General features: G+C 61.2%; 38 protein-coding genes. 17 read left to right on the top strand and 21 right to left on the bottom strand.

All coding sequences use genetic code 11. The features are described from left to right. The 3 genes from ACO54Z_RS05680 to ACO54Z_RS05670 all read left to right on the top strand — a co-directional run. Positions 1-226 (top strand): hypothetical protein (locus ACO54Z_RS05680; protein ID WP_485996146.1); only part of this gene is annotated, 226 nt, incomplete at its 5' end. A gap of 180 nt (positions 227-406) precedes the next feature. Continuing rightward, the gene (gene tnaA / locus ACO54Z_RS05675) at positions 407-1,825 is read left to right on the top strand and encodes a tryptophanase (protein ID WP_485996145.1); all 1,419 of its coding nucleotides are present in this window, start codon (positions 407-409) and stop codon (positions 1,823-1,825) included. Between the two features lie 63 nt (positions 1,826-1,888). Next, entirely contained in the window at positions 1,889-3,100 is a 1,212-nt protein-coding gene (locus ACO54Z_RS05670) for an aromatic amino acid transport family protein (RefSeq protein WP_485996144.1), read from the top strand. 53 nt (positions 3,101-3,153) lie between these two features. Here the strand turns inward: ACO54Z_RS05670 and ACO54Z_RS05665 are convergent, their stop codons facing one another. Continuing rightward, positions 3,154-4,302, bottom strand: coding sequence for a VWA domain-containing protein (locus tag ACO54Z_RS05665; protein WP_485996143.1), 1,149 nt, complete (start codon positions 4,300-4,302; stop codon positions 3,154-3,156). Positions 4,303-4,317: 15 nt separating this feature from the next. On the opposite strand from ACO54Z_RS05665, the gene ACO54Z_RS05660 reads away from it, so the two are divergent. Then, complete coding sequence (locus tag ACO54Z_RS05660; RefSeq protein ID WP_485996142.1) at positions 4,318-7,167, top strand: AAA family ATPase; 2,850 nt, start codon at positions 4,318-4,320, stop codon at positions 7,165-7,167. A gap of 266 nt (positions 7,168-7,433) precedes the next feature. Here the strand turns inward: ACO54Z_RS05660 and ACO54Z_RS05655 are convergent, their stop codons facing one another. The 8 genes from ACO54Z_RS05655 to ACO54Z_RS05620 form a co-directional block, all read right to left on the bottom strand. Beyond that, positions 7,434-9,059 carry a DUF5691 domain-containing protein gene (locus tag ACO54Z_RS05655; RefSeq protein ID WP_485996141.1) on the bottom strand — a complete coding sequence of 542 codons (1,626 nt, stop codon included), beginning with the start codon at positions 9,057-9,059 and terminating at the stop codon, positions 7,434-7,436. Beyond that, a complete protein-coding gene (locus ACO54Z_RS05650; protein ID WP_485996140.1) occupies positions 9,049-10,377 on the bottom strand; it encodes an SWIM zinc finger family protein in 1,329 nt (442 codons plus the stop codon). Before ACO54Z_RS05650 ends, ACO54Z_RS05655 begins: the two co-directional genes overlap by 11 nt. Before the next feature lie 124 nt (positions 10,378-10,501). After that, positions 10,502-14,173 carry a DEAD/DEAH box helicase gene (locus ACO54Z_RS05645; RefSeq protein ID WP_485996139.1) on the bottom strand — a complete coding sequence of 1,224 codons (3,672 nt, stop codon included), beginning with the start codon at positions 14,171-14,173 and terminating at the stop codon, positions 10,502-10,504. Between the two features lie 6 nt (positions 14,174-14,179). Further along, positions 14,180-14,683, bottom strand: coding sequence for a 5-(carboxyamino)imidazole ribonucleotide mutase (gene purE / locus ACO54Z_RS05640; protein WP_485996138.1), 504 nt, complete (start codon positions 14,681-14,683; stop codon positions 14,180-14,182). Between the two features lie 107 nt (positions 14,684-14,790). Next, a complete protein-coding gene (locus ACO54Z_RS05635) occupies positions 14,791-15,135 on the bottom strand; it encodes a hypothetical protein (protein WP_485996137.1) in 345 nt (114 codons plus the stop codon). A 397-nt stretch (positions 15,136-15,532) separates the two neighbouring features. After that, positions 15,533-16,654 carry a 5-(carboxyamino)imidazole ribonucleotide synthase gene (locus ACO54Z_RS05630; RefSeq protein ID WP_485996136.1) on the bottom strand — a complete coding sequence of 374 codons (1,122 nt, stop codon included), beginning with the start codon at positions 16,652-16,654 and terminating at the stop codon, positions 15,533-15,535. Between the two features lie 12 nt (positions 16,655-16,666). After that, positions 16,667-17,227, bottom strand: coding sequence for an L-threonylcarbamoyladenylate synthase (locus ACO54Z_RS05625; RefSeq protein ID WP_485996135.1), 561 nt, complete (start codon positions 17,225-17,227; stop codon positions 16,667-16,669). Beyond that, the gene (locus ACO54Z_RS05620) at positions 17,228-17,887 is read right to left on the bottom strand and encodes a transglycosylase SLT domain-containing protein (RefSeq protein ID WP_485996134.1); all 660 of its coding nucleotides are present in this window, start codon (positions 17,885-17,887) and stop codon (positions 17,228-17,230) included. It lies immediately after the preceding gene. An 80-nt stretch (positions 17,888-17,967) separates the two neighbouring features. Here ACO54Z_RS05620 and ACO54Z_RS05615 point away from each other — a divergent pair, with 80 nt between their 5' ends. Next, positions 17,968-19,614 (top strand): glutamine--tRNA ligase/YqeY domain fusion protein, encoded by a 1,647-nt coding sequence (locus tag ACO54Z_RS05615; RefSeq protein ID WP_485996133.1) that lies wholly within the window; start codon positions 17,968-17,970, stop codon positions 19,612-19,614. An 85-nt stretch (positions 19,615-19,699) separates the two neighbouring features. Here the strand turns inward: ACO54Z_RS05615 and ACO54Z_RS05610 are convergent, their stop codons facing one another. Then, the gene (locus ACO54Z_RS05610; RefSeq protein ID WP_485996132.1) at positions 19,700-20,131 is read right to left on the bottom strand and encodes a cytochrome b; all 432 of its coding nucleotides are present in this window, start codon (positions 20,129-20,131) and stop codon (positions 19,700-19,702) included. Between the two features lie 143 nt (positions 20,132-20,274). Between ACO54Z_RS05610 and ACO54Z_RS05605 the strand changes: the two genes are divergently transcribed. Further along, a complete protein-coding gene (locus tag ACO54Z_RS05605; protein WP_298081470.1) occupies positions 20,275-20,733 on the top strand; it encodes a MarR family winged helix-turn-helix transcriptional regulator in 459 nt (152 codons plus the stop codon). Between the two features lie 285 nt (positions 20,734-21,018). Here the strand turns inward: ACO54Z_RS05605 and ACO54Z_RS05600 are convergent, their stop codons facing one another. From ACO54Z_RS05600 to ACO54Z_RS05590, 3 genes are all read right to left on the bottom strand, one after another. Continuing rightward, positions 21,019-21,249: a DUF2798 domain-containing protein gene (locus tag ACO54Z_RS05600; protein WP_298079092.1), complete on the bottom strand. Its 231-nt coding sequence runs from the start codon at positions 21,247-21,249 to the stop codon at positions 21,019-21,021. A gap of 147 nt (positions 21,250-21,396) precedes the next feature. After that, complete coding sequence (locus ACO54Z_RS05595; RefSeq protein ID WP_485996131.1) at positions 21,397-22,782, bottom strand: DHA2 family efflux MFS transporter permease subunit; 1,386 nt, start codon at positions 22,780-22,782, stop codon at positions 21,397-21,399. A gap of 356 nt (positions 22,783-23,138) precedes the next feature. After that, positions 23,139-24,032, bottom strand: a complete 894-nt coding sequence (locus tag ACO54Z_RS05590; RefSeq protein WP_485996130.1) for a LysR family transcriptional regulator — start codon at positions 24,030-24,032, stop codon at positions 23,139-23,141. Between the two features lie 105 nt (positions 24,033-24,137). Here ACO54Z_RS05590 and ACO54Z_RS05585 point away from each other — a divergent pair, with 105 nt between their 5' ends. The 4 genes from ACO54Z_RS05585 to ACO54Z_RS05570 all read left to right on the top strand — a co-directional run bounded on the left by ACO54Z_RS05585 (position 24,138) and on the right by ACO54Z_RS05570 (position 27,385). Continuing rightward, positions 24,138-25,199, top strand: coding sequence for an alpha/beta hydrolase (locus tag ACO54Z_RS05585; protein WP_485996129.1), 1,062 nt, complete (start codon positions 24,138-24,140; stop codon positions 25,197-25,199). Positions 25,200-25,208: 9 nt separating this feature from the next. After that, the gene (locus tag ACO54Z_RS05580; protein ID WP_485996128.1) at positions 25,209-26,324 is read left to right on the top strand and encodes an alpha/beta hydrolase; all 1,116 of its coding nucleotides are present in this window, start codon (positions 25,209-25,211) and stop codon (positions 26,322-26,324) included. After that, entirely contained in the window at positions 26,321-26,887 is a 567-nt protein-coding gene (locus ACO54Z_RS05575; protein ID WP_485996127.1) for a flavodoxin, read from the top strand. The genes ACO54Z_RS05580 and ACO54Z_RS05575 overlap by 4 nt, the downstream gene beginning before the upstream one ends. 147 nt (positions 26,888-27,034) lie before the next feature. Continuing rightward, positions 27,035-27,385 carry a hypothetical protein gene (locus tag ACO54Z_RS05570; RefSeq protein WP_298080426.1) on the top strand — a complete coding sequence of 117 codons (351 nt, stop codon included), beginning with the start codon at positions 27,035-27,037 and terminating at the stop codon, positions 27,383-27,385. Positions 27,386-27,475: 90 nt separating this feature from the next. Here the strand turns inward: ACO54Z_RS05570 and tehB are convergent, their stop codons facing one another. The 3 genes from tehB to ACO54Z_RS05555 form a co-directional block, all read right to left on the bottom strand. Further along, the gene (gene tehB / locus ACO54Z_RS05565) at positions 27,476-28,336 is read right to left on the bottom strand and encodes an SAM-dependent methyltransferase TehB (protein WP_485996126.1); all 861 of its coding nucleotides are present in this window, start codon (positions 28,334-28,336) and stop codon (positions 27,476-27,478) included. A gap of 74 nt (positions 28,337-28,410) precedes the next feature. After that, entirely contained in the window at positions 28,411-29,460 is a 1,050-nt protein-coding gene (locus ACO54Z_RS05560) for an NAD(P)-dependent alcohol dehydrogenase (protein ID WP_485996125.1), read from the bottom strand. Between the two features lie 130 nt (positions 29,461-29,590). Beyond that, the gene (locus tag ACO54Z_RS05555) at positions 29,591-30,856 is read right to left on the bottom strand and encodes a hypothetical protein (protein ID WP_485996124.1); all 1,266 of its coding nucleotides are present in this window, start codon (positions 30,854-30,856) and stop codon (positions 29,591-29,593) included. A gap of 156 nt (positions 30,857-31,012) precedes the next feature. Between ACO54Z_RS05555 and ACO54Z_RS05550 the strand changes: the two genes are divergently transcribed. After that, positions 31,013-31,510 (top strand): DUF6630 family protein, encoded by a 498-nt coding sequence (locus ACO54Z_RS05550; RefSeq protein WP_485996123.1) that lies wholly within the window; start codon positions 31,013-31,015, stop codon positions 31,508-31,510. A gap of 74 nt (positions 31,511-31,584) precedes the next feature. Next, complete coding sequence (locus ACO54Z_RS05545; protein ID WP_485996122.1) at positions 31,585-33,438, top strand: fructose-specific PTS transporter subunit EIIC; 1,854 nt, start codon at positions 31,585-31,587, stop codon at positions 33,436-33,438. Positions 33,439-33,499: 61 nt separating this feature from the next. Here ACO54Z_RS05545 and ACO54Z_RS05540 read toward each other — a convergent pair whose 3' ends face one another. Continuing rightward, complete coding sequence (locus ACO54Z_RS05540) at positions 33,500-33,757, bottom strand: SemiSWEET family transporter (RefSeq protein ID WP_298080430.1); 258 nt, start codon at positions 33,755-33,757, stop codon at positions 33,500-33,502. Positions 33,758-33,966: 209 nt separating this feature from the next. Here ACO54Z_RS05540 and ACO54Z_RS05535 point away from each other — a divergent pair, with 209 nt between their 5' ends. Next, positions 33,967-34,122, top strand: a complete 156-nt coding sequence (locus ACO54Z_RS05535) for a hypothetical protein (protein ID WP_485996121.1) — start codon at positions 33,967-33,969, stop codon at positions 34,120-34,122. A 211-nt stretch (positions 34,123-34,333) separates the two neighbouring features. Here ACO54Z_RS05535 and ACO54Z_RS05530 read toward each other — a convergent pair whose 3' ends face one another. The 4 genes from ACO54Z_RS05530 to purH form a co-directional block, all read right to left on the bottom strand. Beyond that, positions 34,334-36,271 (bottom strand): sucrose-specific PTS transporter subunit IIBC, encoded by a 1,938-nt coding sequence (locus ACO54Z_RS05530; protein ID WP_485996120.1) that lies wholly within the window; start codon positions 36,269-36,271, stop codon positions 34,334-34,336. A gap of 156 nt (positions 36,272-36,427) precedes the next feature. Continuing rightward, positions 36,428-37,423 carry a carbohydrate kinase family protein gene (locus tag ACO54Z_RS05525; RefSeq protein ID WP_485996119.1) on the bottom strand — a complete coding sequence of 332 codons (996 nt, stop codon included), beginning with the start codon at positions 37,421-37,423 and terminating at the stop codon, positions 36,428-36,430. A 144-nt stretch (positions 37,424-37,567) separates the two neighbouring features. Beyond that, positions 37,568-38,884, bottom strand: a complete 1,317-nt coding sequence (locus ACO54Z_RS05520; protein WP_485996118.1) for a F390 synthetase-related protein — start codon at positions 38,882-38,884, stop codon at positions 37,568-37,570. A 95-nt stretch (positions 38,885-38,979) separates the two neighbouring features. Further along, positions 38,980-40,545, bottom strand: coding sequence for a bifunctional phosphoribosylaminoimidazolecarboxamide formyltransferase/IMP cyclohydrolase (purH, locus tag ACO54Z_RS05515; protein WP_485996117.1), 1,566 nt, complete (start codon positions 40,543-40,545; stop codon positions 38,980-38,982). Between the two features lie 115 nt (positions 40,546-40,660). Between purH and ACO54Z_RS05510 the strand changes: the two genes are divergently transcribed. From ACO54Z_RS05510 to ACO54Z_RS05495, 4 genes are all read left to right on the top strand, one after another. Then, positions 40,661-42,871 (top strand): LPS-assembly protein LptD, encoded by a 2,211-nt coding sequence (locus ACO54Z_RS05510; RefSeq protein ID WP_485996116.1) that lies wholly within the window; start codon positions 40,661-40,663, stop codon positions 42,869-42,871. Further along, positions 42,868-44,166 carry a peptidylprolyl isomerase gene (locus ACO54Z_RS05505; protein ID WP_485996115.1) on the top strand — a complete coding sequence of 433 codons (1,299 nt, stop codon included), beginning with the start codon at positions 42,868-42,870 and terminating at the stop codon, positions 44,164-44,166. The genes ACO54Z_RS05510 and ACO54Z_RS05505 overlap by 4 nt, the downstream gene beginning before the upstream one ends. Next, a complete protein-coding gene (locus tag ACO54Z_RS05500; RefSeq protein ID WP_485996114.1) occupies positions 44,163-45,329 on the top strand; it encodes a ribosomal RNA small subunit methyltransferase A in 1,167 nt (388 codons plus the stop codon). The genes ACO54Z_RS05505 and ACO54Z_RS05500 overlap by 4 nt, the downstream gene beginning before the upstream one ends. 197 nt (positions 45,330-45,526) lie before the next feature. Continuing rightward, positions 45,527-46,258: an SDR family NAD(P)-dependent oxidoreductase gene (locus ACO54Z_RS05495; protein WP_485996113.1), complete on the top strand. Its 732-nt coding sequence runs from the start codon at positions 45,527-45,529 to the stop codon at positions 46,256-46,258. Positions 46,259-46,780: the final 522 nt, after the last annotated feature.

Raw genomic sequence — 46,780 nt, 5'->3', positions numbered from 1 at the left:
CGCTGAACGGCCAGGCGCAGCCGCTGGATGCGTTAGCCACACCGGACTTGCAACCGCGTCCGTTACTGGCAGCGGGCAATTCTTGATTGCAGCCGTTTGGTTAGCCATAAAAAAAGCCCCTGTTCGCAGGGGCTTTTTTTTTAACCGCAAAAACCTCATCACTCCACATATATTCACAAAAACCACAACAAAACCTTGCCATTTTCCACAAACAAGATTACATTGACCCCAGCGGACAGCAGCCGCTGCTGCCTTCAACACGAGGGGTAATCACATGAACACCGCCATATGCCGCTGGTTCAATCTGGATCACATCCTCTCTGCCGCCTTTCCGTAGCGTTTCCCGGCTTCGCCCGCATTCCGGCGCGTCCGCGCCATTTGTCCACATTTTCAAGAGGAAACCGTCATGGAAAACTTCACCCACATTCCCGAACCCTTCCGCATCCGCGTTATTGAGCCCGTAAAACGCACCACGCGCGAGCACCGCGAAAAAGCCATTCTCAAAGCGGGCATGAACCCGTTTTTGCTCGACAGCGAAGACGTCTTCATTGACCTTTTGACCGACAGCGGCACCGGCGCGGTCACGCAGGATATGCAGGCGGCGATGCTGCGCGGCGACGAAGCCTACAGCGGCAGCCGCAGTTATTACGCACTCGCCAACGCGGTCAAGGAAATTTTCGGCTATCAATACACCATCCCGACCCACCAGGGGCGCGGTGCCGAGCAAATTTATATTCCGGTGCTGATTAAAAAACGCGAGCAGGAAAAAGGCCTTGACCGCAGCAAAATGGTTGCCTTCTCCAATTATTTCTTCGATACCACCCAGGGCCATTCACAAATCAATGGCTGCACGGTGCGCAATACTTATACCAAGGAAGCCTTTGATACCGGCATCAAATACGATTTCAAGGGCAATTTTGATTTGGAGAAACTGGAAGCGGGCATTCAGGAAGTGGGTGCGGCAAATGTTCCTTATATTGTCTGCACGATTACTTGTAATTCCGCTGGTGGCCAGCCGGTATCCATTGCCAATTTGCGCGGGATGTATGCCATCGCGCAGAAATACGAGATTCCGGTGGTGATGGATTCCGCACGCTTTGCCGAGAATGCCTATTTCATTCAGCAACGCGAGCCGGGTTATCAAGACAAATCCATTGAAGAAATTACCCGCGAAAGCTATCAATACGCCGATATTCTCGCCATGTCGGCAAAGAAAGACGCGATGGTGCCGATGGGCGGTCTGCTTTGCGTCAAGGAAGAGCGCTATTTCGATGTTTATACCGAATGCCGCACCCTGTGCGTGGTGCAGGAAGGCTTCCCGACCTATGGCGGTTTGGAAGGCGGCGCGATGGAGCGGCTCGCGGTCGGCCTGCGTGACGGAATGCGGCAAGACTGGCTCGCCTACCGCATCGGCCAGGTGCAATATTTGGTGGACCGCCTTGAATCCATTGGCGTTATCTGCCAGCAACCGGGCGGGCACGCCGCATTCGTTGATGCCGGTAAATTATTGCCGCACATCCCGGCGGAGCAATTCCCGGCGCAAGCGCTCGCCTGCGAACTCTACAAGGTCGCCGGCATCCGCGCGGTGGAAATCGGTTCATTCCTGCAAGGGCGCGACCCGAAAACCGGCAAACAATTACCCTGCCCGGCGGAATTGTTGCGCCTGACCATTCCGCGCGCGACTTACACCCAGTCGCACATGGATTTCATCGTCGAAGCCTTCAAACAGGTCAAGGCGAATGCGCCGAAAATCAAGGGGCTGACATTCACTTATGAACCCAAAGTCTTGCGCCACTTCACCGCACTGCTAAAAGAAGTGGATTGACCGGAAAAGCGGCGGGGCGCGATAATCCATCGCGCCCCTTTTTCATTCAAACAGGATAAAACCATGAACGACAAACAACCTTCCGTCTTTGGCGGTGCCTGCATTATCGCCAGCGTCTGCGTCGGCGCGGGAATGCTCGGTTTGCCAAGCGCCGGTGCGGGCGCGTGGACATTGTGGACGTGTCTTGCCATGCTGGTCACGATGATGGTCATGACCCTTTCCGGCTGGATGCTGCTTGAAGCCTACAAACGCTATGACATCCGCGTTTCCTTCGATACCGTCACCCACGATATGTTTGGCAGCGGCGCCAATACCATCAACAATATCGCCGTTTATTTCGTCGGCGGCATCCTTCTTTATGCTTACATTACAACGGCAGGCATGATTTTGCCGCCGCTGATTGGGCTGAACAGCAAATTGTCTTCTATTCTGTTTGTCATTGTCTTCGGCGCATTCGTCTGGCATTCCACCCGCGCGGTCGATCGTATTTCCGTAGTGCTGATTATTTTTATGGTGTTGAGTTTTATCTTCAGCATTTTTGGATTGGCGAAGAATATTAACCTGCCGATGCTGTTTGATAGCGGTAGCAAGCATCCTTCCTATGCCCCGTATGCGCTGGCGATGTTTCCGGTGGCACTCGCTTCCTTTGGCTATCACCATTCCGCCGCTTCCATGCGCGCCTATTACGGCGAAGAGCGCAAGGCCTCACGCGCCATTCTCGGCGGTACGCTGATTACCCTCGCGTTCTATGTCGTCTGGATTGTCAGCATATTCGGCAACCTGCCGCGCGAACAATTCGCGCCAGTAATTAAAGCAGGCGGCGATTTGGATGTCTTGCTCCCCGCGCTCAGCAGCGTCATCCATTCCGAAAACGTCAATCACGCCATCCGCGCCTTTGCGATGGCGGCGATTCTCTCCTCATTCATCGGTGTTGGTCTCGGCGTCTTCGATTTTCTCGCCGACTTCTTCAAATTCAAAAACGACGCCGCCGGGCGGACAAAATCCTGGCTCGCCACCTTCCTGCCGCCGCTGGTGCTGTCGCTCGCCTTCCCCACCGGCTTCCTTATCGCCATCGGCTACGCGGGCGCGGTGGCGACCATCTGGACGTGCATCATGCCCGCGCTCCTCGTGCGCGAATCCCGCCGCCGTGGGCACGAAGGCTTCACCACGCCGGGTGGGATGTTCATGGTGTGGTTCGTTTTCTGCTTTGGCATCGCCGTCGCCGTGCTGCACATCCTGAACATGATGGGCAAACTGCCGGTTTATACCGGCTGAAGGTACGTCCTGACAGCAAAAAGGCGGCAAATGCCGCCTTTTTGCTGTTCTGTTCACGCCTTGATGTTCTCCGCCACCCATAGCGACAAATCCTGCTTGTTTAGCGCGGCTGCCATCAGGTTGGGGAAGTGGTCGGGGGTGCAGGCAAACGCCGGGACGCCAAGGCTGGCGAGGTATTCGGCGTGCGATTTGTCGTAAAACGGCGCGCCGTCGTCGTTGAGCGCCAGCAGCACGATGAATTGCACGCCGCTGGCGACGAGTTCGGCCATGCGCTGCCGCATCCGCTGCGCGTTGCCGCCTTCTTCGAGGTCGGTGACGAGGACGAGGGTGGTGTCCGCCGGGCGGGTAATCAGGCTTTGGCAGTAGGCGAGCGCGCGGTCGATGTCGGTGCCGCCGCCCAGTTGCACGCCAAAGAGCAGCTCCACCGGGTCGCTGATTTGTTCGCTCAAATCTACAACTGATGTATCAAAGACGACCATCCGCGTTTGCAGGGTGGGCAGGCTGGCAAGCACCGCGCCGAAGATGCCGGAGTAGATGACCGATGTCCCCATCGAGCCGCTCTGGTCGAGGCAGAGGATGAGGTCGCGCACCGCCCGCTTGCGTTTGCGCCCGTAGCCGATGCGCACTTCGGGGATGATGCTTTGGTATTCCGGCTGGTAATTCTTCAGGTTTTTCTGGATGGTGCGGTGCCAGTCGATTTCGTTGTGGCGCGGGTTGCGGGTGCGGATGGATCGGTTGAGCGCGCCCTGTACCGCCTGCTGCGTTGGCGTTTGCAGTTTTTGCATCAGTTCGTCCACCACTTTCTGCACGATTTGCCGGGCGAGCGCCTTGTTTTTTTCCGGGATGACCCGGCTCAGGCTCATCAGGGTGGCGACGAGGTGGACGTCCGGGGTGATGTTTTCCAGCATTTCTTTTTCGGTGAGCAGCGCGGTAAGGTTGAGCCGCTCCACCGCGTCTTTCTGCATGATTTGCACGACGGACTGCGGGAAGTATTCGCGGATGTCGCCCAGCCAGGCGCTGACTTTTGGCGCGGATGCGCCGAGGCCGCCACGGCGGCTGCCGCCTTCGCCGGGGTTGTCGTAGAGGGCGGCGAGCGCCTTGTCCATGCGGATTTCGGCGGCGTCCAGCCCGCCTCCGCAGCTTGTTTCGGCATCATTGCCGAGGATGAGGCGCCAGCGGTTGAGGTATTCGGTTGGGGTCATGGGGATTCCAGTCAAATGGGCATCTGCAAATTCTGCGGCATTTCCCGCGCGCCGTCCATGCTTGACCGCAGCGGGCGTATCTGCGACATTCCGTGGCCACGCCCTTCATCGCCCAACCCCATGCGCATCCACACCATCCGCCTTGCCAACCTCAACGCCCTTGCCGGCGAATGGGAAATCGACCTTGACCATCCCGCCTACGCCGACAACATCTACGCCCTGACCGGCCCGACCGGCGCGGGCAAAACCACCATACTGGACGCCATCAGCCTCGCCCTCTACGGCCGCACGCCCCGGCTGGAGCGCATCGGCAAGGCGGGCAACGAAACCATGAGCCGCCACAGCGGCCATTGCCACGCCGAAATCACCTTCAGCACCCGCGCCGGGCGCTACCGCAGCCACTGGAGCCAGCACCGCGCGCGGCGCAAGGCGGGCGGCGAACTGCAAAACCCCAAACACGAACTGGCCGACGCTGCGAGCGGCGAAATCCTCGCCACCGGGCTGAAAGACACCGCCGCCGCCATCGAAAAACTCACCGGGATGGACTACCAGCGCTTCACCCGCGCCATGCTGCTGGCGCAGGGCGACTTCGCCGCCTTCCTCCGCGCCGCGCCGGACGAACGCGCGCCGCTGCTCGAACAAATCACCGGAACCGCCATCTACAGCCGCATCTCCATCGCCGTCCACGACCGCCTGCGCGCCGCCCAGGAACAAGAACGCGCGCTCGCCCTCGACGCCGCAGGCATCACCCCGCTTGACGCCGACACCCTCGCCGCACTCACCGCCGACACCGCCGCGCTGCAAGAACAACTCACCGCCCTCGAAACCCGCCAACAGCAAACCGCCGCCGCCCTCACCCGCGCCCAACAGCGCAGCGAATTACACGCCGAACGCGACCGCCTCGCCGACGAGCAGACCGCGCACGAAGCCGCCCTTGCCCGCTTCGCACCGGAGCGCGCGCGCCTCGCCCGCGCACAACAGGCCGCGCTGCTTGATGCCGACTACGCCCGCCTCGACACCCTGCGCCGTGCGCAACAACAAGACCGCGCCGCCCTCGCCGCGCTTGACGAAAAAGCGCCCGCGCTTGCCGCCGCACGGGAAAGCGCCCAACAACAGCACGCCGCCGCCCGCGCCCGCGTTGCCGCCGAAAAACAGCGCCTCGCCGCCGCCCAACCCGCCTGGCAACAAACCCGCGCCCACGACCACACCCTGCGCCACCAGCGCGAACAACTCACCATTCTCGAACAACACGCCGCCGCCCACGCCGCCGCGCAAAGCGCGCGGCAAAAAGCCGAAACCGCCGCCGCTGCCGCACAACAAAAAGCCGAAAACGCCGCCACCGCCTGCGCCCAGGCCGAAAGCGTGCTGGCTGCCCACCTCGCAGGCCGCCTGCTGCGCGAATACCGCGCCGAAAAAGACAGCATCCTGCGCGAACTCGCCTACCACCAGCGCATTGCCGACCTCGAACAACAACGCGCGCAACTGCACGACGGCGAACCCTGCCCGCTCTGCGGCGCGACTGACCACCCCTACGCCCAGGCGCTGCCCGCCCGCCCCGACGACCTCAACGCTCGTCTCGCCGCGCTGGAGACCTACCTCAAACAGGCTGAACAACTCGAAACCGCATACACCAACGCCCAAACCGCCCTTACCGCCGCGCGCGACGCCCAAACCCGGCTGGACGCCGCCGCCGCCCTTGCCGCCGAAAAAGCGCGCAACACCGCCGCCTACGCCGCACAACTTGCCGCGCTACAACAAACCCACGCGCAAACCCTCGCCGCCCGCCGCGCCATCCTCGGCGAGCGCGACCCCGACAGCGAAGAAGCCGCCCAACAGCGCACCATCGCCGCCGCCGAAACCGCTGCCGAACACGCCCGCAGCGCGCTGCAACAGGCCGAAAACCGCGTGGCTGCCAACCAGCAACAACGCGAACAACTGCGCCGCCGCCTCACCGACCAACAAACCGCGCTCGACCGGGAAGAACAACACTTCGTCGCCGCGCGCACCGCCGCTGCCTTCCCTACAGAAAATGAATGGCAAGCTGCGCGCCTGCCCGCCGCCGCCCGCGAAGCCCTTGCCCGCGAAGCCGCCGCGCTTGACCAGCAAACCCTCACCCTGCACACCCGCCAACAAGACTGCGCCGCCCGCCTTGCCGCCCTCACCGCCCAAAGCGCGGACGACCCCGACGCCGCCACCCTGCAAGCACGACAACAAGCCGACAACCACACCCGGCAACAACAACAGCAAGCCCTCGCCGAGAAGCGCCACCGCATCACCGAACACGAACGCGCCGTTACCCGCCTCGCCGTCCGGCAAAATGCGCTGGCCAAACAACAACAAGAAACCCGCCGCTGGCAGGATTTACACGCCCTCATCGGCGCGGCGGACGGCAAAAAATACCGCAACTACGCGCAAAGCCTGACCTTCGCCAGCGTCATCGCCCACGCCAACCGCCAACTGGCGCAATTAAGCGACCGCTACCTGCTCACCGCCGACCCGGCGCGGCCACTCGAAGCCAACATCATCGACAACTACCAGGGCGGCGAAATCCGCAGCGCGAAAAACCTCTCCGGCGGCGAGAGCTTCATCGTCAGCCTGGCGCTGGCGCTCGGCCTCGCACAAATGAGCGGCGAAACCATGCAGGTGGACTCCCTCTTTCTTGACGAAGGCTTCGGCACGCTGGACGAAGAAACGCTGGACAGCGCACTGGAAACACTCGCCCAACTGCGCACCCACGGCAAACACATCGGCATCATCTCGCACGTCGCAGCCCTCACCGAACGCATCGCCACCCGCATCACCGTCACCCCGCAGCCCGGCGGTACCAGCACCATTCGCGGCCCCGGCTGCAGGCGCATTCAATGACGTATTAGGACAATCAATCGGTTGGGTTAGATGAAGCTGACTGGAACAGCTTGAAGAGAGCCAACAAAAACCTGTTCCCCGTGGAGTAACGTAGGGTGGGTCTTGACCCACCACCACGAAACTTCTGGCTTTCACGGTGGGGCAAGCCCCACCCTACAGCCAAAGCAAATGGCGCAGCCATTCTCCCTAATCTCGCTGCGCGCGCTGTCCCAGTCCCAGAGGATGAGGGGCTTATCCGCCGAATTGCAAACACCCCCTAACCCAACCTACGGCAGTAATGCGGCGAAGCGGCATTTTTGCCGGTAATGTCCGGCGATGATGCGGGTGGTTTCGTGTTTGGGGTTGTCTTCCGGGATGAGGCGCAGGCGGTTTTCAATCAGCGCGGTGATGGTGTCGCTGACGGGCAGGCTGGCGGCGACGCGCTCGTATTCGTCGTGCTGGAAGTAGTGTTTGTTTTTCAGGTAGTGGTTGCAGACGAGCAGGCCGTAGCGTTCGCCCCAGTCTTCGTGGGTGTTGTCGCGCCAGGCGCCGTCGTAGGGGTTGTGGCGCAAGAGGGCGAGCAGGCGTTGTGCGGTGGTTTTGTCGGCAAGCAGGGTTTCGCGGTCGGCGCCGTCAAGGGCGAGGAAGGTTTCGAGGTTGAGGCGGGCAGCGGCGGTGTCGGGGTTTTCGCTCATGACCGCAGGCAATAGCGCCAGGGTAAAGCGACGGTCGCGCAGGGTGTGTACCCAGCCGATGCACAGGTTCAGCGGGGCAATGGGCGGGTGCGCGGCGAGGCGGGCGGCGGCTTCGTCTGCGTCGCAGCCGAAGTATTCTGCCCAGGCGGCGAGCGGCAGGCGGAGGATGATTTGCCGCCGTTGCCAGGCGGCGTCGCTTTCGCCCTTGAGCGGGCTGATTTCTTCAATGCCCGCCGCTTTCAGCTCCGGCGTGTAGGGCGCATCAAGATATTGCCACGGGCTGTCGCCGCCGGTGAGTTTGTGCAGGATTTTTTTGAGGCCGCCGTTTTCCGGCCGCCGCCAGGCGAGGCGTTCGCGCAGCCAGGCGAGGTGTTGCCGCGTCTGGTCGCTCCCCGGCAGGCGCATCAACAGCTCGCGCGCGCTTTCTTTGACACCTTTGCTGCGGTCTTTCAGCGCGGCGGTGAGGAAGGGCTGGTCGGCGTCGCCGAGGTTTGCGCCGAGGATTTCGATGTAGTCCTGGCGGTGGTTGGCAGGCGCGCTGCCCCAGATGGCGGCGAGTTGTTCGCGCGCGGCGTCGGGGTCGTCGCGGCGCAGGCGGGCGAGGTGTGCCTTGCGCGCGGCAAACGGCAGCAGTTGCCAGTCTTCTTCGTGTTCTGCGTAATCCGCGCCGTCTTCGTCTTTGCGCGGGCGGATGCCTGCGGCGGCGAAGAGCCAGCGGCCACGCGCGCCGAGCAGGGTTTCGGGGATGTCGGCGGGGTGGTTCTGGCTGTGGCGGGCGGCTTCCGGCAACAGCGCCGTCGGCAAGGTGAGGCCGCGTTCTTCCAGGCGGGCGACGGCGTAGCGCAGCAGGTGGCGGTGTTTTTGCGCGAACCAGTCGGCGAGGATGGCGGCGGCTTCCGGCGGCAGGGTTTCTTCGGCGGCGGGCGCGGGCGGCACGGCTTGCCAGCCGTCGGCGGATTGTGCGGGTGTTTGCCCGCCGTAGGTGTAAGCGAAGGCGAGGGCGGCGTAGCGGTAGTGGCGGCGTTCGCTGTCGTCGTCGGCAAGCGCTGCCCAAGCGGTTTGCAGGGCGGCGGGGGTGGTGGCGTCGGGACGCCAAGGCTGTTTGCCGGTGCCGAGCAGGGCGGTGTTGATGAGGGTGGTGAGCATGGTGTTGAGTGGGCTGGTTTTAATGGCTGTTTTGCGGTGGGGCAAGCCCCACCCTATAGCGCTAATAGACATTCAGCTTCCCGGCGCTGTCGCTGAAGGAGAGCAGGCGCAGCGCGCGCGTGTCGTATTCGTATAAGAGGAAGGCGCTGAAGGCTTCGCCGCCCGTGGCGACGAGCAGGCGCAGGCGCTGGTTTTCGTCAAGCTCAAGCGGCAATAGTTGTCCGCCGGCGTCGGTGAGCGCGAGTTGTTCGCCACGCCGGGCAAGGCGGACGTTATCAACGCGCAGCGGGTAGCGGTCATGCAGCGGGTTTTCTGCGTAGGTTTGCTGCACGCCGGCAAGCGCTTGGGCAATGCTGCTTGCGCCAGATGGCAACGGCGGCGGCGCGCTCGCGAGTTCCCAGTTTTTCGGCAGGGCGCGCAGGCTGGCGATGCCGGGGTAGTAGCAGAGTTCGCCCGCATAGACGCCACCGTGCAGGATGCTTGGCAGGCTGGCGGGCGCGCCGCGGATGTTGAAATCGAGCTGGTAGGCGTAGCGACCGCTGGCGGCGTCGTAGAGCCAGTAGGTGTAGGCTTCGCCACGGTCGATTTCGCTGACGATGGTGCCGATATGCCACCACAGGCCGCTGATGCCCGGCTCCGCCAACACTGTCTCTTTGGCGACGGGAAAGCCGAGGCGACCGAGGGTTTCGGCTTGCACTTCCGGCGGCAACTCTACCAGGCGGGCGAAGTTTTCCGCGAGCAGGTTCAGGCGGCTCAAGCGGTAAAAGAGGCGCTCGCCTGCATCCGCGGGCAGTTCGGCGATGTTTTGCAGTTCGCCGGCAACGCCGCTTAGTTGCGCGTCAATCATCCGCTTTGCCATGTCGCGGCAGCGTTCGCGCAAGTTGCCACGCAGGGCAACGAGGCCGCTGCGCAGGATGTCATCCAGCCAAAGGCGCAGGTCGGCCAAGCCGTCGCCGGCTTTTTTCTGCCGTGCGGCGAGGCGTTTTTGTTGCGCTGCCGGGTCAGCGGGCGCCGCCGGTTTGTCCGCTTTAGCGGCTTTCGCCGCTTTCGCTTCTTTTTTCTCGCTGCGCTTTTCCAGCCAACTCGCCAACCAGTCGGGCGCTTCGGTGGTGCTGAAGCGGTCGGCGTGGCGCGCGTAGAGCAGCATCAGCGCGAGGGCGTGTTTACAGGGAATTTTGCGGCTGGGACAAGAGCATTTGTAGGCAGGCTCACTCATATCGACCGCGGTTTGGTAGGGGTTTTTGCCGCTGCCCTGGCAATGTCCCCACAGGGCGCGATCGTTGTGGTGCAGGAGCGGCCATTTGTCGGGGCGGACGAGGCTGCTGGCGGCTTTGTTGGAGGCATCGTCGGGGGCGAGGCGGGCGATTTGTTCGGGGGTAAGCGGCGTCATGGCGGCAATGGGCGGGGGTGTGCGGTGATTTTATAGGGTTTTCGGTGGCTACGGGGTGAGGGGCGGTTTTCCGTCCTCGGTTTTGTGATGGTGTGGAGGCGGAGCGACACGCGCGGGCGGGTTTTCAGGAAAAGAGTTTGCGCACTTCGTCGAGGTCGAAGGTCTTTTTTTCGTCGTCCACGCTGATGATGCTCTCCGCGATGTGGCGTTTTTTGTCTTGCAGCGCGAGGATTTTTTCTTCGATGCTGTTTTTGCAGATGAGGCGGTACGCCATGACGTGTTTGTTCTGGCCGATGCGGTGGCTGCGGTCTATCGCCTGGTTTTCCACCGCCGGGTTCCACCACGGGTCCACGATGAAGACGTAGTCGGCTTCGGTCAGGTTCAGTCCGGTGCCGCCCGCCTTGGTGCTGATGAGGAAGACGCGCACGGCGTCGTTTTGCTGGAAGTTTTCGACTTTGCTTTTGCGGTCGCGGGTTTGGCCGTCAAGGTATTCGCAGGGGATGTTTTCGGCTTCCAGCCGCGCCTGGATGAGGCCGAGCATTTTGGTGAAGCTGGAGAAGACGAGGATTTTGTGCGCGCCGGTTTTTTCTTTGATGTTTTCCAGGAGCAGGTCGAGTTTGATGGAGTCGTCGCCGTAGTCTTCGCGGTCGGCGAGCAGCGCCGGGCTGTTGCAGATTTGTCGCAGTTTGAGCAGGCCTTCGAGGATGTGCAGTTGGCTTTTTTCGATGCCGTCGGCGGCGATTTTGTTGAGCAGTTGTTCGCGGTAGCGGTTTTTGGTCGCCTCGTACAGTTTGCGTTGCGCCGCGCCCATGTCGCAGTAGAGTACGCTTTCGGTTTTCGGCGGCAGTTCGGTCGCCACTTGTTCTTTGCTGCGGCGCAGGATGAAGGGGTGGATGAGTTTGGCGAGCAGCGCCGCGCTGTCGTGGTCTTTGTGTTTGTCAATGGCGTTGGCGAAGGTGTTTTTGTAGTGGGTGGTGTTGCCGAGCAGGCCGGGGTTCAAAAAGTTCATTTGCGCGTAGAGGTCGAAGGTGTTGTTCTCTATCGGCGTGCCGGAGAGGCAGAGGCGGTTGTCGGCCTTGATGAGGCGCACCGCTTTGTAGCGCTGCGATTGGGGGTTTTTGATGTTTTGGCTTTCGTCGAGGATGGCGTAGTGGAAGGGGATGTGTTGCAGGGTTTCGATGTCGCGCACCAGGGTGCCGTAGGTGGTGAGGATGATGTCGTATGCGGCGAGGTGGGCGGCGTCGGTATTGCGCTCGCTCCCGGTCAGGGCATAGAGGCGCAGGTCGGGGGTGAATTTTTCAACTTCTGCCTGCCAGTTGTAGATGAGTGAGGTCGGCGCGACGATGAGGCTGGGTTTGTTGTTTTCGCCCCGGTCTTTGAGGTGCTGGAGGAAGGCCAGGGTTTGCAGGGTTTTGCCGAGGCCCATGTCGTCGGCAAGGCAGCCGCCGAGGCGGTTTTCATGGAGGAAGGCGAGCCAGTTGAGGCCGTGCTGCTGGTAAGGGCGCAGGGTGGCGCGCAGGGCAGGGGAGGGCGCGACCGGCGGTTGTTCGGCGAGGTGTTGCAGGCGGTGATGGCGCGCTTGCAGTTCGAGCAGGTAGTCGGGTTTTTCTTCGAGGTTTTGTAGCAGGTCGTCAATGATGCCGAGCTGGTAGGGCGAGAAGCGGATGTGGTCTTTTTTGACGTCGCCGGTTTTCAGCCAGGGGGTGATTTTGTCCAGCCAGGCTTGCGGCAGGATGCCGATGGTGCCGTCGCCGAGGGTGATGTAGTTTTGTTTTTTGAGGACGGCTTTTTGCAGCTCTTTCAGGCTGACGTGCTGGTCGCCGAAGCGGATGGTCAGTTCGAGGTCAAACCAGTCGATGCCGCTGCTGGTGCGGCTGCTGATGGTTGGGCGGTTGAGGTTGTATTGCCAGTTTTTGAGGTTTTTCAGGCCGAGCAGTTCGATGTCGGCGTCATGCAGGGTGTCGGCGGCGTTGAGCAGCCAGTCGTTTTTGATGAGTTCGGCGGCCGCGAGTTGGTAGGGGGCGCCGTGGGCAAAGGCGGGGTGCAGATCGCGCAGGGTGTCGAGCAGCCGGGTTTCGAGGGCGGTGTCGCGCGGTAGTTGGTGGTAGTCGCCGTCGGCGGTGGTTTGCAGGCGCAGTTCCTGGCTTGCCGGGTCGATGAGGCGTTCCGGGTATTCAACCTGCGGGCGGAAGGTGATGATGCCGTCGGCTTCGTCGAGGTAGAGCTGGGCGCGCGGCGCGGGGGCGTCGGCAGCGGCGGGCGCGGGTTTGATGAGTTTGCTTTTGATGCGGTGGCGCTGGCTGAGCGGGGCGAGGGTTTGGCGGCGGAAGGTGTCGGCGTCGCGCGTGGCGAGTTTGCTCTGCGGGTGGGTATGGAACCAGGTGATGTCGTTCGCGGTTTGCGGGTCGGCGGTGGGGTAGAGGGTGTTCTGGTAGTCGATGAAGAGCGGGTTGATGCGCAGTTGTTTGTTGGTCAGCGCGTAGTCGCGGTCGCCGAGGCGCAGTCGCGCTTTGAGCTGGTAGAGGTTGTCGTCGCGGCCGAGGTCAAGCTCAAGGCCGACGCGGTCGGTGGTGTTGAGGGTGACGGGGGTGAGGTGGCCGCGCACGTAGGTTTCTTCGATGTTGTGTGCGTAAACGGGGCAGGTGATGTGGCGGCAGAGGTCGGCAAATTCGCGCACGGCGGCAACGAGGGCTTCTGCGTTTTTGGATGCACTGCGGAGGTTTTTGGCGATGCGGCCGGTGGTGTAGTAGAGGGCGAGGACTTCGCTGCCGTGCCGGCCATCGAGGATGCGGCTGTCGAGGTCGTAGGCGTCCAGTGTTTTGATGCGGGTGGCGAGTTCGGTGCGGGTTTTGTCGTATTTGCCTTCGAGTACGGAAAATCCGGTGAACCGCCCGCCCTGGTATTCGAGGCACAGCGCGTGGCCGTAGTCATGCACCGCGTGCGGCAGGTCATCGGGCAGGAGGATTTGTTCAAAGATGTCGCGCGGCACGAGTTGCGGGTCGCGCGGGGCCACGCGCAGTCCCTGGTCGGTGATGTCCACCGCGATCAGTTTGCGGTCGTCGGGGTTGTCCGGGTCAAGGCCGTATTCGTGCATGGTTGCGTCGATGTGGCGCTGCGGGTAGTCATCGGCGAAGTAGTCGCGACCAAAGGCGCCGATGAGGCGTTCCAGCGCGGACAGTACGTGATGGCAATAGTCGCCCCATTCCTGGATGCGGCAGTTGCAACTGAGGCTCAGGGTGTTGTCGGTGCGGCGGTATTCGAGTTTTTGTTCGCAGCGGACGCCCCAGTCGTCGAAGCGGGTGATGATGCTGTCGCGGCTGCGTTTGTTGATGCTGACTTCGTTGCCATTGGCGTAGCGGGTATGGGCGCCGCGCCGCTCCAGGTCATGCGCGATGGCGGTGGCGTTGATGGTGCGGTCGGGATTTAAGGTGTAGCGCAGCGGTGCCAGCGTTTTGGCGGATTTCGCTGTTTTGCTGGCTTTGGCGGGTTTTGTCGCTGTGGCGGGCGGTGGCGCGGGGGTGTCCTGCTCGCGCAGGTAGCGGGCGAAGGCGCGCAGGGCGGCGACGCTGTGTTTGCAGATGCCTTCGTGGTCGTAGGGGCAACTGCATTCGGTTTTGAGGGTTTTGCTGTAGTGGATGGCGACGGTGTAGCTGGTGCGCTTGCCGACGCAGCGGTAGATGGCGCCGTAGGGGGAAACGGCGTCCAGTCTGGCCTGGTATTCGTCGGCGCGGGCGATGCTGGCCGGGATGGCGTGGCTGCGGATGTATTGTTCGATGGTGTCGGGGGTGGGGAGCATGGCGGGTCAGTAGTCGCAGGGGTATTCGTTTTTGAGGGATTCGGCTTTGGCGAGTACGGCTTCGCGCATTTCGCTCTGGTAGGCGGCGAGGCGGTCGCGCAGGGTGTCGTCGCCCGAGCCGAGGATACGCAGCGCGAGCAGGGCGGCGTTTTTCGCACCATCCAGCGCCACGGTGGCGACGGGGACGCCGGCGGGCATTTGCAGGATGGAGAGGACGCTGTCCCAGCCGTCGATGGAGTTGCTGGAGTGGATGGGGACGCCGATGACCGGCAGCGGCGTGACGGCGGCAATCATTCCCGGCAGGTGGGCGGCGCCGCCAGCACCGGCGATGATGACGCGCAGGCCGCGTGCGGCGGCGGTTTTGCCGTAGTCCAAGAGGCGTTCCGGGGTGCGGTGGGCGGAGACGATGGTGACTTCGTGCGGGACGTGGAATTGGGCGCAGGTTTGCGCGGCGTCGCGCATGATGCGCAGGTCGCTGTCGCTGCCCATGATGATGCCGATTTTGTGCATGGTGTTGTGTTGGGTTGGTTAGAGGTTGGCGTTTACATACGCTTGAGCGCTCAAGGTGTATGTAAATGGTGGGGATTGTCTGATTCGGTAGCGGGGGTTGCGGACGGTTACGGCTTCGCCTGACCTCCCCTCTGTGTTAAAAAAATAACCGCCATACTCAGTGCAAGACCCAATGGCATAAAAATGTAGTCTGTCCATGTAAACGGCTCGCCAAAATAGAAAAATACGGCGGGCATGGAAAAGAACAGGTAGCAAAAGTTAAAGGTAAATTGTTGTTGTACTGTCCATTTGGGCGGCAAACTGTTGATTGCCCAAAAGCCTGCCATCAAGGCAGCGGCAACATAGCTGCGTGGCGTTATTGGGTCGCCGCGTAGTACATAGCTCAACATAACCCCACCAAACAGAATCAGCGTGCCCAATAGCCATTTGGTGATTTTCCAGAGTTTGTTCATGGTGCGTCCTTTTTTACTTGATGGCGTTTTCAGGCTGCCTCTATACGCATCGCCCCAGGGGGTGAGAGCAGCAAACGTGAAAAATGGGTTTTTGATTCATCAACATTATGGATTACCCCCACCCCGTCCCTCCCCCGCTGCGGACGCTGGCGCGTCCTGCAGGGGAGGGGGTATTCTTGGGCTATTTCTGTTTTATTCCACTATAAATGGTTTGGGTTGTGCAGTCGCTAGGCGCTGTTTGCAATTCATTTTGGATGCGGTCGCTACGCGGTTTTTTACACCCCCTCCCTGACCCTCCCCCGCTTCGCAGGGGAGGGGGATTCAAATTGCAAACACGCTCTAGCGCGGGTGGTTTGCTGCCCCCACAGGGGGAGGGGCAGAACGGTGGGGGAATTTTTTAGCGGCTCACCACCCGCACCGCTTTGCGGATTTGGTCGATTTTGGCTTTCAGCGCCGGTTCGTGGTCGGCAAGGACGGTGATGTGTCCCATTTTGCGACCGGGGCGGGTTTCGGCCTTGCCGTACCAGTGGATGTAGGTTTCGTCCAGCACCAGTACCGCGTCAAGGCCTTCGAGCAGTGCAGGGCCGCTGTGGCCGTAGGCGCCGATGAGGTTGATCATCGCCGCCGGGCGGTATTGTTGTACCGAGGCGAGCGGCATTCCGGCGAGCAGGCGCCACATTTGTTCGTACTGGGAGTTGGCGCAGGCTTCGATGGTGAGATGGCCGCTGTTGTGCACGCGCGGCGCGGTTTCGTTAATCCACAGCTCGCCGTCTTTGGTGACGAACATTTCCACCGCATAGAGGCCGGGCGCGTCGAAGGCCTGTACCAGCCGCTGTGCCAGTTGTTGTGCCTGTTCGCGCACTTTGGCGCTGAGGAAGGACGGCATTTGTACGTAATCGACGAGGTTCAATACGTTGTCAAAGACCATTTCGGCGACGGGGTAGGCGACGGTGTTGCCCGCGCCGTCGGCGGCAACGATGACCGCGATTTCGTGCGCAATCGGGCAGAGCGCTTCGATCACTGACGGCGTGTCCCACAGTTTGTGCAGGTCTTCTTCGCTGACGATGACTTGTACGCCTTTGCCGTCGTAGCCGCCGGTGCGGGTTTTTTGCACGAAGGGCAGCGGGATGCGTTCGGGGTCAATGTCGGCGCGGGTCTCTGCCAGATAGAATGGCGCGGTCGGCAGGTTGTGGTCGGCATAGAATTGTTTTTGCAGGCCTTTGTCCTGGATCAGGCGCAAGACGCGCGGCGCGGGGATGACGCGCTTGCCCGCTTCTTCCAGCGCTTCCAGCGCCTCCACCGAGACGTGTTCGATTTCGATGCCAACCGCGTCGGCGTCTTTGGCGAAATCGAGCACGGTTTGTTTGTCGCGGAAGTCGCCCTGTTTGAACAGCCCGGTGAGCGCGGCGCAGGGCGCGCGCGGGTCGGGGTCAAGCACGGCGACCGGCATCGGGTAGTCCGTCGCTTCTTGCAGGAACATTTTGCCGAGTTGGCCGCCGCCCAGTATTGCCAGTTTCATGTCGTACACTCCTTAGTCTCTTAATTGTGTGGCGTTTGCCACGTCCCAAAGGCGGCTCGGTCGCGCTTCGCCGCCGGTTTCTCCCGCAATCACCGGCACGGCGGGGAAGTAGTGTTGTACTTCTGCCGCGGTGCGCGCCGGTGGCGCTCCGCTGGGGTTGGCAGAGGTGGAAATCAGCGGGACGCCCGCCCATGTGCATAGCTGGCGCACCAGCGGATGGGTGGAGACGCGGATGGCGATGCGGCCGGTTGCGACGTCGCGCAGCCAGGCGGGTATGGCATCCGTGGCGGGGAGGATGAAGGTGGTGGTGCGCGCTGCCGCAAGCGTGTGCAGCCGGGCGATAAGGGCATCGTCCAAATCCGCGACCCAGTCCGCGCACTGCGCCCAGTCGGCGGCAACGAGCAACATTCCCTGCCCCGGCACACGCGCGCCCTTCAGCCGCAAAATTTCGGCGAACACCTCCGGCGCACGCGGGTCGCCGCCCAGGCCGTAAACCGCTTCCGTCGGATATGCAAAAACCTGCCGCGATTGCAGCAGGTTCAAAAAAGTATCTTTTTCCGGCGGGATGATCATCTAGTACGACCAGCCGACCGGGCAGTTGCGCAACTGCGCCTGATAGAGTGCGGCGCGGTCGGCGACCTTGTCGCTAATCGTCATCAGCCACGGCTTTTCCAGAAAACTGCGGTTTTCAAAGCCGCCCAGCCCTTCATGATAGGCAAGGTACTGGTTTTTCACGTCATTCAAATCAACGCCGTTGCGGATGACATTCTGGTTGGCGTACCAGCCGATAAAATCCACCGCGTCATCAAAGCGTTCGCGCGACACATTCTGCCGCCCGCGTTTCAACTGGTACCACTCCCACGTCGGCGCTTTCACCTGCGCGTAGCCATAGGCCTGCGAGGTACTCATTGCCGTCGGATTAAAGCGCGATTCCTGATGCATGAAGGCGAGAATCTGCCACGGCTCAATGTGCCAGCGCAGGCGCGTCGCATCCAGCGCCTCCGCCCAGTGTGGCCGCTGCGACAACAACACGCAGGCATTTTCCATCGACGACACCGGCGGCTGTGGCTCATTCTGATAACGCGGGTCGCGCGGCGCCAAATTGTCCCAGGGATCCTGACCCATATCGGCGCTGGCCGGATAATGACGGTGCTTTTTATGCCCCGAATAAGAAGACGAACAGGCCACCAAAACCAGGCATGCCAAAACGCAAAAACTCCCGTGCAAACGCATAGCTGCTCCGCTATCTGCTAAAATGCGGCATTCTACACCGCGCCCCGCAAAGCCCCAAACCACAGCGAACAAGGACCCCCATGAACCAGACCCCGGAAGCCGCCAACTTCATCAAAAACATCATCGAAGAAGACCTGAAAAACGGCAAAAACGGCGGCAACGTCATCACCCGCTTCCCGCCCGAACCGAACGGCTACCTCCACCTCGGCCATGTCAAATCCATCTGCCTCAACTTCGACATGGCTAACCGGTTCGGCGGCTACTGCAACCTGCGCTTCGACGACACCAACCCCGAAAAAGAAAACGAAGAATACATGGCGAGCATCAAGCGCGACGTGCACTGGCTCGGCTTTGACTGGAAACACCTCAACCACGCCAGCGACTACTTCCCGCAACTGCTCGACTACGCCTGGCAACTGATTGACAAAGGGCTTGCCTACGTCGATAGCCAAAGCGCGGAAGACATCCGCGAAAATCGTGGCACCCTGACCGAACCCGGCAAAAACAGCCCCTACCGCGAACGCAGCATCGCCGAAAACCGCGCGCTCTTCCAGGAAATGGTGGACGGCAAACACCCCGACGGCAGCCACGTCCTGCGCGCCAAAATCGACATGGCCTCGCCCAACATCAACCTGCGCGACCCGGTCATCTACCGCATCCGCCACGCCGCGCACTTCCACGCCGGCGACTCGTGGAAAGTCTATCCCATGTACGACTACACCCACTGCCTGTCGGATATGCTGGAAAACATCACCCACTCGCTCTGCACCCTCGAATTTGAAGACCACCGCCCGCTCTACGACTGGGTGCTGAACGTGCTGGACACCCCCTGCCACCCGCAACAAATCGAATTTGCCCGCCTCTCGCTCGAATACACCGTCCTCTCCAAACGCCGCCTGATACAGCTCGTCAACGAAAAACACGTCAACGGCTGGGACGACCCGCGGATGCCGACCATCGCCGGCATGCGCCGCCGTGGCATCCCGGCGGGCGCGCTGCGCGAATTTTGCCGCAAAATCGGCATCAGCAAAGCCGACGGCACCATCGCCATCGAATACTTCGAAAGCACCATCCGCGACTACCTCAATGAACACGCCGCGCGCCGCATGACCGTCGTCCGCCCGCTCAAAGTCACCATCACCAGCCTGCCGGACGATTACGAAGAACACTACGACCTCGCCAACCACCCGCAGGATGACAGCCAGGGCAGCCGCCGCGTACCCTTCAGCAACACCCTTTACATCGAGCACGACGACATCAGCGAAGACCCGCCGAAAAAATGGAAACGCCTCGCCCCCGGCCAGGCGGTGCGTCTGCGCGGCAGCTACGTCATCACCTGCGACGAAGTAATAAAAGATCCAGCCGGTAACATCACCGAGCTGCGTTGCCACCACGACCCGGACACCCTCGGCAAAAACCCCGAAGGCTACAAGGCAAACGGCGTCATCCACTGGGTCAGCGCCAAACACGCGCTGGATTGCGAAATCCGCAACTACGACCGCCTCTTCAACCAGCCCAACCCGATGGAAGCGGACAACTTCTTGGACACCCTGAACCCCGAATCGCTCACCATCATCCACGGCGCGAAAACCGAACCCGCCGCCGCGGCAGCCCCCGGCACCGTGTACCAGTTCGAGCGCCTCGGCTACTACGCGGTTGACCCCGACAGCACGGCGGACAAACCCGTCTTCAACCGCACCGTCGAACTGCGCGACGGCTTCAAATAAGCGGCAACATGGACGAAAAAATACCGGCATGAAGCCGGTATTTTTATATCTGCGGGTGATGCCGCAGCCGGAGATATACCCGTATTCAGGCGATGCGTTGCAGGATGGCTTCGCCTTTGGCCTGGTGGATGACGCTCATGGCGACATGGCCGGCGATGAGGACGAAAAAGGCAAAGGCGAGCGGGCCGTGGACATTGCCGAAGCTGGCCAGCATCTGCCGCGCCATGCCGGAGGCGGGGACGGCGAACATCATTGCGTACAGCGCGAGGTGTCCCGCCCTGACCGCAAAACCGTTCGTCGGACGGCGGCGGTAATGGGCGAGCGCCCAAAGAAAGCGGACGAGTGCCAGCAGCATCAGCAGTACGCCGACGGCTTTGTGCGGCTTGATGAGGACGCGCAGACTGTCGTCGAAGTGCCAGGCGAGGGCGCTGGCGAACATAAAGAGATAGCAGGCGGCCATGCCCCAGTGCAGGGTGCGGGAAACGGTGCCATAGCGGCGGGCGGTATCAGGTTGCATGAAATTTCCTTTGAGCGGGTGGATTTTGAATAGCGTGCTATTTAGGATGCAATGAAGTATAGCTGGCTAACTATTTAGATAGCAAGCGATGCTTATGCTAAAATCCGCAACCTTATTATTTACAAGGAAATTTGGAGGAAATCATGCCATTACCACGCGAAGAATCCGCCGGGTATCTCGTCAATCATGCCGCACGACAGTTCGCGGTATTGCTGGCCGAACGGCTGAAACCGCTCGGTCTCGCCCCGGCACAGAATGCGGTACTGCTGGTGCTATGGCAGGAAGACGGCCTGAGCCAGCGCGAGCTGGTCGATGCACTCAATATCCGCCAGGCGACCGCCGCCAAAACGCTGGAGCGGATGGAGCGCGACGGCCTGATTGCGCGCGAGCCGCACCCGAACGATGCGCGCATCAAACTGATTCGCCTGACGGACAAGGCGCGGGCGCTGGAAGAAGAAGTGACGGGCATCGCCCGCAGCGTCAACCAGGAGGCACTGGCGACGCTGAGCGAGCACGAGCGCGGGCTGTTTCTGGAAATGCTGAAGAAAATCATCGAACAACAGCGCACACTGACGGGCGGCGCGGCGCTGGAAGAAGAATAGGCGCGGATGGAAATCCGTAGAAACAAGCCGTAGGGGCGGTTAGCGCAGCGTAACCGCCCGTCAAACGAAACGGCTCTCTTACTGCGCGAGCAATACTTGTCGCTGCGCGAGAAGTGACGGGCATCGCCCGCAGCGTCAACTAGGAGGCACTGGCGACGCTGAGCAAACACGAACGCGGGCTGTTTCTGGAAATGCTGAAGAAAATCATCGAACAGCAGCGCACACTGACGGGCAGCGCGGCGCTGGAAGAGGAATAAAAAGGGCGGGGAAATCCCGCCCTTGTCATCAAGATTGCACACTCGCTGCGACCAGTCGCAGCACCAGCGGTCGCACCGCCAGCAGGCTGACAAAAGCGACCGGCCAGGTAATCAGGTAGGCCTTCAGCAGCCGCGCCGGATAGCCCGCATCCAACCCGGTATTAAGCGCGACCAACACGCCGCTGACAATCAGTACCATGATGGCCGAGGCATAAAGCGAGAAAAGTACGCCCGCGTATCGCTGTGGCAGTTTACGCATCACGCCTCCACTGCCGTTGGTGAGGCGGCGCAGATGAGGGCGGTTGTTGTCTGTTGGTTCATGCTTGCTCCGGTGGATTAAGAGAGCGCGCAGTCTATGCCGTACGCGGCGCGGTGAATACGGGAAAAATTGGCGAACGTCGCCACTTTATGCACGATGCGACGTGCGCACCCCGCGCAGCGCGCAGCCCAGCGCGATGAGCGCCAGCGCGGCCAACAGAAAAAACGCATACTGACTGCCCGTGAGCGTGCCACGGGCGAGGTCGTCCGGCACGCGCGCCTGTGCGGCGGCGACGATGCTCGCCGCGACCGAAGTACCGACCGCGCCTGCCAGTTGTTGCAGCGTGTTCAGCACCGCGTTGCCGTCAGCGGACAACTGCGGCGGCAGGTGGCGCAGACCGTGCGTCATCGCATTGCCGACCGCCAGCCCCTGCCCGCAGGCGTAGAGCGTATAAAACAGCATGAACAGCGGTGTGGTCAGCACGCGGCCACAGATGGCGAACAGCAAGAGCGCGACAATAACCAGCACGCTGCCGCCCAGCACCGGGCGCGCCGCGCCGAAGCGGTCGAGCAGCCGCCCGGCAAACGGTGCCATCAGCGCGCCGAGCAGACAACCGGGCAGGAGCAGCAGCCCGGCGGTGCGCGCCGATTCACCACCCGCGAGCTGCGAGTAGTTCGGAATCAAAAAGCCGAGCGCGAGCACGCAGAACTGAATCAGCAGCACAAACAGCAGGCAATAAACGAAAGTGCGCTCACGGAACACCGACAGGCGCAACAGCGGCCAATCGCTGCGCGCCGAACGGCGAGCGAACCCGGCCAGCGCCAGGCTACTTGCGGCAAACAGCAGCCACAGGGCGGCACCGCCGTGCGTCATCCGCTCCGTGGCGAGAATAAAGGCGCAGAACCCCGCCGCCAGCAGCGCATAATCCAGCGGCGAAAAACGCGCTTCTTTCGTCAGCGGCTCGCTTTGCCGCACCGCCGCCACGCCGAGGGCGAGCGAAAGCAGCAGCACCGACACCAGCACCCAGAAAATCACGCGCCAGCCATAAGCATCGACAATCACCCCGCCCAGCACCGGCCCGACCGCAGGCGCCATCGCGGTAATGAGCGAGCCAATCCCCATCAGCAGGCCGAGTTTGCTCGGCGGTGCCTGTGTCAAAATGATGTTGAACATCAACGGCAAGGCAATCCCGGTCGCCGCCCCCTGCAACAAGCGCCCGCCGAGCAGCAGCGCGAAATGCGGTGCCAACGCGCAAAGCAGCGTCGCCGCGAGAAAAAGCAGATTGGCGCAGAGAAACAGCGCCTTCAGCGGAAAACGCCGCTTGAGGAACGACGACAGCGGCACCACCAGCGCCAGCGCGAGCAAATAGCCGGTGGTGAGCCATTGCACCGCAGCGGTGTCGATGGCAAAGGCGCGCATCAGCGTGGGAAAGGTGACATTCATCGCTGTCTCGCTGACCACCCCGGCAAACGACATCAGGCCGGTGGCGACAATCGCGGCGACGAGCTGCGGGCGGATTTTTTCGGATGGCATGGAATCTTCCTTTGGTATTTGGCAAATGCAGCATTTTAGCGCGGCGGCGGTTGCGCATTTACATACACCTTGAGCGCGTAGGAGTGGTTAGAGCGAAGCCCGTAACCGCCCGCCAAACAAAACGGGCGGTTATGCTGCGCTAACCGCCCCTACGGAATCCATTTACATACGCATCGAGCGCTCAGGTGTATGTAAAAGTCCCCGCTGTCCGTAATACGGGAGCAAATGCCGAAACCTGTGCCGATCTGCCCCCTCCCCTGCAGGGCGAAGCCCGCAACGGGGGAGGGTCAGGGAGGGGGGGTGAAAAATCGCGTAGCGACCGCATCCAAAATGAATTGCAAACAGCGCCTAGCAACTTACGCGCCCTCCCAGCGCAGCGCTTCAATCAGCGCCTGCAATCCCGCCGGTTTGTGGCGGTTTTTCGGAAAATACAAATACGCGCCGGGATAAATCATGCGGTAATCGCGCAGAATCTCCACCAGCCGTCCTGCGGCAATATCTTCGGCCACCATCAGCAATGGCAGCCAGGCAATGCCGAGACCATCCCGCGCCGCCATTCTCACCAACACATTGCTGTTAAAAACCGGCGAATAATGAATATCCGCCTTCCGCTCCGCGCCATCCTGCCAAAAATACCATTCCAGCAAATGCTCATGGACATTGAGCGCAAGGCCGATACAAGTATGCCCTGCCAAATTCTGCGGCGATTGCGGCGTGCCCTTTTCCGCCAAATAATTTGGTGCGGCAACCGTCACCATTTCAAAATCCGGGGCAATACGGATGGCGACCATATCCTGTGCCACATCGGCACCCATGCGCACCCCCAGGTCAAAACGTTCGGCGACAATATCGACAAAGCCGTTATTCAAATAAAGCTCTACCTGCAATTCAGGATGCTGCGGCAAAAAATCGCGCAATTTCGGATAAACAATATTGAGGGCGACATTCTCCGAAGCATTCATCCGCACCTTGCCCACCGTCGCCTCGCGGAAACGCCCCATCTCGAATACTTCCGTCTGAATGGCATCGAACAGGGGCGCAATGCGCTCGCATAATTGCTGCCCGGCATCCGTCGTGGAAACGTTACGGGTGGTGCGGTTCAGCAACTTGAGTCCCAGCCGGGCTTCCAGCGCATTCATCGCATGACTTAGTGCCGAAGGCGACACCCCCAACTGCCGCGCCGCGCGGGTAAAACTGCCGGACTGCGCGATGATGCGGAACGCATATAAATCATTGAAATGCCTGCTCATCATGATCTCATTACTAAAGTTTGCTCAAAACTGTATGCAATTATCCCACATAATACGCCACGCCTGCGGTGGCTATAATGCGCCCGCCCACACAACGGAGCAGCGATGAACCGCAAAATCCTTTTCTTGACCGCCGCAATGGCACTTACCTTTGGAGAATACAGCATGGCCAATAATTACCGGGACAATCCCTTTACCCTGACTTATGCCGGGGCAATCACGCAAAACGAATCCGGCAAGGTGAACATTCACCCGGTGCGATACACGCAAAAACAAACCGGCATAGAAATCGCGGCGAATGTTTATACGCCTGCCGGTTACGACCCGGCGAAAAAATATCCGGCCATTGTCGTCGCCCATCCCAATGGCGGCGTCAAAGAGCAGGTCGCCGGATTGTACGCACAACAACTGGCGGAAAAAGGCTATATCACCATTGCCTTCGATGCCGCCTATCAAGGCGCCAGCGGTGGCGAACCGCGTTATACCGACAAGCCGCAAAACCGCATTGAGGACATTCGCGCTGCCGCCGATTACATCAGCCAATATCCGGGCGCGGACGGCGAACATTTGGGATTGCTCGGCATTTGCGGCGGCGGTGGTTATTCCATTAAGGCCGCGCAAACCGACAAGCGCTTCAAATCCGTTGCCACCCTCAGTATGTTCAATACCGGCGATGCCCGCCGCAACGGCTATATGCGCAGCCAAAAAGATACCATCCGGCAACGCCTCGCCGCTGCCGCCGCCGCACGCGAAAAAGAAATACAAACCGGCGAAATCCAATACACCCCGGAATTTGGCGCGGGCATGACTCCGGAACAGGTCGCCGCCATTACCGTGGACTTGTACCGCCAGGGCTATGAATACTATGCCGACAGCCATTTCCATCCCAATTCCAAAACCAATAGCACCGTCAGTAGCCTGCTGGACTTGATGGAATTTGACGTCAATACCAACGTCGATTTGATTGACCAGCCGCTGTTGATGATTGCCGGAGAAAAAGCCGATTCGCTGTATATGACCGAAGAAGTCTTTGCCAATGCGACTGGCACGGACAAAAAGGAATTGTTCAAAATTCCCGGCGCGACCCATATTGAAACTTACTGGAAACCGGAATATGTCAAACAGGCAGTAGATAAATTGACTGCTTTCTTTGGCAAGAACCTGTAAGGAGCCATCATGAAGAAAAAATTTACCATAACTGCAGCCATTTCCCTGTTTTCACTTGCCTCGCATCTGACTATTGCCGAACCTTTAATGATTGAATCCCAGGGCAGCTTTGCCGCTGGCGGTACGGTAATTACCAGCGCAGGGCAATACAATCCGCGCCCCGATGCCGTCAAAAACAAAACATCCAACAGCTTTATGGATGTATTCCAGGCCTCCGTCAAGGCGGGCGGACAAACGCTGCATGGCGATCACGCCACCGTCTTTTACCAAATCCCGGTGAATGCAAAAAAACTGCCGCTGGTATTCCTGCACGGGGCGGGACAATCCATGCGTACCTGGCAAACCACACCGGACGGGCGCACCGGATTTAACGAAATTTTCTTGCGCAAGGGTTATCCCGTTTATCTGATTGACCAGCCCCGGCGCGGACAATCCGGGCGCAGTACCGTGGATGGCACCATTACCGCTACCCCGGATGACCAATTCTGGTTTGCCCAATTCCGCCTCGGCATTTGGCCGAAATTCTTTGACGGGGTCGCCTTCCCGCAAGACGAAGCGTCGCTCAATCAATTCTTCCGCCAGATGGCGCCGAATACGGGCGCATTTGACGCGGATATTATTGCCGACAGCCTCAAGGCATTATTTGAGCGCGTGGGCGACGGCATTCTCGTTACCCATTCACAGGGTGGTATCGTCGGCTGGATGACGGCTATTAAAAGCCCGGCGCATATCAAGGCAATTGTCGCCTATGAGCCGGGCAATTTTCCTTTCCCGGAAGGCGAAGTACCGCCAGTCATTGAAAGTGCCTTTGGTAACATTTCGCCGGAAAAAGTCAGCGCGGCCGATTTCGTCAGGTTGACCCAAATGCCGATTATTATCTATTTCGGCGATAACATCAGCGACAAACCGTCTGATATTCAGGGCGAAGATCAATGGCGCATCCGCCTCGCGCTGGCACGACAATGGGCGGATACCGTCAATAAACATGGCGGTGATGTGACCGTCATTCATTTGCCGAAAGTGGGCATCAAGGGAAATACCCATTTCCCGATGCAGGATTTGAACAATGCGGAAGTCGCTGAACACCTCGCCCAATGGCTGCAGGCAAAAGGATTGGACAAATGATTAAGCCGCTACTTTTATCGCTGGGAATCATTGCCGCCATGCCGCAAGTTTTTGTCAAAGACTTGATTGTCTATTTGAGCCGCAGCCACAATACCGAAGCAGTTGCGAAAATGATTGCGGCGGAAACCGGCGGCGACTTGGTCGCCATTGAACTGGAAAAACCGTATCCCGACAATTATCGCGCTACCGTTGAGCAAGTACAGCGTGAAAATGAAAGCGGCTATTTGCCACCGCTGAAAACACATATTGCCAATTTGGCGCAATATGAGCGAATTTTTGTCGGTTTTCCGACCTGGGGAATGCAATTGCCGCCACCGGTTAAAAGTTTTCTCGCCGCCCATGATTTAAGCGGCAAGAAAATTATGCCGTTCAATACTCATGCCGGCTATGGACTGGGCAACAGTCTCGCCGATATGCAGCGCTATTGCCGCGATTGCCAAATCGGCGACACGCTTTCGCTTGAGGGCGGCAAAGAACGTGACGGTATTTTGTTCGTCATACAAGGCGACAAGGCAAAAGAAGCGTTGGAGCAGGTACAGCAATGGCTGGCGAGCGCGCCATAAATCATGGTCGCTAATGGCTATTTTGGCGAGGCGCGAGGTTTTGACTGGCGCGGTGGTGTTTTTGGTAAAACTTATGCAGTCCGGGCAATGTTTTTGGCAAGGTCATTGCTAGTGGTTAAGTGTCTTTCCTTAAACACGAAACGAGATATGGCTTGTATTATTTTGATTTTGAAGAGTCGTAGCGGTGTGACGCTCGACCTGTTCTTCATCGACACGGCTGCCGCGCCGCTTTATGTTGAGGCGGTGGGCGGCGCGTATTATCAGTTCAGCGATGAGGCGACCGGCTTTGCGCCGCCGCGTTTGCAGACGGTGCGTGAGGGCGATGCGCTGCGCGTGTCGTTTGACGATGGCCCCGCGCTGGTCATCGGGCATTATTTCAGCCGCGGCGCGGGGGCGCTGATTGGTTTGCAGGAAGGCGGCGGGATGCGGCGTTATGCCGATGCGCCGTCTGCGATGCCGCCGCCGGGGCGAGGGTGCAAGATGCGCCCGTCGTGCTGATGTCGGCAGGCGACGCCATACGGCAACGCGCTGTCGCGTTCATGAAAAACGCCGCGGAATGCGGCGTTTTTTTTTTGCATGAGCGTTGGTTTAGCTCGGTTTTTGCGCCAGCATGGTGACGAATTTGAGGCGAATCGGGTTGCCGCTCGTGTCGGTGGCGTGCATATTGCCCGGCGCCTCGTCGTAGGTCATGAATTTCCAGCCCGCGTAGTAGTTGCGCAGTTCGTTTTCGCGGAAGGTGAAGGAGAACGGCATCTGGCAGGGGTAGTCGGCGGTGTTCATCGCCGAGACGATGAGGTTGTAGCCACCGGGGCGGGTGTGCGCCTGGATGTCGGCGAGGATGGCGGGAACGCGCTCCGGGTCGAGGAACATGAAGACGACGGTGGCGACGATGTAGTCGTAATCTTCCGCAAGGGCGGCGCGGTTGATGTCGTAGGTTTCCGCGCGCACGGCGAGGTTTTCCTGCGCGGCAAGGCGGGCGACGTTCTCCGCCGCGCCGGGGTTGTAGTCGCTGGCGGTGACGTCATGCCCGGTGAGGGCAAGATAGAGCGCGTTGCGCCCCTGACCGCAACCGAGGTCAAGCGCCTTGCCCGGCGGCACGGTGTCGCTTGCGGCGACGACGGCGGAATGGGTGCGGGTCATGCCGTATTTTTTGGCGAAGTAGTCGGCGGGTTCGCAGTGAAATTCGAGCTGCATTTGTGTGTCGTCATCGAGCAGCTCCACGCGGTGCCATTGTTGCGGGTAAATCGTCCACACATCGCTTTCCGGGGTGAGGATGTGTGCGGCGATGGTCGCGCCGTCTTCCGTCAGTTCGTGGAATTTGAGGCGACCGGCGAGCACGCGCAGTTTGCCCCAGGTACCGGCCTGGGTGTTGTGCTGGTGGGTGACGGCGGACGGGATGGTGTCTTTCGTCCACACGGGCATGGTTTTGTAGCAGAGGAGTTGGCTCATGGCGGGTTCCGGTTGGGGGATGAATGGGGCTGTGAAAAACCGCCGGGGTGCGGCGGTTTTTGCGGGAGCGGGCGTTACAGCGTCGCCATGTCGATGACGAAGCGGTATTTGACGTCGCTTTTCAGCATCCGCTCGTAGGCGGTGTTGATGTCTGCCATTTTTATCATTTCCACGTCGGCGGTGATGTTGTGCGCGCCGCAGAAGTCGAGCAGCTCCTGCGTCTCCGCGATGCCGCCGATGAGGGAACCGGCGACGGCGCGGCGGTTCAGCACCAGCGGCACGGTGGCGAGCGTTTCGGCGGTCGCGCCAATCAGGCCGACGAAGACCAGCGTGCCGTCCAGTTTCAGCGTCGCTAGGTAGGGGTTGATGTCGTGCGTGTAGGGCACGGTGTCGATGATGAGGTCGAACTGGTTGGCGGCGGCAGCCATCTGCGCGGCGTCGGTGGAGTTGATGATGTGGCTGGCGCCGAGGCGGCGCGCGTCTTCCGCCTTGTGCGGCGAACGGGTAAAGAGCGACACTTCCGCGCCGAGGGCGTGCGCCAGTTTCAGCGCCATATGGCCGAGGCCACCGAGGCCGACCACGGCGACGCGGCTGCCCGCGCCAATGTTCCAGTGGCGCAGCGGCGACCAGGTGGTGATACCGGCGCAGAGCAGCGGCGGCACGGCTTTAATATCAAGGTTTTCCGGCACTTTCAGCACGAAGGCATCGCTGACGGTGATGCTTTGCGCGTAGCCGCCGTAGGTCGGCTGGCCGTCGTGGCGGTCGCGGCTGTTGTAGGTGAAGGTTGCGCCGTTTTCGCAATATTGCTCCAGGTGATGCTGGCAGGGCGCGCATTCGCGGCAGCTATCGACCATGCAGCCGACGGCAACGAGGTCGCCGGGGCGGTATTTGCTGACGGCGCTGCCGACGCTTTTGACGCGACCAACGATTTCGTGGCCGGGGACGACCGGGTAGAGGGTGCCGCCCCAGTCGTTGCGCGCGGTGTGCAGGTCGCTGTGGCAGACGCCGGTGTAGAGGATGTCGATGACGACGTCATCGGCGCGCGGCGCACGGTATTCAAAGGTAAACGGCTCCAGCGGGCTGGTGGGGGAGGCGGCGGCGTAAGCGCGGACGGTTTGGCTCATGGATGGCTCCTTTGGGTTGATGGGAGCGGGCATCATACCGCAGGCAACGGGGCATGACGGTACAACGAAACAACGAAAAAAGGATGCCCGCAGGCATCCTTTTTCGTGGCTATGGAATGGTGTGGCGCGGTTAGCGCGGTTTGCAGGAGAAGGCGACCGGTTTGCCGTTGTGGTCGAAGGAGAGGACTTCGGCCTTGGCGAGGTTGTTGCCGTCGGTTTTGACGAGGTGCAGCATTCCGGCGTCCGAGCTGAAGATGAGGTTTTTGCCTTCGCTCGCCGCTTCGTCCATCGGCATCCGCACGCTTTTTTTGCCCTGGCGTACGACTGCGGTCGGGCTGGGGGTATCGATGCCGATGTATTCGACGCGCAGGTTTTTGCCGTTCTGGCATTGGTAGTTGCGCGTTTTCCCTTTGCCGTTTTTGGCGCTCTTGGCCGGCGCGGCGTCTGCGCTTTCGCTGTCAATGGCTTCTCCGCCCGCTTTCACCGGCAGGCGACGCGGTTGTGGCGCGGCGTCGTCATTCGCCGCCAGTTCTTCTGCCGGGGCGGGATTGGCCTTGACCGGCAGGCGGCGCGGTTGTGGTGCGCTGTCATTCGCCGCCAGTTCTTCTGCCGGGACGGGGTTGGCCTTGACCGGCAGACGACGCGGCGCGCTGTCTGCGGCGGGCGCGGCTTTAACGGGGACGGCTGCCGCGACGGGCGCCGTCGGGCCGGACTTTTTTACCGGCATCGCCTCGCCTCCTGCGGGGGCAGCAACCGGAACGGGCGCGGGTGCGGGACGCACGCCAACCGGTACGGGGGCGGGCATCGGCTGTACCGGCACGGGTGCGGGACGCGTAACCGGGACGCCAGCGCCGGCGGGATAGCTGGCCGGGACGGGCAGCGGTTGTGAGGCACCGCCTGCGCCGCCATCAAGGTAGATGGTGACGTTATAGGGGCGCGCTTTTTTGCTGTGCGCGGCGTTTTTGTGGTTCTGCACGATACGCACTTCGTAGTTGCCGCTGTAGGGCAGGGTGTGTACCGGGCCGAAGCGCATCCCCATTTCTTCGTTGAACAACGCAAATTCCATCGCAAAGTTTTTGCTGTTCGGTACCATGCGGATGGTTTGTCCGGCGTTGCCGCTGAAGTGGTAGGCGGCGATGCCGAGGCCGCGAATGGAGCCGGAAATGTGCGCCTGACCGTTGCTGAAATTGAGCGGGCGGACGTTGATGCGGCTGCGCGCGGCGGCGGCGTTCGGCGGCATGATGGGCGTCCCGGGCGGGACGACGGTCAGTTGTCCCTGGTTGCGGATGGCGGGGACGGTCTGGTTGCCACCCACGCGATAGGTTTCGTGGTAGGTGGTGCGGGCGGTGGCTTGCGTTGCCGCAATGGCCAATAGCAGGGCTAGGGTTTTTTTCATGGGTTAAACACTCCTGTGCGAATTACAAGATTGCGGTAATGTAACATAGTTGTTCATCTTTTGCCGGGTAAAAATGATGTTTTTGTCATGTTTCGTTTTTTCCGTCGATTTTTCAGCGGTTTGTGTGCCGTGTTTTTCTTAATGTGAGGTTTTTTGATGAATGTTGTGGAGGCGAATGCGGCAGCAGTTGGCCGTCTGTTGCAGTTAATCACACCGGCGCCGGACGCGCTGGAGCAGGAAGCGGTGCGGGATGCGGTGCAGGCGGCACGCGACCAGGATTTGCCGCTGATGTGGGCGGTGTATCAACTGGGCCGGGACGAGGCGGTATTTGCGGCGGAGTGGCCGGACGTGTTCTCGCTGGTGGAGCAGTTGCGTATGGTCGCGGCGAACTGGCAGGCGGATGTGTTTTTCGGGGTGCAGGAAGCGGAGGATGAGGCGCTGGTGTTTGAGTGCGACCCGCGCTGGTTGTTGCAGGTGGCGGCGCGCGAGCTCTCCGGCTACGGCCTCGCGCTGTGGCGCTGGCAGGGCGACAATCCCGGTTTGTGTTTGGGTTTTGTCTGCCGCGAGGAGGACGGGGACTTGTTGCTGCAATGCGCGACGGCGTTGGAGACGCGGCTGCTGCGGGTGGAGGACGAGGATTGGGAGGAAGCGTAGCGGCGGATGCCAAGCTGACGTTATCAAAAAAAAAAAGCTGCATAATAACCGTCCCTTGACCACCAGGAGACATCATGCAACTGACCACTTCCCTCATCCGCCTTGGCGCGACGCCGCGCGACAAAAACGAGGCCATCCGCCAGGTCGCGGCGCTGCTCGCCGAAAACGGCAAGGTCGCGCCGGAATACGTCGAAGGCATGTTCGCGCGCGAAGCGCAGGAAAACACCTACCTCGGCAACGGCGTCGCCATTCCGCACGGCACGCCGCAAAGCCGCCACCTCATCAAGGAAACCGCCATCGCCGTGCTGCAAGTGCCGGGCGGCATTGACTGGGAAGACGACGAGGGCGAGCCCGCCTATCTCATCGTCGGCATCGCCGCCAGCGACAATGAGCATTTGGCCGTATTGAAACGCCTCAGCACCGTCGTCGGCGACGAGGAAGTCGCGGAGAAACTGGCGAAAACCACCAACGCCGAAGACATCCGCAGCGCGCTGTCGGACGTCGCGGGCGGCGAAAGCGCCGCGCCGCAGGCCGCCGCCACGGGCAAATTCGTCATCGGCATCACTTCCTGCCCGACCGGCGTCGCCCACACCTACATGGCGCAGGAAGCGCTGGAGAAGGGCGCGCAGGTGCTCGGTCACGAAGTCAAAATCGAAACGCAGGGCAGCGTTGGCGCGGATAACGTCCTGACCGCCGAAGACATCGCCCGCGCCGATGTGGTCATCATCGCCGCCGATACCAATGTTGACCTCGCCCGTTTTGCGGGCAAGCGCCTCTACCGTACCGGCACCAAAGCGGCGATTAACGACGCGGTGCAGGTCATCAATACCGCCTTCGCCAGCGCGCCCGTCTTCGGCGATGCCGACGCGGCGGCGAGCGCCAGCGCCAAACCGGAGCGCACCGGCGTTTACAAGCACCTGATGACCGGGGTGTCGCATATGCTGCCGTTCGTGGTCGCGGGCGGGTTGCTGATTGCGCTCGGCTTTGCCATTGGCTCGTTCATGTTCGGCGACCAGGGCATCTACATCTATAAAGAAGAATACGCGGGCACGCTCGGCCAGACGCTGTTCCAAATCGGTAAAGACGCCTTTGCGCTGTTCGTGCCGGTGCTGGGCGCCTACATCGCCTACTCCATCGCCGGACGCCCCGGCATCGCTCCCGGCATGGTCGGCGCCTATATCGCCGCCAGTACCGGCGCGGGCTTCCTCGGCGCGATTGTCGCCGGGTTTATCGCAGGCTATTTCGTCGCCTGGCTGGCAAAAATCATCAAGCTGCCGCGCGAGCTGGACAGCCTCAAGCCGATGATTATCCTGCCGCTGGTCGGCACCGCCTTTATCGGCTTGTTGATGTATTACTTCATCGCCCACCCGGTCGCCGAAGCGCAAAGTGCACTGGAAACCTGGCTGAAATCGCTGCAAGGCTCCAGCGCGCTGCTGCTCGGCGCATTGCTCGGCGGGATGATGGCGCTCGATATGGGCGGCCCGGTGAACAAGGCGGCGTACCTCTTCTCCAGCGGCCTGATTGCCTCCGACGTCCTCGGCCCGATGGCGGCGACGATGGCAGCGGGGATGACGCCGCCGCTTGCCATTTTCTGCGCGACCATACTGTTCAAAAACCGCTTCACCGAAGAAGAACGGCAGGCGGGCAAGGCGGCAGGCGTGCTGGGGCTGAGCTTCATCACCGAAGGCGCGATACCGTTCGCGGCAAAAGACCCGCTGCGCGTCATCCCGGCGCTGATGATGGGCTCGGCGGTGACGGGCGCGCTGAGCATGGTCTTCGGCTGCGGCCTGCGCGCGCCGCACGGCGGCATCTTCGTGCTCTTCATCCCGAACGCGGTGGTGAACGTCTGGGCGTATGCGCTCGCCATCATCGTCGGCACCGCGGTCAGTACTGCCTGCCTCGGCGCATTCAAAAAGCGGCTGGCGTGAGGCGCGCCGCATAAAAAAATCCGCCGGGTTCGCCTGGCGGATTTTTTTTTGTGGCAGCAGCTTAAAAGCTGGTGATGCAGGTAATGATGCCGAGGATGACGCCGGGGGCATTGGCGATGGCAATCGGCCAGTCGCGTTCCTCTTTCAGCAAGCCATAGGCAACCCAGAGCGAGCAGTTAATGGCGGCGCACAACGGCTGGACGGGGGTACCTTTATGCCCGGCGAGATTCGCCTGAATCTGGAAGATATAGGAAGCATACATACAAATGGCGGCAAAGGTGGCGACGACGGCAAGGATACGGATATGTTTTTCGTGCATGGGATTCTCCAGTTTGTTGCAGATTTCAAAAATGATTCGCCGGGGCGAATGGACGGTTTTATAAAAACCATACGGCTTGTGCGACAGGGATTATTCGATAAATCATTTGCCGTGGAATAGGGGAATATTGGCAGTTTCGATGCGTGGCATTTCAGGCTGTTTATCGCCGTCTTTGTTCACGGGAGAATGCCATTCTAGCATGGTGCGAGATGGCTGCCCGTAACAGGGTTGCAAAAACACCTGATTTTTCAATGGACGTTAATGCGGCGTCAATGGGCGTGGTTATGGGGCGGACGGGTGTTTTTTGCGGTTATTTTTGCGATACGTTTTTTGTCGTTTTTGTAGGTGATTTTTTATGTTTTTGAGGGCGGATTTTCTTTGCAGGATATGCGAAAAAAAAGCCCGCAAAGGCGGGCTTTTTGTTGAGCGCATAGGGTTATTTGCCATTGAAAAATCTCCCACCCCTACAGGGGGAGGAGCATATCGGCGGGGTTTTGTGCATTCGTTTCCGCAGCCGTGTCAGTGTGGTGGGGCAAGCCCCATCCTACGTTTACTTTTGCGCTACCGGCAGATGTTTTAATGCACGATTTTCGGCCTGCCGTTTTCAATTTCGACGGTCTGCCCTTCGTCGTAGGCGGTGAAGATGACGGGGGTGACGAGGCTCGGCACTTTGTCGGCGATGGCGGCGAGGTTCACTTTCACTAGTTCTTGTCCGGCGACTACCCGCTCGCCTTCTTTGACCAGCACTTCAAAGCCTTCGCCATTGAGCTTCACGGTGTCGATGCCGATGTGGATGAGGATTTCCAGGCCGTTGTCGGTTTCAAGCCCTATCGCGTGGCGGGTGGGGAAGATGGTGGCGATTTGTCCGTTTGCCGGGGCGCGGACGATGCCGTCGCCGCCTGTCGGGTCAATGGCAAAACTTGCGCCGAGAGCGCTCGCGGCAAAGGCGGGGTCGGGGATGTCTTCGGCAGCGAGAACGCGGCCTTGCAGCGGCATTTGCCATTCGGCGGGGATGGAGTCGGCATCGCCGGCGGGCGCGGTTTTTGCGGCAGGGGCGGCGTTTTCAACCGGGGCGGCGGCGGGTGCGAGGCGTTCCGGGTTGTAGCGGCTGCGCGCGAAGGCGAGGGTCAGGCTGAAGGTAACGGCGAACGCGATTGCCATCCCGACGATGTACGGCGTCAGGTATTGCGCGCCGATGGAGATGATGCCGGGGATGCCGGCGGCACCGAGGGCGACGGCCTTGGTTTTGTAGAGGGTGATGTAGGCGCTGGCGCAGGCGGTGCCGATGAGGGCGGCGTAGAAGGGGTAGCGCAGGCGCAGGTTTACGCCGAACATCGCCGGTTCGGTGATGCCGAGCACGGCGGAGATGCCGGAGGCGGAGGCGACGCCTTTGAGTTTGGCGTCGCGGGTGCTGAAGAGTGCGCCAAAGGCGGCCGCGCCTTGCGAGATGTTGTTCATCGCGGCGATGGGGAAGATGAAGGTGCCGCCGGTGTTGGCGAGATCAGCGATGAGTTGGGTTTCGACCGGGATGAAGCTGTTGTGCATCCCGGTGATGACCACCGGCGCGTAGAGGCCGCCGAGGATGGCGCCGCCGAGAACGCCTGCGGTGTTGTACAGCCATTGGATGGCGTCGGTGAAGGCGATACCGGCGTCGCGCGTGGCGGGGCCGACGACGGTGAAGGTCAGCAGCGCGGTGATGGTGATGGCGAGCAGCGGTGTCAGCAGCAGGTCAACGCTCGCCGGGATGATGCGGCGCAGGCCGCGTTCGAGTTTGGCGAGTATCCAGCTGCAAACGAGGATGGGCAGCACCGTACCCTGGTAGCCGACTTTGGCAATGCTAAAGCCAAGAATATTCCAATATTGCAGGGTGCCGTCGGCGGTCGCTTGCGCCAAGGCGTAGTTGTTGGTGAGGTCGGGGTGCACCATGATCATGCCGAGCACCGCGCCGAGGTAGGGGTTGCCGCCGAAGATGCGGGTGGCGGAGAAGGCGATGAGGATGGGGAGGAAGACGAAGGGCGCGTTGGCGAAGGTGTTGATCATTTCCGCCAGCCCCGCCCATTGCGGATAGGCTTCGATCAGCGTTTTGCCCTTGATGACGAGGTCGTGCGCGGTGAGGACGTTGTTCAGCCCCATCAGCAAACCGCCGGCGACGATGGCGGGGATGATGGGGACGAAGATGTCGGACAGGGTTTTGACGAAGCGCTGGATGAGGTTGCCCTTGGCGGCGCCGAGGTCTTTCGCTTCCTGCGTGCTGACCTGCTTGACGCCGGTAATATCGAGCAGTTCGGCGGTGACTTTGTTCACCGTCCCCGTGCCGAGGATGATTTGGAATTGCCCGGCGGTCAGGAAATTGCCCTTGGCGAGCGGGATGGCGTCCACGGCGGCCTTGTCGATTTTGGCTTCGTCTTTCAGCACCATGCGCAGACGGGTGGCGCAGTGGGTGGCGGCGGCGATGTTGTCGCGGCCACCGACGGCCGCGATGATGGCTTCGGCGGTTTGGCGGTATTCGTTCATTTGGAGAACTCCTGGTTGGGTGGAAATTTTGTTATTCAAGGATGGCTGGCAGGAATCCCCATTCCTGCGAAGCAGGGAATCCGGGGCGGGGTGAATGTTGCTGATTTTTCCCTGCCCCCACCCCACCCTCCCCCACGGGGGAGGGAGCCTTCCGGTTCAGCGATGTGTTGGCGTGGATGCGCCGCCTTGTGCGTGCTGCGCGTGGAAGGCGTGTAGCTGCTCGCGGTCGGGCATACTGTTTATCGCGCCGCGTTGCAGGGTGGTGATGGCGCCGACGGCGGCGGCATGGCGCAGCAGGGCGGCGATGTGTTCGTCGGTAAGCGCCTGTTGCAGGTTGAGGTTGAGGCGGCTCATTTCGGCGAGCAGGCCGCCGATGAAGGCGTCGCCCGCACCGGTGGCGTCCACCGCCTGCACCGGGTAGGCATCGACCGCGCCGCGCTGGCCGCCCGCGTCGTACCACGCCGCGCCCTGCGCGCCACGGGTGTAGATGATGTGTTTGACTGCGCCGCGTTGCAATTGGCCGACGCCGCGCGCCGGGTCGCGTTCGCCGGTGACAAATTCCAGTTCGTCATCGGAGATTTTGAGGATGTCCGCCAGCGGCAGGTATTCCTGCACGGCGGCGTGCAGGTCGGCGGGGTTCGGCCACAGCGGCAGGCGCAGGTTGATGTCAAAGCTAATCAGCGCGCCCGCTGCGCGGAAGCGTTCGATGGCGGCGCGGTGCGCGTCGCGCATCGGGCCGGGGGTGAGCGAGACCGAGCAGTAGTGGAGGATGTCGCCCGGCTGCGGCGTGATGGCGGCGAGGTTTTCCGGCTGGTAGAGCATATCGGCGGACGGGTCGCGGTAGAAGGCGAACTCGCGCTCGCCGTTCTCATGCAGGGTGACGAAGGCGAGCGCCGTTTTCGCCGCGCGGGTGCGCTTCAGGTAACGGGTATCGACACCCGCCGCCTGCGCGGTGGCGGCAATCTGTTCGCCGAAGGCGTCATCGCCGACCTGGCTCAGGATGTAGCTTTCGCCGCCCAAGCGGGCGTAAGCGGCGGCGACGTTGAGCGGCGCGCCGCCGACTGCCGGGGTGTAGCGGATGTCGGCATCAGGCTTGCCGGGGCGGCTGGGGACGAAGTCAATCAGGGCTTCGCCAATGGCGTAGAGGGCCATGTGGGTCTCCTTTGGTTGGGTGGACGGGTGCGAGGGGTGTGTTATGTATTGTGGATAATTTCACAGGTCATGTGGATTTTAGTACGCCTCCTCTTGTCGCGCCATCATGAAAACGCCCGCTTTGCGGGAAAAGCGGGCGTTCGTTCAGGTGCTGCGCGTGGCGGCGAGGCTGCGGCGGATGCGGCGTTGTTCGACGCTGAGGTCGGGCGGTGGCAGGCGCGGGGTGAGTTGCCAGTGCAGTTGTGCGGTATCAACGCCGAGGCGTTGCCAGGCGAGTTCAAGGTGGGTGCGGCATTCTTGCAGGGTGGCGAGTGGCGCGTCGGCGGCGAGGCTGATGCTGTCCTTGCGGGTTTGGGTCAGGCGGTAGTCGGTTTTCCACGGCAGCAGCCTAGCCAGCGCGTGATGGCTGGTCTGCGGGTAGATTTTGCTGCGGTGGATGAGGCTCGCCGTCGGCAGGATGAAGATGTCGTCCAGTCGCCCTTCCACCGCGCGCACGGTTTGGGTGCAACTGCCGCAGGGGCAGGGGTTCGGGTCGTCGGCAAGGATGTCATCGACGCGGTAGCGCACCAGCGGCAGGGCCTGCGTGCCAAAGGCGGTGATGAGCGGGATGTAGTGCTGGTCGTCCAGCCATTCTTTTTCGACGTGGTATTTTTCTTCGGCAAGGTGGAGGCGGCCATGCGCGCAGGTGATGCCGAGCAGGCCTTCGACGCTCTGGTAGAGGTCGCCGACGACGGCGAACTGGCGCCGCAGTGCGAGGCGGTCGCGCGCGGTCAGGGTTTCGCCGCTGTTATAGACGCGGGTGCAGCGGGTGAGTTCGAGTTCGCCCTGCATGATGCGGCGCAGCAGGGCGAGGAGGATGCTCGCCGGGGCAATGATGATGTGCGGTTGTTGGTGGCGCAGTTTTTTCAGCAGGTAGCCGGGATCGTCCTGGATGTCGTAGCTGTGCAGGGTGAGCGGTTCGCTGTCGAGCTGGTAGCAGGGGGCGTTGTTGCCACGGTAGTACCAGGCGATGCTGAGGGTTTCGGGCAGTTCGTCCGGGTAGAGGCGGGCGAGGATGGCACCGATGCGGTCTATGCGCTCTTCGTGGCTGATGAGAAAGGCGCGGCGGCGGCCTTTGCTGCCGGCGGAGAGGAGCGGAATGTAGTCGCGGGCGAAGTAGGCGTAATCGCGCGAGATATCGGCACGGACGGCGCGGGCGAAGACGTCTTCGTGGCGCGCGCCGAGGGTGTTGATTTGGTCGAAGTGGCGGGCGAGGTCGTGCGCGGTCAGCACCGGCCAGTTTTCCAGCGGCGTGCCGAGGTATTGCCGGTAGTAGGGGCTGCGCGGCAGGGTTTCTTTGTAAAGGCGGAGCAGCATCCGCCGCTGCCATTGTTCGAGGGCGTCGCGGTCGGCGAAATACTGGCGACGGTTGCGCTGGTATGAAGCGAGGATTTCGTAGAGGTTGTTGGCCCGTGGTGGCATGGCGTGTCCTTTTGCGTGTGTGGCGGGCGGAGTGTGGGGATATGGTGGGGCTCACCCCACCGGCTTTTTGCTTTTTTGTACCCCCACAGAGGGTTTTAGTGGCGGAAGTGGCGCATTCCGGTAAATATCATCGCCATGCCGTGTTCATTGGCGGCGGCGATGACTTCCGGGTCGCGTACCGAGCCGCCCGGCTGGATGATGGCGCGCACGCCGGCTTTGGCTGCGGCATCCACCCCGTCGCGGAAGGGGAAGAAGGCGTCGCTGGCAAGGACGCTGCCGCGTGTGTCCAGGCCTTCGCTTTGCGCTTTCAAGACCGCGATTTGCGAGGCGAAGACGCGGCTGGTCTGCCCCGCGCCAATGCCGATGGTGGCGCGGTTTTTGGCGAGCACTATCGCGTTGGATTTGACGGTTTTGGCGATTTTCCAGGCAAAGAGCAGGTCGTGCAGCTCTTCCGGCGCGGGTTCGCGTTCGCTGACGGTGCTGAGGTTTTCGCTGTTGATGATGCCGCTGTCCCATTCTTGCACGAGCAGGCCGCCGTGGATGCTGGTCAGTTGCCATTCGCCGCCGGTGTGGCCTTCGCTTTTGATTTCCAGCACGCGGATGTTCGGCTTCTGCGCCAGCACTTGCAGCGCGTCGTCGTCGTAGGCGGGAGCGATGAGGACTTCGACGAACTGGCGGCTGATGATTTCGCGCGCGGTTTCGCCGTCCAGCCCCCGGTTGAAGGCGATGATGCCGCCGAAGGCGGAGGTGCTGTCGCAGCGGTGCGCGGCATCGTAGGCGGCGAGGATGTTGTCGCCCAGCGCCGCGCCGCAGGGGTTGGCGTGTTTGACGATGATGCAGGCGGGGTGTTCGGGGAAGCGCAACACGGTTTGCAGCGCGGCGTCGGCATCGGCGAGGTTGTTGTAGGAGAGTGCCTTGCCCTGGATTTGTTTGGCGGTGGCGAGTGTCGCCCCGGCCGGTTTGCGGCTGGTGTAGAAGGCCGCCTGCTGGTGCGGGTTTTCGCCGTAGCGCAGTACGCCGTGCAGTTGGTAGTCGGCGTGGTAGTGCTGCGGGAAGCCTTTTTCTTGCGCGCCAAACAGCGGGATGAAGTGGTTGGCAATGGCGCGGTCGTAGTCGGCGGTGTGGTCAAAGGCTTTGGCCATCAGCCGCTGGCGCAGCTCAAGGTCAAAGGCGCCGCGCTCGATGGCGGTGATGACTTCGGGGTAGTCGGCGGGGCTGACGACGACGCCGACAGATTCGTAGTTTTTCGCCGCCGCGCGCACGAGTGCCGGGCCGCCGATGTCGATGTTTTCTACCGCCTCAATGAGGGTTACGCCCGGTTTGTCAATGGTTTCGCGGAAGGGGTAGAGGTTGACGATGACGAGGTCGATGGGGGCGATGCCGTGTTGGGTCATCACCGCGTCATCGGTGCCGCGCCGCCCCAGGATGCCGCCGTGGATTTTCGGGTGCAGGGTTTTGACGCGCCCGGCCATGATTTCCGGGAAGGCGGTGTGCTCGCTGACGTCCTTGACGGCGATGCCGGCGTCGCGCAATGCCTGCGCGGTGCCGCCGGTGGAGAGGATTTCCACGCCGCTCGCGGCAAGGCGGCTGGCAAATTCGACGAGGCCGCTTTTGTCGGATACGCTGATCAGCGCGCGGCGCGGGGTGATGTTGTGGCTCATGGCGGGTCTCCCGGTCTGGTATGGTTGAAATGGCGCTTATGATACCGGATGGGCAAATGGTTAGCGGCGGCAATGGCGCTTTTGTTAAAATGAGCGCGTTTTTTCACCATAGTAGATGACCCGCGTGTTGCAATTCCGTTATATCTGGTGTGTGTTTTTGTGGTTTCCGGTGGAAGCGGGGGCGCTGCAATGCGCGGCCGACCCGCTCGCGGTCTTTACCGAACTGGGCGGCGACCCGAACGACAAGGAAGTGCACGTCCGCGCCGACAATTCCGAAGGCGATTATCTGCGCGCCGACTTCTCCGGCTCGGTGGAAATGCACCAGGGCGACAAGCACCTCTTCGCGCCCGAACTCACCTACCGCCACGAAGAAGGCAAGGCCGATCTCAACCGTGGCGGCGTCATCTCCTCGCCGCAGGCGGCGATTGAGGGCATCAAGGGGCATTATGACAGCGAAGCGCAGACCGCCTCCTTTGAAGAAGCCGAATACTATATGCGCGGCAAACAGCAGGCGGCGGTGGGGTCTGCGAAAAACGCGCGCTTTGACCGCAAAAACAACCGCGACGACTTTGAAAGCGTCACCTGGACGACCTGCCCCCGCCTCCATCCCGCCTGGCACATCAAGGCGCATACGCTGATGCTCGACCACAACCGCGAACGCGGCGTGGCGCGCGACATGACGCTGCGCATCGGCAAAATCCCGGTGTTCTACCTGCCCTACTTCTCTTTCCCCATCAGCTCGGCGCGGCAAAGCGGTTTCCTCATCCCCTCGATGGGCAGCAGCGAAGAGCGCGGCTTTGAAGTCAGCATCCCCTACTACTGGAACATCGCCCCCAACCAGGACGCCACCTTCACCTTCCGCCCGATGACCAAACGCGGCCTGATGGCCGACGCCGAATACCGCTTCCTCGGCGAAAAACAGGAAGGCACCCTCTACGGCGCGTTGCTCGCCAACGACCGCAAACGCCCGCATCACCCGCGCTGGAGCTGGCGCGGCACCCACCAGTACCATTTCAACGACCAGTGGCACACCGATCTGCTGCACCAGCAAGTCTCTGACGTGGACTACGTCAAAGACCTCACCACCGACTTCCGCCTCTACGACGAATGGTATCTGGAGCGCCATTTCACCCTCTACGGCAACACCGACTACGGCAACCTCATGCTGCGCGCGCAGGACTACCAGCGCATTGACCCGGTAGTCAGCGAAGCGGACAAACCCTACAGCCGCGCGCCCCAGCTCACCTACAACCACAGCATCAAAAACGGCAACTGGCGCTATGACGTGAGCGCCGAAGCCGTCCACTTCCGCAAAGACGAGTTGGGCGGTGCCAACCGCTACAGCGGCGACGTCAGCGCCGCTTACCGCGCGGAGGCTGCCTACGGCTACATCGAGCCGCAAATCAGCGCCAACTACGCCCATTACGACTACAGCACGCGCAAGGACAAGCTGCGCGGCAAACACCACGACCGCTTCCTGCCGACCTTCAGCCTTGACAGCAAACTCACCTTCGAGCGCGGCTTCGACTGGCAGGGCGAAGACTGGACACAAACGCTGGAGCCGCGCCTGTACTACCTCTACACCCCCTACAAAGACCAAAGCGAAATCCCCGACTTTGACACCGACGAACGCAGCCTCTCCTGGAACTGGCTCTTCGCGCGCAACCGCTTCGTTGGCGAAGACCGCATCGGCGACGCCAACCAGCTCACCACCTCCGTCAGCAGCAGCTTCTACCGCAACCACGACGGCCAGGAAAAACTGCGCCTCTCGCTCGGCCAAATCCAGTACTTCAAAGACCGTCGCGTCCAGCTCGGCGACAAGGCCACCGAAAAACAGGGTCGCTCCGTCCTCGTCAGCGAAGGCCTCTACCAGATTGACCAACACTGGCGCCTCTATGGCCTCACCTACTGGGACACGCAAAAACACCGCAACGAACGCGACGTCATCAGCCTCGACTACCACCTCGACCGCGACCGTTTCATCAACCTCGCGCACCACTACAACCGCCGCGACTACAACCAGACCACCCTCGCCGCCACCTGGCGCATCAACCCGCAATGGCGGCTGTTCTACCGCAGCGACTACTCGCACCGCCACCACCGCCTCTTCAACCACGTCAGCGGCGTCGAATACAACGACTGCTGCTGGGCCTGGCGGCTGGCGGGCAAACACTGGCGCGACCGCCCCGGCGACGACCAAAAACACAGCGCCATCTATCTCGAATTCGTACTCAAAGGACTGGGCAACATGGGCAGCCGCTCCGGGCGGATGCTGCAAAAAGAAATCCACGGCTTCACCCCACTTTCAGAGGAGAACACCTTTTGAAAACACTCACCCTCGCCCTCATCGCCATCGGCATGAGCCTCGCCGCCCCGGCACAAAACCTCAAATTCGGCCCGGCCAACGCGCCCACAGGCGCCGAACAACCCATCGACGAAATCGGCCTCATCATCAACGACGAAGCCATCACCCGCCGCCAGCTCGCGCAAGAAATGGAGACCGCGCGGAAAAGTATGCCGAAAGACCTCAAACTGCCCGCCGGTGAACTGGAGCACCAACTGCTCGAACACATCATCATGAACCACCTGCTCGCGCAAATCGAACAAAAAGCCGGGCTGGACATCAGCGAAGACGAACTGAACGCCGCCATCGCGCAAATCGCCGAACGTAACAAAGTCAGCGAACAAAAACTCTACGCCCAGGCACAACGCGACACCGGCCTGAACCGCGACGCCTTCCGCGCCCAAATCCGCAAAAGCCTCGCGCAAGAACACCTCAAAGAAGGCATGGTCGGCGCCGACATCAACATCAGCGACCGCCAGGTGGACGAATACCTCGCCAAACTGGCGCGCGAACAGGGCAGTACCATCCACGTCCAGGACCTGCTCATCCCGCTGCCCGACGGCGACGCCAACAGCCGCGCCAAAGAAGTGGACAACAAAATCCGCGAAGTTTCACAAGCCCTGCGCGACAGCGGCGGCAACCTGCAACAGGCGAGCGCCCGCGTCGCTGACGCACACTACAACGACTTGGGCGACGTCAACCTCGGCACCATCCCGCCGCGATTTGCCCGCGCGCTGGCCAAACTGGGCGCAGGCGAAATCGTCGAAAACCCGGTAGTGGACGACGACGGCATGCACTTCCTCAAAGTCGCCGAAAAACACAACGCCGAAGGCAACTACACCCTCGCCGAAGCCGACGTCTCACACATCCTGCTGCGCACCAACGACGGCCACGACGATGCCAGCCAAAAAGCGCAAATAGACGCCATCTACCGCGAACTGCAAGCCGGGGCGGACTTCGCCAGCCTCGCCCGCCGCTACTCCGAAGACGCCCAAACCGCGGCCAAAGGCGGCGACCTCGGCTGGGTCAGCGCCGACCAGTTCAGCGGCGAACTGGCGCAGGCCATCGAAAAACAGAGCGTCGGCAGCATCAGCAAACCCGTCAAAACCCCCTACGGCTACCACATCATCCTCGTGCGTGACCGCCGCCAGAGCGACAAAAGCGAAAGCGTCGTGCGCGAACAAATCAAACGCAACCTCTACGCCAAAGCGCTGGACGAAGCGTGGCAACAACGCCTGCAAGCCCTGCGCCGCGAAGCCTACATCGACATCCGATGAACGAAGTCAAAGCCGCCAAACACCTGGGGCAACACTTCCTGCGTGATGAAGCCGTCATCGCCCGCCTGCTCGCCGTCATCAACGCCCAGGCGGGCGAGCGCATTCTGGAAATCGGCCCCGGCCTTGGCGCGCTCACCCTGCCGCTGCTGCGCCAGATTGGCGAACTGACCGCCGTCGAATACGACCCGCGCGTCCTCGCGCCGCTGGCGAAAAAAGCTGCCGCCCTCGGCACCCTGCACCTCATCCACGCCGACATCCTCGACATCCACTTTGACGACATCCCCCCTCCCCCCGTGGGGGAGGGGGGGGGTGGATACAGTAAATACCTCGCGCCAGCGACAAAATCACTCCCTCCCCCGCAGGACGCAGTAGCGTCCGCAGCGGGACTGGAACAGCTCGCGCGAAGTGCGAGAAAGGGTTGGGGAGGGGGTAAAGCCAGCGCTTCCAGCACCGCTGCTTCTTTAAGCACCATCACCGGCGAGGCATTCACCGCCTCCCATTCCCTCGCAGAAATACCCCCTCCCCCTGTGGGGGAGGGTCGGGGTGGGGGCAGCAAACAATCCGCGTCAGCGACAAGTACGCCCTCCTCCCCCCGTGGGGGTGAAGTTAGTCCGCATACCGCAGCTGCCGAACCGGGCAACGAACACGCCGCGCCAGCAACAAAAAAACTCCGCCTCGTCGGCAACCTGCCCTACAACCTCTCCTCGCCCATCCTCTTTCACTGCCTCGCCCAGCGCCAGCACATCCACGATATGCACTATATGCTGCAAAAAGAAGTCGTTGACCGCATCACCGCCGCGCCCGGCAGCAAAACCTACGGCCGCCTCAGCCTGATGGCACAACTGTGGTGCGAGACCACCGCGCTGTTTGACATCCCGCCGGACGCCTTCGACCCGCCGCCAAAAGTCGATAGCGCCGTCGTCCGCCTCGTGCCGCGCACCGCCCCCGCCTGGCAGATAGATGACCTCGCCACCTTTGACGAGACCGTGCGCCTCGCCTTCGCCCAGCGCCGCAAAATGCTGCGCAAAACCTTCGCCCACTGGCTGAGCGCCGACACACTCGCCGCGCTCGCCATCGACCCGACCGCGCGCGCCGAAACCCTCGACGGCGCCGCCTTCGCCCGCCTCGCCAACGCCCGCTACCAACAGGAACGCCAAAAATGACAGTAACCCGTATAAATAAACCCGTCATAACCCCCTCCCCCGCAGGACGCGCAGCGTCCGCAGCGGGGGAGGGTTGGGGTGGGGGTAGCGATATGGCTCACCACAGCAACGCGCTGAAAAAATAGCTTTCTTGTGAAGATGAACAGCGCCTCAAAACACCACCACATTTCCACCATTAAAACCGTCTAGAAAAAACCATGAAGCAAACCACCGTCATCATCAGCGGCCACAGCCACGGCCTCGGCGCCGCGCTCGCCGCCGCCTGGCTGAAACACGGCGCGCGCGTCCTCGGCCTTTCCCGGCGCAACAATCCCGCACTTGCCGCCGCTTACCCCGGCCAACTGCAAGAAATCGCGATAGATTTGGCCGACCCGCAAGCCGTGCTGGATTACAGCCGCAGCGACGCCTTCCGCCACACCTGCCAAACAGCGGAAACCCTCTGGCTCATCAACAACGCTGGCACCGTCGCCCCCTCCGCCCCGCTCGGCGCACAACCCGATGACGTCATCATTCACGCACTGAACCTCAACATCACCGCCCCCCTGCTGCTTGCCAACGCCGTCCTCGCCCACGCACGCGACCGCGATAACGTGCGCATCGTTCACATCAGCAGCGGCGCGGCGCGCAAACCCTACCCCGGCTGGAGCATCTACGGCGCAAGCAAGGCGGCGCTCGACCGCCACGCCGCCGATGCCGCCGCCGAAGGGGTGCGCATCACCAGCCTCGCTCCCGGCGTGGTTGATACCGCGATGCAGGCGGGGATGCGTGCCGACCCCGCCTTCCCGTTGCGCGCACAATTCGCCGCGCTGCACGCCGACGGCAAACTGCAAAGCGCCGCCGCGACCGCCGCGAAAATCCTCGCCTACTGCCTGAGCGACCAATTCGCCCGCGAACCCGTCACCGACATCCGCACGTTCGACATTTCCTGAATTATGGTGGGCTTGCCATACCATTTAGATTTATAGCAATCCTCACAAAGCCCTGTACGGCGTTGCGCCGCTTTGCCGTACTTATAGCCATCCACTGAAAGTTTCAGACAAGGCGCGTCGCTGAAGGCAGTACGCGGTTGTACGGCGAGGCGACGCAACACCGTATGAGACTCTCGGTGTATCGCTATAAATGTACTGTCTTCAGCGGCGCGCCTTGTACAGAACTTTGTGAGTATCGCTATAACGCTGTCGCTGCGTCGTTTTTACTTCAGTATTAAATGACGCACAAAATCGGATCTGAGTTTGTGATGGGAAAAGACTGGGGTGAATCATTTTGCAGACAAGAAATTTGTACAAAAATTGCTTTTCTATAAAGGCGTTTCCTGATATTCCCAAATCATAACGACGATTATTGCAGCACTGGTTTTGCACCAACACAAGCAAGTGCGTCAGGCCAGCAGACTATTTTGGGTGGTGTCCTAAAATGTATGCTGATAAACGGCGGGCAAACAAAAAGCAACG

Source organism: Cardiobacterium sp. (genome assembly GCF_057314735.1).
This window is presented reverse-complemented; position numbering and strand designations above follow the sequence as displayed.

What these genes read in the sequence shown, in the direction of transcription:
- tnaA (WP_485996145.1), top strand. Translation starts at nt 407, where the DNA reads ATGGAAAACTTCACCCACATTCCCGAACCCTTCCGCATCCGCGTTATT.
- ACO54Z_RS05670 (WP_485996144.1), top strand. Translation starts at nt 1,889, where the DNA reads ATGAACGACAAACAACCTTCCGTCTTTGGCGGTGCCTGCATTATCGCC.
- ACO54Z_RS05665 (WP_485996143.1), bottom strand. Translation starts at nt 4,302, where the DNA reads ATGACCCCAACCGAATACCTCAACCGCTGGCGCCTCATCCTCGGCAAT.
- ACO54Z_RS05660 (WP_485996142.1), top strand. Translation starts at nt 4,318, where the DNA reads ATGGGCATCTGCAAATTCTGCGGCATTTCCCGCGCGCCGTCCATGCTT.
- ACO54Z_RS05655 (WP_485996141.1), bottom strand. Translation starts at nt 9,059, where the DNA reads ATGTCTATTAGCGCTATAGGGTGGGGCTTGCCCCACCGCAAAACAGCC.
- ACO54Z_RS05650 (WP_485996140.1), bottom strand. Translation starts at nt 10,377, where the DNA reads ATGACGCCGCTTACCCCCGAACAAATCGCCCGCCTCGCCCCCGACGAT.
- ACO54Z_RS05645 (WP_485996139.1), bottom strand. Translation starts at nt 14,173, where the DNA reads ATGCTCCCCACCCCCGACACCATCGAACAATACATCCGCAGCCACGCC.
- purE (WP_485996138.1), bottom strand. Translation starts at nt 14,683, where the DNA reads ATGCACAAAATCGGCATCATCATGGGCAGCGACAGCGACCTGCGCATC.
- ACO54Z_RS05635 (WP_485996137.1), bottom strand. Translation starts at nt 15,135, where the DNA reads ATGAACAAACTCTGGAAAATCACCAAATGGCTATTGGGCACGCTGATT.
- ACO54Z_RS05630 (WP_485996136.1), bottom strand. Translation starts at nt 16,654, where the DNA reads ATGAAACTGGCAATACTGGGCGGCGGCCAACTCGGCAAAATGTTCCTG.
- ACO54Z_RS05625 (WP_485996135.1), bottom strand. Translation starts at nt 17,227, where the DNA reads ATGATCATCCCGCCGGAAAAAGATACTTTTTTGAACCTGCTGCAATCG.
- ACO54Z_RS05620 (WP_485996134.1), bottom strand. Translation starts at nt 17,887, where the DNA reads ATGCGTTTGCACGGGAGTTTTTGCGTTTTGGCATGCCTGGTTTTGGTG.
- ACO54Z_RS05615 (WP_485996133.1), top strand. Translation starts at nt 17,968, where the DNA reads ATGAACCAGACCCCGGAAGCCGCCAACTTCATCAAAAACATCATCGAA.
- ACO54Z_RS05610 (WP_485996132.1), bottom strand. Translation starts at nt 20,131, where the DNA reads ATGCAACCTGATACCGCCCGCCGCTATGGCACCGTTTCCCGCACCCTG.
- ACO54Z_RS05605 (WP_298081470.1), top strand. Translation starts at nt 20,275, where the DNA reads ATGCCATTACCACGCGAAGAATCCGCCGGGTATCTCGTCAATCATGCC.
- ACO54Z_RS05600 (WP_298079092.1), bottom strand. Translation starts at nt 21,249, where the DNA reads ATGCGTAAACTGCCACAGCGATACGCGGGCGTACTTTTCTCGCTTTAT.
- ACO54Z_RS05595 (WP_485996131.1), bottom strand. Translation starts at nt 22,782, where the DNA reads ATGCCATCCGAAAAAATCCGCCCGCAGCTCGTCGCCGCGATTGTCGCC.
- ACO54Z_RS05590 (WP_485996130.1), bottom strand. Translation starts at nt 24,032, where the DNA reads ATGAGCAGGCATTTCAATGATTTATATGCGTTCCGCATCATCGCGCAG.
- ACO54Z_RS05585 (WP_485996129.1), top strand. Translation starts at nt 24,138, where the DNA reads ATGAACCGCAAAATCCTTTTCTTGACCGCCGCAATGGCACTTACCTTT.
- ACO54Z_RS05580 (WP_485996128.1), top strand. Translation starts at nt 25,209, where the DNA reads ATGAAGAAAAAATTTACCATAACTGCAGCCATTTCCCTGTTTTCACTT.
- ACO54Z_RS05575 (WP_485996127.1), top strand. Translation starts at nt 26,321, where the DNA reads ATGATTAAGCCGCTACTTTTATCGCTGGGAATCATTGCCGCCATGCCG.
- ACO54Z_RS05570 (WP_298080426.1), top strand. Translation starts at nt 27,035, where the DNA reads ATGGCTTGTATTATTTTGATTTTGAAGAGTCGTAGCGGTGTGACGCTC.
- tehB (WP_485996126.1), bottom strand. Translation starts at nt 28,336, where the DNA reads ATGAGCCAACTCCTCTGCTACAAAACCATGCCCGTGTGGACGAAAGAC.
- ACO54Z_RS05560 (WP_485996125.1), bottom strand. Translation starts at nt 29,460, where the DNA reads ATGAGCCAAACCGTCCGCGCTTACGCCGCCGCCTCCCCCACCAGCCCG.
- ACO54Z_RS05555 (WP_485996124.1), bottom strand. Translation starts at nt 30,856, where the DNA reads ATGAAAAAAACCCTAGCCCTGCTATTGGCCATTGCGGCAACGCAAGCC.
- ACO54Z_RS05550 (WP_485996123.1), top strand. Translation starts at nt 31,013, where the DNA reads ATGAATGTTGTGGAGGCGAATGCGGCAGCAGTTGGCCGTCTGTTGCAG.
- ACO54Z_RS05545 (WP_485996122.1), top strand. Translation starts at nt 31,585, where the DNA reads ATGCAACTGACCACTTCCCTCATCCGCCTTGGCGCGACGCCGCGCGAC.
- ACO54Z_RS05540 (WP_298080430.1), bottom strand. Translation starts at nt 33,757, where the DNA reads ATGCACGAAAAACATATCCGTATCCTTGCCGTCGTCGCCACCTTTGCC.
- ACO54Z_RS05535 (WP_485996121.1), top strand. Translation starts at nt 33,967, where the DNA reads ATGGCTGCCCGTAACAGGGTTGCAAAAACACCTGATTTTTCAATGGAC.
- ACO54Z_RS05530 (WP_485996120.1), bottom strand. Translation starts at nt 36,271, where the DNA reads ATGAACGAATACCGCCAAACCGCCGAAGCCATCATCGCGGCCGTCGGT.
- ACO54Z_RS05525 (WP_485996119.1), bottom strand. Translation starts at nt 37,423, where the DNA reads ATGGCCCTCTACGCCATTGGCGAAGCCCTGATTGACTTCGTCCCCAGC.
- ACO54Z_RS05520 (WP_485996118.1), bottom strand. Translation starts at nt 38,884, where the DNA reads ATGCCACCACGGGCCAACAACCTCTACGAAATCCTCGCTTCATACCAG.
- purH (WP_485996117.1), bottom strand. Translation starts at nt 40,545, where the DNA reads ATGAGCCACAACATCACCCCGCGCCGCGCGCTGATCAGCGTATCCGAC.
- ACO54Z_RS05510 (WP_485996116.1), top strand. Translation starts at nt 40,661, where the DNA reads ATGACCCGCGTGTTGCAATTCCGTTATATCTGGTGTGTGTTTTTGTGG.
- ACO54Z_RS05500 (WP_485996114.1), top strand. Translation starts at nt 44,163, where the DNA reads ATGAACGAAGTCAAAGCCGCCAAACACCTGGGGCAACACTTCCTGCGT.
- ACO54Z_RS05495 (WP_485996113.1), top strand. Translation starts at nt 45,527, where the DNA reads ATGAAGCAAACCACCGTCATCATCAGCGGCCACAGCCACGGCCTCGGC.